Source organism: Tateyamaria algicola (assembly GCF_047715485.1).
GTDB lineage: Bacteria > Pseudomonadota > Alphaproteobacteria > Rhodobacterales > Rhodobacteraceae > Tateyamaria.
Genome location: NZ_CP180420.1, coordinates 114553 through 170723, shown reverse-complemented (window position 1 = coordinate 170723; position 56171 = coordinate 114553). Strand labels below are relative to the sequence as shown.

General features: G+C 54.4%; 57 protein-coding genes (2 of these 57 only partly in view). 28 read left to right on the top strand and 29 right to left on the bottom strand.

All coding sequences use genetic code 11. From position 1 onward, the window contains the following. The 3 genes from ACMHLQ_RS01570 to ACMHLQ_RS01560 all read left to right on the top strand — a co-directional run. Window positions 1-536: the end of a putative bifunctional diguanylate cyclase/phosphodiesterase gene (locus ACMHLQ_RS01570; protein WP_415400779.1), read on the top strand. It extends 1234 nt beyond the left edge of the window; 536 of the gene's 1770 nt are visible here — the last part of the coding sequence; its start codon lies off the left edge, out of view; its stop codon occupies window positions 534-536. Between the two features lie 767 nt (window positions 537-1303). Beyond that, window positions 1304-2092, top strand: a complete 789-nt coding sequence (locus tag ACMHLQ_RS01565) for a hypothetical protein (RefSeq protein WP_415400778.1) — start codon at window positions 1304-1306, stop codon at window positions 2090-2092. 60 nt (window positions 2093-2152) lie between these two features. After that, window positions 2153-3289 (top strand): MFS transporter, encoded by a 1137-nt coding sequence (locus tag ACMHLQ_RS01560; protein WP_415400777.1) that lies wholly within the window; start codon window positions 2153-2155, stop codon window positions 3287-3289. 237 nt (window positions 3290-3526) lie between these two features. On the opposite strand, the gene ACMHLQ_RS01555 is transcribed toward ACMHLQ_RS01560, so the two are convergent. Together ACMHLQ_RS01555 and ACMHLQ_RS01550 are read right to left on the bottom strand one after the other, a co-directional pair. Next, window positions 3527-4459 (bottom strand): diguanylate cyclase, encoded by a 933-nt coding sequence (locus ACMHLQ_RS01555; protein WP_415400776.1) that lies wholly within the window; start codon window positions 4457-4459, stop codon window positions 3527-3529. Then, window positions 4456-5262, bottom strand: a complete 807-nt coding sequence (locus ACMHLQ_RS01550) for an alpha/beta fold hydrolase (protein ID WP_415400775.1) — start codon at window positions 5260-5262, stop codon at window positions 4456-4458. Before ACMHLQ_RS01550 ends, ACMHLQ_RS01555 begins: the two co-directional genes overlap by 4 nt. Window positions 5263-5851: 589 nt before the next feature. On the opposite strand from ACMHLQ_RS01550, the gene ACMHLQ_RS01545 reads away from it, so the two are divergent. Continuing rightward, on the top strand, window positions 5852-6415 hold the full coding sequence (locus tag ACMHLQ_RS01545; RefSeq protein WP_415400774.1) for a GNAT family N-acetyltransferase: 564 nt from the start codon (window positions 5852-5854) through the stop codon (window positions 6413-6415). A gap of 13 nt (window positions 6416-6428) precedes the next feature. Here the strand turns inward: ACMHLQ_RS01545 and ACMHLQ_RS01540 are convergent, their stop codons facing one another. From ACMHLQ_RS01540 to ACMHLQ_RS01520, 5 genes are all read right to left on the bottom strand, one after another. Continuing rightward, window positions 6429-7004, bottom strand: coding sequence for a methylated-DNA--[protein]-cysteine S-methyltransferase (locus tag ACMHLQ_RS01540; RefSeq protein ID WP_415400773.1), 576 nt, complete (start codon window positions 7002-7004; stop codon window positions 6429-6431). Then, the gene (locus ACMHLQ_RS01535; protein ID WP_415400772.1) at window positions 7001-8185 is read right to left on the bottom strand and encodes an MFS transporter; all 1185 of its coding nucleotides are present in this window, start codon (window positions 8183-8185) and stop codon (window positions 7001-7003) included. Before ACMHLQ_RS01535 ends, ACMHLQ_RS01540 begins: the two co-directional genes overlap by 4 nt. Before the next feature lie 105 nt (window positions 8186-8290). Next, the gene (locus ACMHLQ_RS01530; protein ID WP_415400771.1) at window positions 8291-9106 is read right to left on the bottom strand and encodes an isocitrate lyase/PEP mutase family protein; all 816 of its coding nucleotides are present in this window, start codon (window positions 9104-9106) and stop codon (window positions 8291-8293) included. Window positions 9107-9195: 89 nt separating this feature from the next. Beyond that, on the bottom strand, window positions 9196-9807 hold the full coding sequence (locus ACMHLQ_RS01525; protein ID WP_415400770.1) for a DUF3237 domain-containing protein: 612 nt from the start codon (window positions 9805-9807) through the stop codon (window positions 9196-9198). Window positions 9808-9828: 21 nt separating this feature from the next. After that, entirely contained in the window at window positions 9829-10362 is a 534-nt protein-coding gene (locus tag ACMHLQ_RS01520) for a VOC family protein (RefSeq protein ID WP_415400769.1), read from the bottom strand. Window positions 10363-10467: 105 nt separating this feature from the next. Between ACMHLQ_RS01520 and ACMHLQ_RS01515 the strand changes: the two genes are divergently transcribed. Next, window positions 10468-10974, top strand: a complete 507-nt coding sequence (locus tag ACMHLQ_RS01515) for a MarR family winged helix-turn-helix transcriptional regulator (RefSeq protein WP_415400768.1) — start codon at window positions 10468-10470, stop codon at window positions 10972-10974. Window positions 10975-11591: 617 nt separating this feature from the next. Then, window positions 11592-12734 carry an MFS transporter gene (locus ACMHLQ_RS01510; protein ID WP_415400767.1) on the top strand — a complete coding sequence of 381 codons (1143 nt, stop codon included), beginning with the start codon at window positions 11592-11594 and terminating at the stop codon, window positions 12732-12734. Between the two features lie 71 nt (window positions 12735-12805). Here the strand turns inward: ACMHLQ_RS01510 and ACMHLQ_RS01505 are convergent, their stop codons facing one another. The 5 genes from ACMHLQ_RS01505 to rsgA all read right to left on the bottom strand — a co-directional run bounded on the left by ACMHLQ_RS01505 (window position 12806) and on the right by rsgA (window position 18556). Further along, window positions 12806-13798, bottom strand: coding sequence for a hypothetical protein (locus ACMHLQ_RS01505; RefSeq protein WP_415400766.1), 993 nt, complete (start codon window positions 13796-13798; stop codon window positions 12806-12808). Between the two features lie 84 nt (window positions 13799-13882). Next, window positions 13883-14191, bottom strand: a complete 309-nt coding sequence (locus ACMHLQ_RS01500) for a hypothetical protein (RefSeq protein ID WP_415400765.1) — start codon at window positions 14189-14191, stop codon at window positions 13883-13885. Window positions 14192-14206: 15 nt separating this feature from the next. Then, complete coding sequence (locus tag ACMHLQ_RS01495; RefSeq protein WP_415400764.1) at window positions 14207-15895, bottom strand: alpha/beta hydrolase; 1689 nt, start codon at window positions 15893-15895, stop codon at window positions 14207-14209. Between the two features lie 815 nt (window positions 15896-16710). Beyond that, window positions 16711-17469, bottom strand: coding sequence for a VOC family protein (locus tag ACMHLQ_RS01490; protein WP_415400763.1), 759 nt, complete (start codon window positions 17467-17469; stop codon window positions 16711-16713). A 4-nt stretch (window positions 17470-17473) separates the two neighbouring features. Next, on the bottom strand, window positions 17474-18556 hold the full coding sequence (gene rsgA, locus ACMHLQ_RS01485; RefSeq protein ID WP_415400762.1) for a ribosome small subunit-dependent GTPase A: 1083 nt from the start codon (window positions 18554-18556) through the stop codon (window positions 17474-17476). Between the two features lie 378 nt (window positions 18557-18934). Here rsgA and ACMHLQ_RS01480 point away from each other — a divergent pair, with 378 nt between their 5' ends. Beyond that, window positions 18935-19570, top strand: coding sequence for a hypothetical protein (locus tag ACMHLQ_RS01480; RefSeq protein WP_415400761.1), 636 nt, complete (start codon window positions 18935-18937; stop codon window positions 19568-19570). A gap of 257 nt (window positions 19571-19827) precedes the next feature. Here ACMHLQ_RS01480 and ACMHLQ_RS01475 read toward each other — a convergent pair whose 3' ends face one another. From ACMHLQ_RS01475 to ACMHLQ_RS01465, 3 genes are read right to left on the bottom strand one after another with little or no spacing between them, the layout of a single operon-like run. Then, entirely contained in the window at window positions 19828-20235 is a 408-nt protein-coding gene (locus ACMHLQ_RS01475) for a hypothetical protein (protein WP_415400760.1), read from the bottom strand. Window positions 20236-20286: 51 nt separating this feature from the next. After that, entirely contained in the window at window positions 20287-20727 is a 441-nt protein-coding gene (locus tag ACMHLQ_RS01470; protein ID WP_415400759.1) for a hypothetical protein, read from the bottom strand. A 46-nt stretch (window positions 20728-20773) separates the two neighbouring features. After that, on the bottom strand, window positions 20774-21247 hold the full coding sequence (locus ACMHLQ_RS01465; protein WP_415400758.1) for a hypothetical protein: 474 nt from the start codon (window positions 21245-21247) through the stop codon (window positions 20774-20776). A gap of 154 nt (window positions 21248-21401) precedes the next feature. Between ACMHLQ_RS01465 and ACMHLQ_RS01460 the strand changes: the two genes are divergently transcribed. Together ACMHLQ_RS01460 and ACMHLQ_RS01455 are read left to right on the top strand one after the other, a co-directional pair. Next, complete coding sequence (locus ACMHLQ_RS01460; protein ID WP_415400756.1) at window positions 21402-23075, top strand: tetratricopeptide repeat protein; 1674 nt, start codon at window positions 21402-21404, stop codon at window positions 23073-23075. Window positions 23076-23196: 121 nt separating this feature from the next. After that, on the top strand, window positions 23197-23895 hold the full coding sequence (locus ACMHLQ_RS01455; protein ID WP_415400755.1) for a winged helix-turn-helix domain-containing protein: 699 nt from the start codon (window positions 23197-23199) through the stop codon (window positions 23893-23895). A gap of 833 nt (window positions 23896-24728) precedes the next feature. On the opposite strand, the gene ACMHLQ_RS01450 is transcribed toward ACMHLQ_RS01455, so the two are convergent. Then, window positions 24729-25439, bottom strand: a complete 711-nt coding sequence (locus ACMHLQ_RS01450; protein ID WP_415400754.1) for an acyl-homoserine-lactone synthase — start codon at window positions 25437-25439, stop codon at window positions 24729-24731. Between the two features lie 1730 nt (window positions 25440-27169). Between ACMHLQ_RS01450 and ACMHLQ_RS01445 the strand changes: the two genes are divergently transcribed. The 3 genes from ACMHLQ_RS01445 to ACMHLQ_RS01435 all read left to right on the top strand — a co-directional run bounded on the left by ACMHLQ_RS01445 (window position 27170) and on the right by ACMHLQ_RS01435 (window position 28812). After that, on the top strand, window positions 27170-27478 hold the full coding sequence (locus ACMHLQ_RS01445) for a hypothetical protein (protein WP_415400753.1): 309 nt from the start codon (window positions 27170-27172) through the stop codon (window positions 27476-27478). A 780-nt stretch (window positions 27479-28258) separates the two neighbouring features. Next, complete coding sequence (locus ACMHLQ_RS01440) at window positions 28259-28444, top strand: hypothetical protein (protein ID WP_415400751.1); 186 nt, start codon at window positions 28259-28261, stop codon at window positions 28442-28444. A gap of 74 nt (window positions 28445-28518) precedes the next feature. Continuing rightward, window positions 28519-28812, top strand: coding sequence for a hypothetical protein (locus ACMHLQ_RS01435; RefSeq protein WP_415400750.1), 294 nt, complete (start codon window positions 28519-28521; stop codon window positions 28810-28812). Window positions 28813-29271: 459 nt separating this feature from the next. Here ACMHLQ_RS01435 and ACMHLQ_RS01430 read toward each other — a convergent pair whose 3' ends face one another. Further along, complete coding sequence (locus tag ACMHLQ_RS01430) at window positions 29272-29637, bottom strand: hypothetical protein (protein ID WP_415400749.1); 366 nt, start codon at window positions 29635-29637, stop codon at window positions 29272-29274. 45 nt (window positions 29638-29682) lie between these two features. Here ACMHLQ_RS01430 and ACMHLQ_RS01425 point away from each other — a divergent pair, with 45 nt between their 5' ends. The 6 genes from ACMHLQ_RS01425 to ACMHLQ_RS01400 all read left to right on the top strand — a co-directional run bounded on the left by ACMHLQ_RS01425 (window position 29683) and on the right by ACMHLQ_RS01400 (window position 34320). Further along, a complete protein-coding gene (locus ACMHLQ_RS01425; RefSeq protein ID WP_415400747.1) occupies window positions 29683-29844 on the top strand; it encodes a hypothetical protein in 162 nt (53 codons plus the stop codon). A gap of 457 nt (window positions 29845-30301) precedes the next feature. Beyond that, on the top strand, window positions 30302-30619 hold the full coding sequence (locus tag ACMHLQ_RS01420) for an H-NS family nucleoid-associated regulatory protein (protein ID WP_415400746.1): 318 nt from the start codon (window positions 30302-30304) through the stop codon (window positions 30617-30619). Window positions 30620-31412: 793 nt separating this feature from the next. Further along, window positions 31413-31646 (top strand): hypothetical protein, encoded by a 234-nt coding sequence (locus ACMHLQ_RS01415; RefSeq protein WP_415400745.1) that lies wholly within the window; start codon window positions 31413-31415, stop codon window positions 31644-31646. 363 nt (window positions 31647-32009) lie between these two features. Continuing rightward, the gene (locus tag ACMHLQ_RS01410; RefSeq protein ID WP_415400744.1) at window positions 32010-32876 is read left to right on the top strand and encodes a hypothetical protein; all 867 of its coding nucleotides are present in this window, start codon (window positions 32010-32012) and stop codon (window positions 32874-32876) included. Window positions 32877-33385: 509 nt separating this feature from the next. Beyond that, window positions 33386-33586, top strand: a complete 201-nt coding sequence (locus ACMHLQ_RS01405; protein ID WP_415400743.1) for a hypothetical protein — start codon at window positions 33386-33388, stop codon at window positions 33584-33586. Further along, window positions 33583-34320 (top strand): BLUF domain-containing protein, encoded by a 738-nt coding sequence (locus tag ACMHLQ_RS01400; RefSeq protein ID WP_415400742.1) that lies wholly within the window; start codon window positions 33583-33585, stop codon window positions 34318-34320. Before ACMHLQ_RS01405 ends, ACMHLQ_RS01400 begins: the two co-directional genes overlap by 4 nt. A gap of 251 nt (window positions 34321-34571) precedes the next feature. On the opposite strand, the gene ACMHLQ_RS01395 is transcribed toward ACMHLQ_RS01400, so the two are convergent. Further along, window positions 34572-35225: a glutathione S-transferase family protein gene (locus ACMHLQ_RS01395; RefSeq protein WP_415400741.1), complete on the bottom strand. Its 654-nt coding sequence runs from the start codon at window positions 35223-35225 to the stop codon at window positions 34572-34574. A gap of 24 nt (window positions 35226-35249) precedes the next feature. Next, a complete protein-coding gene (locus tag ACMHLQ_RS01390) occupies window positions 35250-36224 on the bottom strand; it encodes a zinc-dependent alcohol dehydrogenase family protein (protein ID WP_415400740.1) in 975 nt (324 codons plus the stop codon). 98 nt (window positions 36225-36322) lie between these two features. Here ACMHLQ_RS01390 and ACMHLQ_RS01385 point away from each other — a divergent pair, with 98 nt between their 5' ends. Beyond that, window positions 36323-36925 carry a TetR/AcrR family transcriptional regulator gene (locus ACMHLQ_RS01385; protein ID WP_415400738.1) on the top strand — a complete coding sequence of 201 codons (603 nt, stop codon included), beginning with the start codon at window positions 36323-36325 and terminating at the stop codon, window positions 36923-36925. A gap of 684 nt (window positions 36926-37609) precedes the next feature. Here ACMHLQ_RS01385 and ACMHLQ_RS01380 read toward each other — a convergent pair. Beyond that, window positions 37610-38050: a hypothetical protein gene (locus ACMHLQ_RS01380; RefSeq protein WP_415400737.1), complete on the bottom strand. Its 441-nt coding sequence runs from the start codon at window positions 38048-38050 to the stop codon at window positions 37610-37612. Window positions 38051-38225: 175 nt separating this feature from the next. Beyond that, entirely contained in the window at window positions 38226-38657 is a 432-nt protein-coding gene (locus tag ACMHLQ_RS01375) for a hypothetical protein (protein WP_415400736.1), read from the bottom strand. A 476-nt stretch (window positions 38658-39133) separates the two neighbouring features. On the opposite strand from ACMHLQ_RS01375, the gene ACMHLQ_RS01370 reads away from it, so the two are divergent. Further along, complete coding sequence (locus ACMHLQ_RS01370) at window positions 39134-39754, top strand: LysE family translocator (protein ID WP_415400735.1); 621 nt, start codon at window positions 39134-39136, stop codon at window positions 39752-39754. A gap of 207 nt (window positions 39755-39961) precedes the next feature. Here ACMHLQ_RS01370 and ACMHLQ_RS01365 read toward each other — a convergent pair whose 3' ends face one another. Then, a complete protein-coding gene (locus ACMHLQ_RS01365; protein WP_415400734.1) occupies window positions 39962-40861 on the bottom strand; it encodes a LysR family transcriptional regulator in 900 nt (299 codons plus the stop codon). Window positions 40862-40921: 60 nt separating this feature from the next. Between ACMHLQ_RS01365 and ACMHLQ_RS01360 the strand changes: the two genes are divergently transcribed. Beyond that, complete coding sequence (locus ACMHLQ_RS01360; RefSeq protein ID WP_415400733.1) at window positions 40922-41938, top strand: DMT family transporter; 1017 nt, start codon at window positions 40922-40924, stop codon at window positions 41936-41938. 203 nt (window positions 41939-42141) lie between these two features. Here the strand turns inward: ACMHLQ_RS01360 and ACMHLQ_RS01355 are convergent, their stop codons facing one another. Beyond that, entirely contained in the window at window positions 42142-43332 is a 1191-nt protein-coding gene (locus ACMHLQ_RS01355) for a hypothetical protein (RefSeq protein WP_415400732.1), read from the bottom strand. Window positions 43333-43433: 101 nt separating this feature from the next. Here ACMHLQ_RS01355 and ACMHLQ_RS01350 point away from each other — a divergent pair, with 101 nt between their 5' ends. The 3 genes from ACMHLQ_RS01350 (at window position 43434) to ACMHLQ_RS01340 (ending at window position 46180) form a co-directional block, all read left to right on the top strand. Beyond that, window positions 43434-43898, top strand: coding sequence for an Lrp/AsnC family transcriptional regulator (locus tag ACMHLQ_RS01350; RefSeq protein WP_415400731.1), 465 nt, complete (start codon window positions 43434-43436; stop codon window positions 43896-43898). Window positions 43899-44343: 445 nt separating this feature from the next. After that, the gene (locus tag ACMHLQ_RS01345) at window positions 44344-44931 is read left to right on the top strand and encodes a Crp/Fnr family transcriptional regulator (RefSeq protein ID WP_415400730.1); all 588 of its coding nucleotides are present in this window, start codon (window positions 44344-44346) and stop codon (window positions 44929-44931) included. A gap of 67 nt (window positions 44932-44998) precedes the next feature. After that, window positions 44999-46180 carry a ricin-type beta-trefoil lectin domain protein gene (locus tag ACMHLQ_RS01340; protein ID WP_415400729.1) on the top strand — a complete coding sequence of 394 codons (1182 nt, stop codon included), beginning with the start codon at window positions 44999-45001 and terminating at the stop codon, window positions 46178-46180. Here the strand turns inward: ACMHLQ_RS01340 and ACMHLQ_RS01335 are convergent. The 5 genes from ACMHLQ_RS01335 to ACMHLQ_RS01315 form a co-directional block, all read right to left on the bottom strand. Next, on the bottom strand, window positions 46177-47019 hold the full coding sequence (locus tag ACMHLQ_RS01335) for an alpha/beta fold hydrolase (protein ID WP_415400728.1): 843 nt from the start codon (window positions 47017-47019) through the stop codon (window positions 46177-46179). The genes ACMHLQ_RS01340 and ACMHLQ_RS01335 overlap by 4 nt on opposite strands. A 44-nt stretch (window positions 47020-47063) precedes the next feature. Beyond that, window positions 47064-48824, bottom strand: a complete 1761-nt coding sequence (locus tag ACMHLQ_RS01330) for a CocE/NonD family hydrolase (RefSeq protein ID WP_415401005.1) — start codon at window positions 48822-48824, stop codon at window positions 47064-47066. A 359-nt stretch (window positions 48825-49183) separates the two neighbouring features. Then, complete coding sequence (locus ACMHLQ_RS01325; protein ID WP_415401003.1) at window positions 49184-50725, bottom strand: ankyrin repeat domain-containing protein; 1542 nt, start codon at window positions 50723-50725, stop codon at window positions 49184-49186. A gap of 323 nt (window positions 50726-51048) precedes the next feature. Beyond that, window positions 51049-51342 (bottom strand): hypothetical protein, encoded by a 294-nt coding sequence (locus tag ACMHLQ_RS01320; protein WP_415401002.1) that lies wholly within the window; start codon window positions 51340-51342, stop codon window positions 51049-51051. Further along, window positions 51339-51593, bottom strand: a complete 255-nt coding sequence (locus ACMHLQ_RS01315; RefSeq protein ID WP_415401001.1) for a ribbon-helix-helix domain-containing protein — start codon at window positions 51591-51593, stop codon at window positions 51339-51341. Before ACMHLQ_RS01315 ends, ACMHLQ_RS01320 begins: the two co-directional genes overlap by 4 nt. Window positions 51594-51772: 179 nt before the next feature. Here ACMHLQ_RS01315 and ACMHLQ_RS01310 point away from each other — a divergent pair, with 179 nt between their 5' ends. Continuing rightward, window positions 51773-52621: a hypothetical protein gene (locus ACMHLQ_RS01310; RefSeq protein ID WP_415401000.1), complete on the top strand. Its 849-nt coding sequence runs from the start codon at window positions 51773-51775 to the stop codon at window positions 52619-52621. Between the two features lie 168 nt (window positions 52622-52789). Here ACMHLQ_RS01310 and ACMHLQ_RS01305 read toward each other — a convergent pair whose 3' ends face one another. Further along, window positions 52790-53098 (bottom strand): hypothetical protein, encoded by a 309-nt coding sequence (locus ACMHLQ_RS01305; RefSeq protein ID WP_415400999.1) that lies wholly within the window; start codon window positions 53096-53098, stop codon window positions 52790-52792. 65 nt (window positions 53099-53163) lie between these two features. Between ACMHLQ_RS01305 and ACMHLQ_RS01300 the strand changes: the two genes are divergently transcribed. The 3 genes in view from ACMHLQ_RS01300 to ACMHLQ_RS01290 are tightly spaced (each overlapping or abutting the next) and all read left to right on the top strand, a layout consistent with a single transcriptional unit that may run on beyond the window. Beyond that, on the top strand, window positions 53164-54213 hold the full coding sequence (locus ACMHLQ_RS01300) for an alpha/beta hydrolase (RefSeq protein ID WP_415400998.1): 1050 nt from the start codon (window positions 53164-53166) through the stop codon (window positions 54211-54213). Next, on the top strand, window positions 54210-55607 hold the full coding sequence (locus ACMHLQ_RS01295) for a hypothetical protein (protein WP_415400997.1): 1398 nt from the start codon (window positions 54210-54212) through the stop codon (window positions 55605-55607). Before ACMHLQ_RS01300 ends, ACMHLQ_RS01295 begins: the two co-directional genes overlap by 4 nt. Then, window positions 55604-56171, top strand: the 5' portion of a protein-coding gene (locus tag ACMHLQ_RS01290; RefSeq protein ID WP_415400996.1) for a hypothetical protein. The gene runs 245 nt beyond the window's last position; the window shows 568 of its 813 coding nt (coding positions 1-568); its start codon is at window positions 55604-55606; the stop codon falls past the right edge of the window. Before ACMHLQ_RS01295 ends, ACMHLQ_RS01290 begins: the two co-directional genes overlap by 4 nt.

Below are 56171 nucleotides of genomic sequence, written 5' to 3'. Positions count from 1 at the left end.
CAGCCCGCCTTATGGACCCGACATTTATTCATGACATCAGAAGTTCGGGGATCGCGCCCAATCGGCTGACCATCGAGATCCTTGAGTCCGTCTATCTGGATCGGCTTGGCGATCTAGTCCGCTGGACGATTGACGAGCTTGATGAGATAGGCGTGACAATCGCACTGGATGATTTTGGGACCGGCCATGCCTCTGTCAGTGGATTACTTGAAATCAGGCCATCCATTTTAAAAATTGACCGCTCTTTCATCCAGCCGATCGTGGATGATTTGAGCAAACAACCGTTGGTTTCATCGATCGTAGGTATTGGCAAAAGTCTTGGAATGCGGATTGTTGCCGAAGGCGTTGAGACTGAAGCTCACGCGCGAGTAGTCAGTGAGTTAGGTTGCGACTATCTGCAGGGGTATTTCTTTGGGCGCCCCATGAGTGAAGAAGATCTAATGACCTTGTTGCGCAAGACAGACGGGCTGCTTTGGCCGCGAGCCCGGTCCTATGGGCTGGGCATGGAAGCTGATTATGGCGAGAAGGCGGGCTAGTCGGCATGTGCCCGTGGGTAATAGTGTCGATAAGAACGATTATGCTGCGGCAATGACCGCTAGATCGACTGCCCGGCTGAGCGCTTCAGTCTGGGACGCTCGAGGGGTTGCATCTCCGCAGACCTGCCGTCGTCCTGGGCCAACCTCGTACAGACACGCAATAAAAGCGCCGCTTTCCAATACGGTCGCGCAAGGCACCCATCTGCCGCCTGGACCTTCGACCGCTGTGCCCTTGAGTGCGTTGACCGCACCGGATGGTGGAAAGGAGATATGTATAAGCTGATCTATGTCGTTTTTTGAAGCCATGCCGCACCCATTCGCTTGGTGACTGTTTCCCAAGTTTTCTGGGCAGGAATAGGGCACGGCAAACGAGAACTCTGTAAAATCTTAGGTGACCGACAAGGCAGCTACATGGACGTGGTTTCCAAGTTTGTCGCTACCATACACCACAAAAAAACCAGTGTGGGAGAGACAATCTGCCCAACTAAAGAAGAGGTCACCTATAAATGTTGGGATATCTCCGTACCAGCATTGCGCCTTTTCGCGAGCAGGTCGAAAAACGATGGCCAACAAAATCTGGCACACACGAGGGATTTGAAGTCGAAGCTCAGGTTGGAAGCGGCGAACTCTAGAAAAAAATCATCCTTGCACTGCATTCTATTGCCGATCACTCGGCCAGCGCGCTCAAAGCAACACTTCGTTAACCAATCGGTGACTAAGGAGAAAAGGCGTTTGCTTTAGCTGAGTTGATAAGAGGGGGAAGGAACATGAGCATCAGACCAAACCGACTATTTCAAACAATGGCGCGCTTTGCAGGCGTTTTAAAAGAGCTTGAGGATGCTGGAATTCAGGTGGTCTTGGGTGATGACTTCATGGAGTATCGCCGCCACCGCGCGCAGCAGCCAGATCGCAGCCCTCTGTATCCAATGTTCGACGTACAAAGCTCGTACATCGACCACACCAATGGATTTTGGATCTGTGGGTTCGATCCGGACGGAGACCTGATCCATACGCAGGCGGTCCGTCTAGTGGACCTGAAGGGGCGCGCGCTTGCGGAGCACATGACGTTGCACCGCCACAAATACATCACGCCCGACTCTACACCCGACCCTGACAAAACGTCGTTTACGGGCCCTCGCGCACTCAACATAATTACTGGGAAAGTGGGATATCACGGCGATTTCTGGCTCCGCTCAAAGGGGCTGGCGGGCCCTCGCAGCCACGGTGCTACGGCCGTGCTGTCGCGCGTGCTGCTCGAAATCGCCGCGTTGGCGTGGAACCCGTCCTATATGTTCGCTTTAGTTCCCAAGGACCTCGCGGCAAAGGGCGCACACCTACGCTATGGGTACATTCACTGCGAGCCTGGGCGCTGGATCGGACCAGATCAACAGATCACAGACGAAGATCACCTGATCTGGATGCACGCTGATGACATGGCTGTCTTGTTGGATGAAGCGCCGCCCAGGGTCAACGCTCGAAACCCTCCTGTCTCCTCGAGCAATACGACCGCTTCAGAGCAAGATATTTGCGTTGTTGAGGCAGCGGTGAACGTCTGAAGCAAAACAATGTCAGTCCCTTCATCAAAAACGGTGCACACTACCGCCGACACAGCAAAGTTGGCGACGCGCGTCGCAATCCTGGGGCCCGTTTCGGCCCAGATCGCGTTCGTTATAGAACTCACATTGGTGCCGGTGCTGTTGCCATCGATCCAAGCGGATCTTGAGCTTTCGCTTCTGGAAATAGCCTTGATTTTCAACGCCTACAGCATCGCGATGGCTGTGGGTATTGTCGCCTGTGCAACAGGGGGTGACAGGTTCAAGTCGCTAAAGATATTCGGCTTGGGTGTGGCACTTTTTCTAGCGGGTTCGGTATTCATTTACGCAGCAACCGACAATTCAGCATTGATCATGGGTCGGGTGTGCCAAGGCTTGGGCGCCGGCATGTTTTCGCCTTTAATACCAGTTCTTCTAACGCAAGCCGCCCCGAACAGACCGGGACGAACACTCATTCTGTGGGGCAGCACCGCAGGGTACATCGCAGCCTTTGCGCCCCTGGCCTATGGGACGGTCCTGACCGAAGCGAATTGGAACCTCGCATTCCTTTTCATCGCACTTGTAGCTGGTTTGTCCCTAGTCTTGGTCGCTATGCCACAAGCGACCGGCATGGTCACGTCTTCGGAAAACGCTGCGACAAACTATAGCGCAATTTTTAGGTCGAAGGAGCTATGGTTGACGTTCGCATATGTCTTCGCGACCTATGGTGCGATTACGTATTTTCTTTTTCGCGTCCCGCTCTGGCTGACTGAGATCGGAAAGAACACCGCCAGTATCGGCGTAGTCTTGTCTGTGCTCTGGCTGTCTTTTTCAATCCTGAGCGCGCTGCTGCGCAACATGGTCGATAACCATCACCTTCGGCTTATCATGGTGTCTGCACCAATATTGATCGCACTTGGCTTGATTTTTGCCTTAAGCACTAACATACTTCTGCTGATCTTATCAGCGTGTCTAGTCGGATGTGGACTGGCTTGCAGCAACGCACCTTCGACACAAATGGTTCTACGTTTTGCCCCCAAGGGCCTATCCGCTCTCGCGACGTGCATTGATATCAGTGCGGCGCGTTTGGGTGGTATAGTTATGGTAACAGCGCTTGCTGAGATCGGTCTGAGTACTTCTGTTGGAGTGATTTCTGTCTCTAGTTTACTTGCAGCAGCTTGTGCTCATATCGTTGCCGACCCTAATGTGAAACCGCGATAAGACCGGCGCTCCTTTCACTAAGCGGGCGAAATAAAGTGAGTTAGTCGTGTTATTTCATTGATGGCTTTGCATCCATCAGCAAGTTGTTTCCTAAACGGTTAGCAAATTTCACCTAGAGTATGAGTCGAAAGGCAGTTTCACTCGCAAAGCCTTGCCTCCTTTGCAACGGCCGCGAAGGTCCGCTCTACCGCCAAGTGGTGGAAGGCCATGACCGCTTTGGGCTAATAAAGGACGCAGCTAAGCCACGTTGGCTTGATAAGACAAGCGGACCGTTCCACCCACAACCGTCTTGTTCTTTCCCGTGGCTTTTGCTTTGAACAAAGCCTTGTCCGCTTTGCCAAGAAGCTCGACAAATGGTGGTCCAAAACGCCCCATTCGAGCTGCAATGCCAATACTTACAGTAATCGGAATTGTGTCTTTCAGCGCCGCTTTCACAGCACCGTGCACTCGATTGGCAAATGCCATTGCACCGTGGATGGCCTCGGATTTCAGAACAAAGACAAACTCTTCTCCGCCATACCTTGCCACCAATTCTGACGCACGACAGGTCGCAGCCAAACTGGCCCCGATTTTGCGCAATACATCATCACCAAAGTTGTGACCGTAAGTGTCGTTGATCTTTTTGAAGTCATCGACATCCAGCAGCAAAACCGTGATGGCCTCGCCTGTTCTGGAGGCGCCATCGAACATCTTCTCTACATGTTCCGTCAGGGCGCGGCGGTTCATCAACCCGGTCAATTCGTCTGTTGTGGAGAGTAACTTCAATTGGCGCGCCTGATCTTCGAGCTGGCTTCGCGCTTCGACCAATTCCTGGTAGAGTTTGTCGCGGTTTTCAGCAGAAAATATGCCCCAGACAACAGCGTCTTCTAATCCTTTCAAATTGGCGATCACGGGGGTGCGCGTGCCGTCAGGAGAAACGAAAGTCAGTTGCACGTCGTTGCACTTACCGTCTTTGATCAACATCGGATAGATGTAGCTTTCACAAAACAGGTGTGATGCACGGGACATGAGGCCCTCGATGCGCTTGCCCGCTACCTGCTCGACATCCCAACCAAACTCGTCGGCGATGTATCGGTTAGCCGACAGTATGCACCGCGTTTCATCAACGACGATGCACCCGCATGCAAGGTCATCCAGACCAAAGTTTTTTGGGCACACCGGCTTGGTCATGTGGAAACAAACTCAATGATCCCATGATCGACTTGATCCGGGTGTGTCATATGCAGGCAATGGCCTTCTGCTTCAATAATTTGAAGCTTGGATTCGGGAATGGCGTCTCGCACAAATTCTCCGACCGAGACCGCTGCGAGGGCATCACTGCTGCTTTGCAAGATCAAGGTCGGGTGAATGGCCTTGGGCAATATGTGCCGCATGTCCGAGAAAAAGGTTGCCCGTGCAAACGCCTTGGCAACGACTGGGTCGGTCGAACAAAAACTTTCAGAGAGTTCTTTCGTCATTTCCGGTGAGCTGGTTGTGCCCATCACCAGCGGCGCGAGGTAGTCCGCCCAACCAATGTAGTTTTTGTCCATAAGGTTGATGAGCTCTTCGAGATCTGCATGTTCAAATCCGCCGTGGTAGTCAGGCGGGACATTGAGAAAGCAGGGGGACGGACAGACCATAACGAGCTTTGAAAAGTGTTCCGGGGCTCTGATCGCAGCGATAAGACCGATCATCGAGCTCACGGAGTGACCGACAAGCGTCACGTCTTTCAGGTCCAGTGCTTGGCAGATGTCCACAACGTCCGTGGCGTAGCCTTCCAGAGAGCCGTAGCGCTCTTTGTCGAAAGCGGAAACATCCGAACTTCCTGACCCAACGTAGTCGAACAGGACAATCCTGTATTGCTGACTGAGTTTTGGAAGCACGAACCGCCACATGTTTTGGTCGCATCCAAAGCCGTGCGCCAACAACAAAGTCTGCTGCTTTGAGCCAATGACGCTGACGTTGTTGCGTCTCAAGATGTCTTCGGGTGTCATGATGTGGCCTGACTTTCTTGCGAGGGCAAACAACAGTCATGTTTGCCAATGAGTTCAAGCCAGTGGCTTAACACTTGAGTGTTCTTCCATCGACACCGTCAAAACCCAAGTTAACCATTGGTCAATGAAGGTTAACAAATTGTTAATGCGACCGCGTGCCAAAGAAATTGAGTTACGCAAGTGGAACGCCGACATTTGCAATCCTGCAGCGAAATGGTGCTTTAGTCCGCCCTGCGGGCACCTAACCTGCGTGATCCAATGTCTCCTTTGGGCTGCGACCGACGTTCGCACGATGTGAAGCCAAGGTCAGCATCGAGCCCATTCTGTGAATTCAATATTTTCGCTGCGCGTGCACGCGGCATGAAAATCGCTGCAAGTGCTCGGTTACGGACGCTGCTGTGCGGCGGCGAAACCGGTCATTCATTCCAGATGCAGCACAAGTCATGCGAGCAAGGATCAAGTCGCGGACAAACTTGCTGTTCGAGTTGTCAATATGAATGACCGCTTTCGCGCTGTCGGACGGCGAATCCTCCTAGCCTTGACGTTATGTGCGCACCGCACATAATAGCTCATCGAAGATGAGGACTCCATGATCGAATACAAAACCAAACCACTCGACGAGAGCACCTGGGACGACTTTGCGCGCCTCGTCGAAGACAACAACGGCGTGTGGGGTGGCTGCTGGTGCATGTGGTACCACGGCAAAGAGAATGCCGACGCCTCGGTTGAAGAAAAACGCGCTTTAAAGGAAGCCCGCGTTAAAGCGGGCGAGGCGCACGCTGCCCTCGTTTTTCATGACGACACATGTGTCGGATGGTGTCAGTTCGGATCGCCATTAGAGCTTCCCCGCATCCACAACGCGCGAGCCTACCAAAAAGAGAACCCCGCGTTGCCTGACTGGCGCATCACCTGCTTCTTCTCTGGCAAAGGACATCGCGGCGGTGGCGTCGCCTCCGCTGCTCTTGCGGGAGCCATTGCACAAATCAAAGCGCTCGGCGGCGGACGCGTTGAGGGCTACCCCGAAGACATTGAGGGACGGAAAGCAACGCCTGCGTTTCTCTTCAACGGCGCGCTGCACATGTTCGACAGGTTGGGGTTCGAGCGGTCTCGCAAGATCGGCAAGCACAAATGGGTTGTCACGCTCGACCTGTAGCAATCGGTTGCGTTTACGCCTTCAACGAGAGCGGTAAGTCTCCGAACAAACCCGGCGCGCCACCAATCTGTGCCCCTTCGATTTCGAGCATTTTGAGCTTCAACTGCACGCCGCCCGGCGCCGAAAAACCGGTCAGCTTCCCACCAGCACCCAACACGCGGTGGCAAGGAACAATGATCGGAAGTGGATTGTGGCCCAAAGCTTGTCCGACTTCCCTCGCTCGCTGCTTCTCGCCGATCTCTTCCGCGATCTCGCCATAGGTCGACGTTTCCCCCGGAGCCAGGTTTCGTGTGACCACGTAGACCTTGGCTGCGAAGGGATCGACGCCTTCAAAACCACACGCGATGAATGAAAGGTCTGTCCGATCCCCTTCGAGAAGTCCGGTCATGGCCGTGATCGCTTGTTGAACTGGCTCCGGCGGGACACGCTCTTGTGCCTTTCGCCGTTCGGCGAAGAAACGCGCGGTTGCTGCAGGACGGGCATCCGGCAGGCGCGACGCGACCACCAGGTCGCCGCGCCACGCAACACCGCATGTCCCAACGAGTGTTGCAATGAGTGCGAATTGCGTGGCGGGTGACATGTTGGTCATCCATTCCCTTCTTTGGGCGGCTGAGGCAGTCGCCAGAAAGCGAATGTTGCGAGAGCGATAATGGTACTGACAAGCAAAAGCGCTGCGCGCGACGGTTTGATGCCCAAGTCCGAGGCGAGTGCCCCCGCCACCCCGCTGAGCCATTGCATCGCCGCGACACCCCCAAACATCGCCATCGTGAAGACACTGAGCGCTCTACCGGTCATGTCCACAGGGTAGGATGATCGCACGTCCGCGTATTGCATTGTCACATAGCCGCCGGACAGGCCTGTGAAGACCGCAAGCGCCACGTCAATCTGCACACCCCAGCCTATCGCCAGAAATGCGAACTGGACGACATAGGCTGCGCTGAACCAGATGATGATGCGTCGGCGGCGGGGCGGGCCTGGATCGATCCGCCCGAAAAGGTAAGGTCCAAGGATGACAGCAAATGAGATCGCCAAAGCGACGTTTCCAACGTCGATGAGCGACAGTGCGTATCGATCTGTTAGGAGCGGGCCAATCCAAAGTCCACGCAACGCCATGAAAGCCGCATAAGTGGTCGCACCGAGGCAGCAGATCCCAAGCGTGTGGGGTTGTGCAATCACGGTACCAAGACCGCGAAGCTCAGCGCTAATCGTCTGATCCTGTCCCTGCGTTCGATTTGGGTCCTGTTCCAGAAACCAGAACACGGCCAGCCAGCTCAAAGTCGCCAAGCCCGTGAGAACACCAAATCCGACGCGCCAGGACCAGTTCTCAATAATCCAAGCGAGCGGCGTGGCCGTCAGAAGCATGCCCACGCCTCCCGTCGCAAGGATGATGCCTGAGAGCGCCGCGAATTTCTCAGGCGGGTAGCGTCTTGAGATGAGAACCATCGCTGCGAGAAGCGCGAGAGCGCAACCGATCCCAAGTAGGCATTGTCCAAGGATCAGCATGTCCACGCGATGTGCCATCGCAGAGATCACGCCGCCGAGAAGCGCGATCACAAATGCAACGAGAACGGTGCTCTTTGGACCATATCGGTCGAGCGCAACACCAACGGCCGGTTGAGCGAAAGCAAAGGCCAGATGAAACGACCCCGCAACAGCCCCGAGAGCCTGTGCCGACGCATTGAACTCGGCGGCCAGCGGCTCTGCGGAAACGCCAATGACCGTGCGAAAGGCGTGGCTCAGGATGAAAACAAAGACCAGGGCCGCCAACATTAAAGGCACGCTTTTCTCAGCAGGCGACGAAACACTATCAGGTTGCATTCCGCGCGCTCCAAGAAACCGCCCGGGAGACCAGATTGGCGACGGACTTCACCCGTCTCACCGCATCAGTTCATTTAGAGCTGGATACGGCATGCCACTCTCGGTCCAACCAAATGTGCCCGCTTCGTGAAGCTCCTGCGCCGCCGCTTGCAGACGTCCCGCAGCAGCGCTGTAAAGCTGCGATCCAACGCTTATGCGGCGAACCCCACGTTGCGCAAAATCAGAAACGGTTCCTTCGTTGCCAATGCCTGCCAAGACGTTGATCGGCGTTTGGACGTGATCCATCACTTTCTCGACATCTGCCAGGGTCATGAGCGCCGGAGCGAACAGGAGATCGGCCCCGGCCTCCTCATAGAGCGCCAATCGAGCGAGTATCTCGTCAAGATCGCAGACTCCGGCAAAGAGACCATCCGCGCGAGCGCAAAGAACAAAGGGCCGATCCAGTCCGCGCGCGGCTTCGACAGAGGCAATTATCCGCTCTTTTGCCAGGCCCCTGTCAAAGAGTGGCGCGGCAGGATCGTCAGTCGTGTCTTCAATCGATCCACCGGCCAGCCCCGCCTCACTAGCGAGGCGAATGGTTTCCGCTACCGCCTCAGGTGCAGCTCCGAACCCATTCAGCAGATCGCCTGAAACGGGGATGTCGACGGCTTCAACGATGGCGCGTGCATTCTCCAAAACAAGGTCCCGGGACGTTTCCCCATCGGTTCGCCCGACTGACCATGCGAAGCCTGCGCTGGTCGTGCCCAAACCAGAAAACCCGGCCGCCTCCATCACTCGCGCAGACCCTGGGTCCCATGCGTTCGCCATGACAAAGCAACCGCTGGCGTGCAGGTCCTCGAAGCGCCGCGCCTTATCCTCAATTTTCGCTGCCATTTCTTGTTCCGCTTATTCAGTGTTTACGTTCAACGCGCGAGGGATTCTCGCTCGGCTTGTGATGACTTGCGTCGCCAAGATTCCGATCTTCAGAGCACGGCGTAAAACCGGTGGATCGGTCCACCATCGCCGGTACGCGATTTGGTGACGGCCACGATATTATTGAGCCACGCATAACGCGGATCGCCGGTCTCGAACTGCGGGGCGGCGCGAAAATAGTAGCGCCATGCGCCGTCCGGATCGTCCGCCTTCGTGACATCAGCGGCATATTCGGCATCCTCCGGGTCTGACCAGAACCGCCCATGCCAATGGACATAGATCAGCGCATTGTCGTGGGTTTCCCAGGTGAAGCGCACATCAAGGTCGCCGACGCCGTCCGCGCGGATGTTCACCCAGTCCGCGCCAGCGTCTTCTGTCACACGCCCCCTCAGATGCGGGCCATCAAAGGTGCCGCCCGTCACGTTGAAGATCAACCGCTGTCCGCGCGGCCCTGCGCCCGTAGTTGTCGGCGGCAATTGAAGCTGCACCCGGGCTTCTGTCAGAAACACCAGCTCAGGCGGGGCTTCCGCATCCCATCCCTCGGGGCTGAGCATCACGCCACCACCGTTCGGGTCGACACCATGCGCTTGGCTGTCTCCAGCCAGTGCCGAGGCGCCCAGTGCGCCAGCACCTACGAGCAAGCTTCTTCGTGTGTGATCCATTGGAAATGGTCCCTGTTGCTGTTAAATATTTGAGGCTTGATAAAGTTCGATCAGCTCGCCGCTCGGCCCTTGCAGAAAGGCCATCCGCATCGGTTCCGGTCGTGGGCCGGACATGATCACGTCCAACGGCGTTCCATCCCATTCTTCATTCGGAATTGGGATATCGAACCGAGCGCCTCCGAAGGCGAGGGCTTGCGCGTAGGCGGCATCCACGTCGAGGACGGCGATCGCCAGATGGTTCATAGGAAACCCGGGCGGAGACATTTCCCCATCACCGGCAGGGTGTAGTTCGATGTATCGGCCTTCACCTGCCTCAAGAAAGATACTCGCGACTGTAAACGGAAAGCGGTGCGCTCCTCTCAGCCCGATTATGTCTTCGAACTCTTCGCGCAGGGTAAGACCAAGCCCTTCCGTGTAGAAGCGCGTTGATACTTCCATGTCAGAGACGAAGAGGCTGACGTGATGGAGAACGGAGCTCTGCATCGGGCAAAAAACTCTTCGGTCCGGCTGTACGGCACTAGCTGGATCTAAGGATTTGTTCTGCTTTGCCGCCATCGCACGCGCCTCCCAACTCACTTCACATTCGCATGTTCAGAAATACGTGCGCTCCGCACATATCGTCAAGTTGAAAATCGTGCACAGCGCACATATTGTGCTGCCATGACAGACAGAACAGCCAATCTTCTCGGGGTCCTTGGTCTTGCAGTCGCCGACCGTATAGAGGACGTCGCACGCAATATTCTGGGCCGCGTCGGCGAAACACCGGCCGCTCTGGTGGTCATCGGACACGGGAGCGGACTATCGAATGACGGGCTGCGTCGCATTTTGGGTTTGTCGCACCCAGGCACGGTGCGGCTTGTTGACAGGCTGGTTGCAGATGGTCTTGTTGAACGTGGCGAAGGAAAGGATAGACGCGCGGTTGCGTTGCGGCTTACCGAGCAGGGTCAGAGTGTTCGCGACAAACTGCTGCAAGGCCGTCTATCAGCCTTGGACGCATTGCTGGTGCCTCTCTCTGAACAAGAGCGGGAGTTGTTCGACAGTCTCTTGAGCAAAATCCTGATCTCTATGGATACGACGATCTCTGACCGGCGCACGCTTTGCCGCCTTTGCGACGCTAAGGTTTGCTCGAGATGTCCAATACCAGCGAGTGAAGGCAAAGCCACTTAATCCAGCAAAGCTTGAAGGAAGTCTGCCCGCATTGTTACCCGCGAAAGCCGCCATTCATCGATTGCGCAGCATCAGGCAAATTGGGCTCAGAACGGCCCAATGCTATTGCGGCAAGGCGCGTTGTTGACTGGGGTTATTGTCGGTCATCTGCCGATTTGTCCAACACTCTGATCCATCGACGCATTTCACGATGCATTGCCGTTGGCACCTGCGGAGCCGCTATGGGTCGTTCGGCGGCGAAAGCTGGTGGATAGCCCAAACCTCCCAAATGCTGCATCTGCCTTGAACGTCCCCTTCAGAGACCATCCATGTCTTTGCAACTGTGTAGGTGCACAAATCGTTTCGAAGCACTCTAGATGCTCATGGAACGCCGCAACACCGCTGTCAGATACACCCAGCAGCTCATCGTTTGCTTTTTTTTGCGAGTTGGAGAGAATATAAGCAAAAGTGACCCAGTCTGTTTTCGAGATGAAGGCACTCCACCAAAGTCGTCCCAATGCTCCCTTTTGCCATGCGAAGTTGAGTAAAGCGAAGTGAGGTACTGAGGCTTGAAGAGAGACCAAGCCATCGCATTTGCAGCGCTGCTCGTCGCCGCGTTGTTTTATCTTTTTGAATTTGTGGCCCGAATTGAACCGAGCCTGTCGGCACGCGGCATCAGCGAGGACCTTGAATTGTCGAATGCCGGGTTTGGGCTGTTCTCAAGCGTGTTCTTTTGGATTTACGCGCCGATGCAAATTGTCGTCGGCATCTTGCTCGACCGCTACGGGGTGCGCCGAATGGTTTTACCTGCCATCCTCGTCTGTGCGAGCGGTGTTCTTATCACGGGGCTCTCAGAGTCCGCATATGTGGCCATTCTCGGCAGGCTGCTGACAGGCTTGGGCGCATCGTTTGCTTTTGTGGGCGCGCTTTACGTGGTCAATCACCTCTTCAGCCCTGACCGGTTTGCGCTGTTGTCAGGTGGTGTGAACGCCCTTGGAATGATTGGCACAGCTGTTGGTGCTGTGCTGTTGGTCCAGGTTATTGATGCCATTGGATGGCGCACAACGTTTGTGGCGACATCGGTTGTTGGGGTTGCCTTGTTTGTATTGGCATGGCTGGTTTTGCCAAAAGCACCAACATCAGACAGCAGTGGCGCAAAGCCGCCCATCCTGACGCCAGTTCTGGAAGTGGCCAGCAGCCGTTCGGTCTGGTTGATCGCGGTGATCGGCTCCCTGATGTACGTCCCTGTCAACGTCTTCGGCGGATTGTGGGGCAATGCCGAGCTTTTGGCGGATCATCACCTGTCCACGGTTGGCGCGGAAACCGCCGTTTCCATGATTTTCTGGGGCATGGCCGTGGGAAGCGTTGGCGCGGGCGCGTTGTCTGATCGGCTTGGGCACAGGAAGTGGATCATCTGCCTTGCGTCTTGGGCGGCGGTGCCGGTCTGGTTGGCGATCCTGCTGTCCCCCACGCAATCGCCAACGGTTCTTTCGGCCTTGCTGTTTGTCGCGGGCGTTTTGGGCGGCGCACAGATGTTGACCTTTGCCGCTGCGAAGGATGGGCAGGACGCCGCGCATGTGGGCACGGTTGTTGCGTTCGTGAACATGATCGGGATTGGGTCAGCCCTGATCTTTCAACCGTTGGTGGGTGGACTGCTGGACGCAAAGGCACAGGATTATGCAACCGCGTTGAGTGTGCTGCCGATCTGTTTGGGTGTTGCGGGTGCGTTGGCCTTCTTTATCTCCGAGGGGGCAAAGCAGAACAGCTCCGAACGCGAATGACGCGGGCTGCGTGGCGCCATTTTGCGCCACGCATTATCCCAAAACCCCTACCAACGACACGCGGCGTGTGCCTAGCGGAGTGCCTCCGCCAAGGCGCTGACCAGCGCATCCGGATCACCCGCTATGTGGGGCAGGAGCACTGTTCTCACGGCTTCGTTTAAGGCCCTATCCGCTTGCGCAGCAGCTGGGTCCTCGTGGTCGATGAAGACTTCGAATGACTCTGTGGCGGTCAAGACTGCGCCCGGCACATGCGCCACGCCTTGGAGCAATGCGCTAATGCCCAAATGCTCTACTTGATTGCTGTTGGTCGGGGGGCCGACGAAAACGGGATTAAACCCCTCGACCCCCCAAACCTGGCTCGCTGTCAGGCCTTCGCCCGTTGCATATTGGTGGATATGCGGCACGCTAAAGTGGCCGACATAGCCATGGCTCCACAGGGGGCGGTGCGTCAATGGATTGTGCCGGCTTGTGCCTGACAAAAGAGCCTGCCAGATCAGCAGAGTTGCCTGTCCGTCGGTTTGAGCATGACGTTCTCGTTCGGCCCGCGCGCTCTCTGGCAGTGTGTCAACATAGGCACGGGAGAGTGGCAACAGCGCGAGAGCGCCATCCAAGGCATTAGGCCGATGTTCAAGAAAGGCCGCGTAAGCATCAGATAGAAGTGCGACATGAACAGCCCCTTCTTCAGAGGCCAGGGCTTCGGTCAGCGTGTAAACAGTCCAACCTGCGTCACGAAGCGCAGGCGTGCTCACATCCCAAAGCGTCGGTGGCAAAGCTTGGCCGCGATCCGCGCTCGTTGCGGACAATGCCTCTATGGCATCGGCATATGCGCCCAGTGTTGCCGCGTCGACCTCACCTGCCTCCAATCGCGCCAAGTGATCCTCGACACCCAGATCGCTGAGCTGACCGGTCGGGTGAAGGCCAACGGCCAGAAGGCGTTGCTCTATCTCCGATGCGTTCAGTGGCGCCGGAACCGGAAGCGCGTTCTCCGCCACGTCCCCAAGTGTTTCAATTTCTAACAGGGGACGAGATGCAAGCCACAGACTGCCCGCCGCGATGAGAAGCACAGCCGTAGTCCAGTACCTCGCTGACCGCCTCATCAGGGATGCGATCCGGGCCAAATCTTTGCAAATATCGGCACTTGTCCAGTCCTATTCCTGCGTCAAATAATCTTCAAAGCCCTCCAACGCGCCGTCAATGATGGTGCAATTGCCTGCTGCGCGCGTTATTGGTTTGTCCCAATACACATTCCAGAAAACGACAATGCTTTGATCATCGAAGATACCGGGAAACACGGAAATCGCTGCGTTTGGCAGGTCGGCATATTTGGGAACATCCCACAAATAATCATGGCAAAGGCGCAGGGCCGCGGTCATTTGACGATCAAAGGCATGGGCAGGCATCGCGATGCCAATCGCCAAAGCCGTTGCTGTGATTAAGGTCTTCAAAAAACTCTCCATTCGCTTAAGGCGGCGTCAATTCTCAACATTATGCAGGCTGCCATCCGGCATCAGGTACGGCAATCGTAAAGCCGAAACGCAAGAGCCGTCGATGTTCGCCCCCGGGTTCTCCAAAAATGCCTCGCCAATATCGCGGGCGCACTGACTAAACACGAGGGCCCCGTGTCCGGTTTCCGGGAATAGAAATGACTGGCTGTTGGACAACGTTTCCGCGGCCAAGGCGCCCCAAGACGATGCCGTCTGCGTGTCAATCTCACCCGAAAAGACCAACACTGGAATGTCAGAAACGACGGGCTCAAGGTAGTTGTCGCGGGGTACCGGCGTGAATAGGCCGCAATCGCCATAGAGGCTCGGCAGATCTGCGAGTGCTGCTGTCACGAGCGGCCCATACCCCAACTCAGCGACAACGGCGCCATATCCGGCGGCTGAATTAAACCCATCCACAAAATCCTCCTGGCAAGCGTAAAGCATAAGCTCAAACTCACCCTCCATAACGGTTTCCAAAGCTGCATTGTCCGTTGCGATTAACCTGAACACCCGCTCGACATCCGCTTGGTCAAGCAAAGCAATCAAAGACGCCAATCTCCCGGCTGTCGCCTCATCAAAATGAGTGCGGACAAGGTCCAGCAACGCCCCTGCACTTGGTGTTTCGAACCTGAGGTTTAAGTAGTCCCGCGCAAACTCCAAGCGGTCCGCCCGCTCAGACAATCCCGCCAATGCGTCTTCAAGCGCATCGTCCAGAAACTCGCCCAAAGACGCCGGTGCGAGATCTCGGTCGCGGTCCGTTTCAAGCTGCTCCAACGCTGAGGACGCAGTGTCGGATGCTAACTCCATTTGTGACATCGCGTTGATTGCCGCCTGCGCCAGAACCCTTTCCTCGGCACTCAGGTCCGGTGCCCCCGCCAACACCGCTTCTGCAGAGGGCTGCGGTGGAAGGTCACCGTCGAGCATCTGGGTGAGGAGGTCCACTGTTCCGTCCTCAAGCTCGCCGACCAATGCTGGCGCGTAAGTCGTGAAGCCGCGCGTCGTCGGATCCGACCAGTCGTTTCTCGCTGCAAAAATGCTGAAGAGCGTTTGGCCGGAGATCTCGATCCCCGAAGCTTCCAACGGACGCGCCTCCAAGTCCTCAAGAAGGCCGAAAAACCGTTCTGTGATGTTCGGATACGCCTCAGAACAAGTGGGATCCGCTTCACAAGGCGCGAAAGTGTTGATGATAGCCTCGGTGTGTGGGACGAACAGAGTGTCATAGAGAGCGACTTGGGGTGGCGCGACACTGTCCAACACGACCGAACGCACACCTTCTGGCGCGGAACGCATTACTTCCAGCGCCAGTTTGGTGCCGTAAGACACCCCGTAGATACTGTATTCCGGGTAACCCAGTGCAGACATCACCGCACGCACGTCCAACGCATTTTGGGTCGTATTGAACATTGGCAGATCGAAGCCCCGCTCCGTCAATTCCGAGATGCAGTCGCGGACAAGGGTCTCTTCGAGTTGAGGCAGGTCTGCGCCGCCCAACTGATCGACGATGGGTTCAAGGTTTTCGGCCAAAGTCCCAAAGCAATCCATATCTGGCGCGCTTGCATCGACGCCGCGTTGATCGAATGCGATGATGTCCCTGCGCCCACGCAGATGGTCAAAAAAAGCTAAGCGAGCGCACGGATTCGACCGAACCGCCTCCAGGTCCGCCATGAAGATAAACAACAGAATCTTCCGCGGGAGCGAGAGAATGAGCCCTGAAGACAATAAAGCTAAGGTTCAGAGTTCTGCCTTCAGGATCTCCGTGTTCCTCAGGCACGGCTACCGTGCCGCACACTACCGTTTCACCATCGATCTCCTCCGGGGCAACTGGGCGCGTGCAAGGCGTGATTTCGACGGGGTAGCGCGTATTGGCTCCACCCGCGAATTGAGCTTCAAAAGCTGTCCGGTCGGAAGGCTCTCCAAGCAATGCAGATAGAACGGCGAGTATTTGTTCAGAAGTCATATTCACGCCCCCCAAAGGTTGTGGTTTTTTAACTCTAGCAGTTACCAAACTACATTTGGGAGTTGATTGATAGCTCGCTCTCCGTCCGTTCAATTCCAAACACTATGAATGGATGTCGATCTTTGTCAGCGCATCTTCTCAAAGGGCGCTTCCTGTAGAAATGCGGACATCGAAAACTGAAATACCAGCGGCTGCTTTGTCCCGCGTCTGGTTAGTTGGAACGACGTGCGGCGAAAGGGTGGTCTGGGTTCAGGCAAATTTTGTGCCTGTGAATGACCGCTTTGACGACGCTGCCGCACTGCAAAAGAAACGGTGCTGCGGGTGCGAACGAATGCTGCGTCAGCAACAGCCGCGACTGCGCAAGGCCGCTTTGTCCCGACTCCGGTCACCTAACCTGCCTGATCCAATGTCTCCTTTGGGCTGGGAGCCGTCGGTGCCGGGCGCAGCGGATGCACGCGGAGAGCCCACAGTGACATATGCTTCAGAGCGCACAAATGTCCGCTTTGCGACGTTCCGATGAAGACTAAGCGAACTGCTAGAAACTGTTTGTCTGCTCGACGTCGAGAGTAAACGGCGCGCCGTCTGGATCACAAATGATGCCGCTATAAGATTGAACCATTTCATCGACATGCACAAAAGTCGGACGCGCCCCGTTGGTTTCAGCAAGACGGCGAGCATCGAAGACTGAAGCAACCTTGACGCTTGGCACCCAAGCTGCGTTCGAACCGGCGGGCCAGGTCGCGGCTTGTTCAACTGCGACCGGTTCGCCGGAAGGCGCGAGGAGCCCATGTTTATCTTGGGAGTAGACCTGCCATCCGAAAAGTTCGGTATAGAACGCCTGCAGCAACTCATTCCCGTTGCTGACATACACTTCAGGGCCGAACTGCCTGCGCGGCACGGGGAAGCTGTGCCGTGATAGCGAAAGCTCGAAAAGCGCAGCGAGCAGATCGAGGACGAGCGCATTGCGACCGACCCCCGGCACCTCAAACGGTTTACGAATGATTTTGCCTCCGAGCCTGTCGACACGCTTGACCACCGCATCCACATCTGGGACCTCGACGTAAGCGATCCAGCCATTTTCCTGGCTCGAAGGTGTCTCGGCCAATCTGGCGCCTGCTTCGTCACCGGAAAGGGTAAGGATGAAATTCTTTTTGCCGCAACCCCAGACAAAATCTGTCGCCCGTTCAACCTGATATGTCCAGTTGGCAACATGCCCGTAGAATTCCATCGAACTGTCTCTGTTTGATGTGAAAAGGTCATGCCAGTTTATTTGACCGACTTTCGAATGCGTCATCGTCTTACCTCCTGACATCTTTCAGCTTCTTGACGTCGCGAACCATCTTGCCGAACGCCTTGTCACGCGACCTGCGCTCAGCAAGACTGGCGGAGTTGTGAGCGTCTTCGGCCATGAGCTTGCGCCAACGGCCCAGGCGACTGCTGTCGAGCACGCTCTCTTCAATGGCCTTCAAGACAGCGCATCCCGGCTCGGTCTCGTGCTGGCAGTTATTGAACCGACAGCGCGCGGCCAACTCCTGGATATCGGCGAAGAGGTCGTTGATCCCCACCGCTGCATCGGTGAGCTGCAACTCCCGCATGCCGGGGGTATCCAGGATTAAACAGCCATTGGACATGGCATGAAGCTCGCGCCTCGTTGTCGTATGCCGACCCTTCGCGTCGTCTTCGCGAATGGCCTGGGTCTGGATGGATTGGCTTTTGAGCAAGGCATTGGTCAGCGTCGATTTCCCTACGCCGGAGGAGCCGAGGAACACCACCGTCTTGCCGGGCCTGCACCACGGTGTCAGCTCGGACCGGGGCGCGTTTCCACGGGCGTCAAGCGCAACCACTTCGATCATCTCCGACACAGAGCGGGCCGCTTCGATGTAGCTTTGCGTGTCTGTCACGAGGTCAGTCTTTGTGAGAACGATGACGGGTGTGATCCGTGCGTCGAACGCCAGTGCGGTATAGCGTTCGAGTCGTGCCACGTTGAAGTCCTGATTGCAGGACGTGACGATGAAGGCCGTGTCAATGTTCGCCGCGATCAGTTGTTCCTGCCGGTCAGTACCGGGTGCGCGCCGCTTGATGAGGCTTGTCCGCCCGAGAACTCGACTGGATCGTGGGTGCGACGTATCCAACATCAGCCAGTCCCCGACCGTCACATCCGGTCTGGGAGGAAGTACTGTATTGATGTTTTCTCCGAGGACGTGCAACCCATTGCGATGCACTTCGACGACGCGAGCCGGAGGTGTCGCAGTCAAATCGTCCACACTGATTTGCTGGGTGAAGAAGGGTCGCCATCCCAGTGCCTGAAGAGGGTTGAGATTGGTGCTTGATCCGGCGTCGCGCGCGCGCGGCGGAAGGAAATCTGAGTAATCCCGTGTCATTGGGTGTCCATTTCATGTCTCTGGCACAAGCAATGCTTGGGCGCTGATGGTAAGAAGCGAGAGTGCAGACTCCATCGTCCGTCAGCTGCAGGGTGACGGAGCAATTTCAGAACTTGGATGTGCACCGGGAGGCGCGCTGCCTCCCTTCCTTACCGGGACATGAAATCTCCATTTTGGATACCGTGGACATAGGATGAACACATGCAATAAACAACCACTGACGACCAAAACAGAACTATTCACCAACGATCCAAAGCGGCTATGCGCTTTGAAGAAGATCTCTGAGACTGCAGAGCGGAATTGGTTGTTTAACTCTTCAGCGTCGAAATCGGCATCAGCCTTGGCGGATGTGAACTCGTCTTCACACATGGAAAGCAGGTGTTCTGGTTCTTGTTCCGCCACGTCGAAAATTCAAATCTGATCCAATGCCTGCCCAACCGTCGGCCTGCAGGAAAGCTAGTATTTGGTGCGTCCAAGGCAAACCAAGCATTGAGTAGGTCCGGCGTTCGTTTCTGTGATGCCTTTACACAAATTGTAAACGAACCGGTGTGCAAGATGATGCTGTATCATCGGAACCGTCACGGACAGAAAATGCATATTCCCCTTAGTCGAGACGAAATCGCGGCTTTCTTTGAGATCGCTCCAAAGCAAGTCGATCTGCTTTGGCGTGGAGAGTTTCTACAGAGATCGCTCCACTGCACCTATCGCCCTGTTGCATCGCTGAACTATTCCACGATCTACGATGTACTCGAATACGCACTGACGGCAGGTGTCCTTCCCATCAAACTCTCCAAGGAATGTGCAGCTCTATGGGTATTTCAGCTTGCTGAATTGGATGAGTGGGATGTGTTTGAGCGCGCGTCCACCGCTCAAAAAGCCATGCTAATGATGGAGGCTGCGATGGATGACGGTTTAGCTGACATGACCGAGAATCCCTTGCGAGTTGCTAGCGTCACACTGAGTACTCAAGTCCTTCTATTTGAGTTGTGTTCAGACCTTAAAGTGGCCAGCTGATGTTAGAGGTTAACCCCTAAACCCGACCTTGGATTTGAAGGGCCAGTGACGGGTCTGCAGGACAATCTGACATACCCGCCACAAGAATCGCTGCAGCGCGAAATCGCTTCTTATCCAAAGCACCACTACACTCATGGCATTGAATACCAGGAGTTTACGAGCATGACTGGAGTTCCGTGCTCGTAGTTGGATTGAGCCGCGTTGGGCACGTGAGCAGGATTCAGACGCACAAGTTGCTACCTCAACGAGCGACTGTACTAGAGACCAGTTGCGCTGGTCCAGTCGGTGTGACCTCTACCATTCAGCATAGAAGACATGCAGAAGTGATCATTTTGCAAGGTCAATAGGGCGGTGGATGTATACGGCGCAGTTGCCAGAATTTGGTTGCTCAACAGGCGGGTTTGGAAAGTACCAAGCCAGGTGCCGTCATGACAGTTTTCTAGTGCAACGACAGTCCGAACAATGAGATCGAGACGCATAACCTCGCAGGCCTGTAGGTAGTAGCCAAAGTTCTCAATCACGGCTTCTGGCGTCTCCAAGACATTAGGTCCGTCCTTCGTGATGATCGTAAATGGAAGTGTGAGACGGGACATCCACAAGTCAACATTCCGCTGAATGAAGCAGCGAGAAATGTCATCCAAGAAGCTTTCGAATTCCGTCAGCATGATCTCCCTCATATAGCGCGAGCTGGTTTGCCATAACGTAATCGACGCGATTCAAATCTCTTTACCAATACTTTGTATTCGCAAGGTAGCGGCGCGTGTAAAGTTGATCATATAAAGCTTTGGGTCACTTGGTCTGCTGATTACCAAATCTGCGCCGGACCGCATAAGCTGTTCTTGGAGTTCTCCTAAAACGGACGTTTCAACGGCCACTATCGTTGCGTCGGATGAAAGGCCACGAGCACGTCGCAAACGTTCTATCAAGTGCGGCGCTGACACTTCAAGATGCTCCGCATCGATAGCTGTTACATCAAAGCGGCGAGCAAAGAATGCTTGCTCAATTTCAGCTTCTTTCTGCAGGTTGAGCGTGTCCCATCCCATCTTTTTGAAAGCAAGCGAAATTTCATCTGCTTCGTCTGCCAAAAAGCCTGCAAGTAGCACCCCCGGTGAATCCGAACGTCCTCTAGCAGAGGAAACACGTAGTTTTTGTTCCATCAGTTTGTCTTTCTGCCCAAACGGCGCCCGCCGTGCCAGCGTGTATCTATGTTCTGTGTTTGCGGAGTTGGGTCTCGAGAGCTTCCGCCATCGCCTGCGGGTCCTGACGTCGAGCTATACAAGCGTCAGCACCGCGCCGTTCAACAAGGTGATTAAATGAACCGGGCGCAAAGCTTGCCGCTGCCACGATCCGTGTCACAGGTCCTTCGCCAAAGTGAGTGCGTAGCAGAAGCAGGTTGTCGAGCGTTTGCGGATCCATTGCGTCGACTTCCAACGCGACGAGATCGACCCGCGCGCGACAATTCCAGTCTAGGAAGTTGTCAACTGTGCGAACATGTTTGGCGCAGATGCCACGTGCCCGCATTGCGTTCACTACGTGCGCACCAAACTCCTCGTCGCGATCAACAACGAGGGCATGAGGTTTTTGACAGTCCCAATGAGGGACCTGTTGATCAACCGTTTCTAGCACGAAGAGAACCTGTGTTTCTGGTGTGGAAAACGACGCATCCGGCGGCGCCAACTGCGATCCGCACTTCGCGCTTTTCTCTGGGGAGTGGTAGTACGTACGCCGAAGTCACATCCGTTGTTTCCAATGGAACCGCGGCAATCTATGTGAAAAATGCAATTTGCACTAACTGGGTTGCACGCTAAGCTCCACGCAAGGGGTGCTGTTTATGGCGACTCAATCCGACGCGAATTCTGAAGTTTTAGCTTGGCTTGAAAAGGCCAGAACGCAGTCTTTGCTGAAGGGGGGCAAACGGAGATATGATCTCCTTGCGTACCTCGTAAACGAAGAGCTCCAAGGCCGCGGCGAAAACGTCAAGGCCTATGCAATCGCGCTGGATGTCTTAGGTCGAGGCGCAGACTTTGACCCTACCACCGACAGCATCGTCCGAGTTGAAGTTGCTCGACTAAGGGACGCGTTGGAACTCCACTATGCAAGGTCGCAGGACCCAAGTGAGCCCAAAATAACAATACCCAAAGGCAGCTACAGACCAAAGATCGAACTAGCCACCCACACTGAACAGGCAGTCACCTCATCTAAGTCTTACGGCAAAAAGAGGCTGGGATACCTAGCAGCATTGGTCGCCGTCATTGGCTTGGTTTTTCTGGCAGTGTTGTTCGCAATCGATGACTTAGATCCCGATGTACAGCAGGTTGATCGCCCTATCATCGAAGTAGCGCCAATTTCCTTACCCCAAGGTTCAGCTGGTGAAAATTTCGCATTAGGCTTTAGACAACAGCTTTTGGCTGATCTGTCACATCTTCCAACAGTGATTGTGAGAGATGGGCCGTTGAACCCAGATGATCTGCGAAGCGCAGCAGTAGTTGCTCCCAGCTATCGGCTGGCTATTAGTCCGACGTTTGAAGGCCAATCTGGAATCATTGGACTACAGCTCACTTCTCAAAAGACTGAGACTGTCGTCTACGCCCGTACAATAACAATCGCCGATAGCACTTCAGATTTCTACAAAAGCTTAACCGAAGCTACCATTGGCATTGGACAAGAAGTTGCAGGCCCGTCTGGAGCAATCACCATAGAACAAGCCGCTCTTGCCGGCGCATCGGAGGCGGAAGGCGAGGTTGATGTAACCACCAGCGAGTATCAATGTCTCATTGTCTCTCTTGTGTTCGACGCTACGAAAAACCCTCAAACAGAAGAAGCCTCAAGAACTTGTCTGGCAAGGGCCATTGCGGACGGAACCCAAAATTCCACACTTTTGTCCGCACAGGCATTGAACCTCTTTTTTGAGAGCAGCAGAGAACGTGGTCTCGAACAAAACTCCATTTTACACAAAGCGAAGAGCTACGCCTTGGAGGCCATCAGGATCAGGCCATCGGATGCTTTTGCACACGAGGTATTGGGCAACATTCTCTCCGCGCAAGGGGACCGCCCTGGCGCAATTGAGAAATATCGAAGAGCTGTAGAACTTGCTCCTTCCCGCCCTGCGCCGCACTTTTTACTGGGATGGCAAATGGCACTTGGCGGAGATTGGAAGAACGGAGTGGTTGCAATGCAAGAAGGCATCGACATGCAGCCCAATGTGCCCGGCTACATGATCATCCCGCTAGCATTGGATGCATTCAGGCAGTCTGATTACGCGCTTTCCTTAAGCCGGGCACAGACCATCATCGATAGAGGTGATACTCGAGGTTACTCGCTCGCTTTTGCTGCGAGCGTCGCGCTTGGAGATATGGAGATGGCAGATCGCTTCTTCACACACCCCAACGCTCGAACATCTAGAGAGCCGTCCGATCCTATGCGTGAGGTTCGCGTTACGTTTAGCGACCCAGACGTAATGCCTCGCTACCAGGAAGTGATTGAATCTTACCTCAACACAAAATAAACACAATAAAACAGCTGCTTAAGCGCCGATCAGCGGCACAGATGTAACGTCGGAGTCACATTGATGTACGTGACCCAATTACATTTTAACGATTTCTTTCGCTCAACTCGGAGGAATCATTATGAACGTATTGTTTCTTGGATCAGATGAACTGTTTGCAAGAGTAAACAGGCAGGTGGTCGGCCAGGCTTGGAGTATTTTCCGTGCGGAGGATCCGGAACAACTCTTGGATTTTGAAGGCACACACTCGTTTCAAGCCGCCTTAGTCGGTCTCTGTGCGAGAAAAAGTGATGTTAAAACTGCTGCTCAAAATGCAAAAATGGGGTTGAGCGTTCCCGTCGTTATCGGTTTAGCATCGCAAGAACAGGCTACCGGACATACTGAATGGCTACGGGTTGGGCCGGATATTGTAATACCTGAATGCGGCAACGATCACCTGACAAAACTTCAGTGCGACGCAATTCTCCGTATTGCGAATGGTGCCGTAACAGAAACCATATCTTGCGGCGGAGTAGTATTTAACACATCAACAGGCACGTTTTCGGTAAACGGCGGCGACATCTATCTACCGCACAAAAAACACCAGTTTCTAGAACTGCTCTTTCTCAAGCGTGGACGAACAGTGAGCAAGGAAATGGTGTTCAACCACCTCTATGGGTGGGACGAGCCACCCGAACCAAAAATTGTCGACGTTTACGTTTGTCAGATCAGGCGAATGTTGCGCGAGGCTGGTTTGAAGCAGGACTGCATACAAACCGTGTGGGGCCAAGGATATCGAGTCATGGACTGCGGGTCCTTTGAGAACAGGCCAGCGGCTTGAAAGGGTGTAGCTAAAAAACGGTTGTGCGCACCCGTTTACACTAGGCTTCTTGTAGCCACACTGTCCTTTATCGCCAAAGAACACGGACAACGTCGGCCTGTTGTAGGGCTCGCTTCAGGACATGGTTTGAAAAGCGCACACAGTCCACTCTTTGGTCCGAAGTATAAAATGCGTTGGGAGAAGAAGGGCCGCCACCATTGGCCCAATACCACGCTTCAAGGTCAAAGTTCGGGGTCCAAACAAGCTGATAGAGCTCTCCAGTGTTTGAATTGATACCCTCAAAGACGATGGCGCCTTGACCAAGCCCAAGCTAAGTCCGAGCATTCTACTTCGCATGAAGATGGTGAGCCTTCTTTCCGGTCGTTTGAATGTCGAACTGGGAGCAATCATCAGTGCAAGGGATTGGATCCTAACCGTAACTTAAAACTTGCAAGAGTTAACAAACCAAAACTCCAGGGAACAAGTTACGAACGCATTGTACGGCGTTTTACGTGTTGCTGTCGCGGAAGTTGAGGCTGGAGAAGAACGCAGGCGTATCGCTTCTTTGAAACCTAAACCGCGCTAAACTGGTGAAGTAGTGATCTTCCCGTGCGATCGAAATACTTGGTATCTTTCAGGCCTAACTCCTTGATTGCAGTCTCAACTCGAAGCGTACTTTGGCAGCCAGATTAAGCGGAGTTTTTATGCTGGTTTTAAACTCTGTTCGTGTTGTAGGAACTGTCGCTGGCTTAGCGTTTTTTCTGCCTATATTGAGTGCGCTCAAGCTGCACGCGTTGCGCCGCGGCAGGCTTAAGCAAGAGCAGTTGGACGGAACTTTGCCGTCCAACCATCCCTTAAGCCGCGATGGTGTTTTGTTCTTTCACTTGCTCCACGGCCAATTGTGAGTTCGCAAAAAACAACTCCATCTCAATTGAAGTAAGGCCGCATCCATCCAACAGACGCTTGTAGTCGTCGGCATCGTACTCCCACAATCCAATCCCAATTTTGTTGAAGTCGCCTTGGGACCATCCAACTACTGTGGGGACGCAGCCGATCACGCGGTACACTGGCAACATTTTGCGGTCAAAGACGCCGACAAAGTGATTGATACAGAACTCCTGCATTACCTTGCCTCCTGCTGCCATCAGTTTGGTTGCAGCATAAGGTCGTGCATTTAGCGACGTGCAAAAGCGTGTACACTCCCAAATCATCGGGCTTTCAATAGACACACCGTCCGTGATTTCCCGAAAGTGATCGTTCACCATTGTTTTGCCGGTTGTGGGCAACAGCCGCATTGAAGCTTCGTGTCGGCCATCCTCATCCGTTACGATGACGTATAACGGATTGAGAAAATCATACTCGTCTCGTTCTTCGCCAAACTCGTCAACAGTCACGTCCCAACCTAAGCGCGTTTTGAACTGCTCTGCGCGATCCTGAAACATTGAATGTGCCAAAACCGGTTTGGATACTAAAGCATCTCCGTAAGTAAAGTGAATCATAGTTTCCGTCCTCTTTGTTGAGTGCGGAAAACTTGCCTGATCAAGGTTAACGATCTCTTTTACCATCGAACGGTGAGTTCATAGTCTGCGCAACACCATGAAGGCGCTTAGTCTACTTGAAAGAGCGGGTCTCTCTCAATTTTCCAGTATTTGAGTGGGTTAGCACAGGTTTTAGTGGATTTGCCTTTGAGTTCGAGACCGGCCAAATCAATCGTCAATTTAATGATGGCGTCGCGGAAGTCTAGCAGCCTGATGAGACCGCGGTGAACATCTATCTTGCACTCCAGCTTCAATGCCGACGCTGCGGGAAGGAGTGCAAGAGCTAGGTTTCTAACTGAAGCACAAGGATGGGGATTGTGGGTTTGAACAATAGCATCACTTGCGTTAAAGCCTTTAAGTCAGAGCTTTTCCGCAAAGAAAGCCTCTAGGGCATCCCACTCGCTTGCCCATGAATTTGACACCAAACTTCCCCTAACAGTGTTCGATTGGTTCAAGCGACAAGCTGGAGCAGGGGTACCTTTGGCATTTCCTCTGTAACGGGTTTCCTTCGACTACAGCCCTTCAAAAGATGTAGCGAAACGCAACTATGCTCTCAAAAATCAAATTGGCCACGCTTAGAGCCAATATGAAACATGCACCAACATGCCGACGCCTGCTCGGACGTAGGTTGTCATTGGCAACGAACAGTGGCGTGTCTCTCGGTGTCATGGATGTCTGTAGCTTGATGATTGCAAACGCCAATGCTCGCGCCGAGCACAGCACAGTCTCTCTTTGCGTGATGCACGGTATCCACCCGAGCCAACAAAGCATCATGTTTAGCGGCAGTTAGGGCAGTGTCCAACTGACCTTCAAGATAGGCCAGATTGTGCTTCTTGGCGTACTTTTTCAGATCCTCACATACCTCAATAATCCAACCGTGTTTCTGCATTTCCGAATCCGCGGCTAGTCTACATTTTATCCAAAGGGTGATTTAATCAACTGTTGGTAGAGCCGGTGATCAGTTGCTCCTCGTTGCTATTGTACGAATATCGCAAAGGTACGGTAGGGTGCGACTTAGACAGGCTACCAATCATCCGCTCGTCACTATATCTCGAAGCGCGCAACACGTCCAGAAGCGCTAAGTACGTTTGGCTAAATCCAGCGCGTCGTGCTTCTTCAGCGGCAATCATGACCTGTGTTTCGAACCATTCTGTTGTAGGCATTTTGTTTACCTCCATAAACGATGAGTAAATTTCTCCCTAAGTTCGTTAATGACCTCTTAACGTGCAGGTAAACTCGGGTAACACAGGCGAGAGTTCGCCTACCCACGTTGTACCAACGGTGCTATCAGCCCGAAACTGATGTTAGTCTGGCAAGCTCATATGACCGTTGTTCTCAGTTTGCTCAAACTGACCCAAATGCGGCGAGTGTCCGAAGAGTTCGCACACCCATCCTCGGGCGATTGTAACGAACGTCTGGTTTGGGCTGATTGTGTTGAAAAACTCCAAAATCTGACGGCTGCATTTTTCTGTCGGATTCCGTTGCGGCGACCAACTTGAAACCAAGTGCCTAGTGGGGCCGCTGAGAGCCTCGCACGCTACCAACGCTGGTCTTAGGCCGACCCCCTAAACGAATTTTCGAAGAGGGCTTCTATAGGCAAGTTTTTGACCCAATTTGACGAAAATAAGAGTTTTTCAACAATATCGGCTGAACTATCGCCTACCACCCGAGGCAACGAACTCAACACGATGGCCATTGCTCAATTGTATCTTAAGTTTTCTCTGTGACGCTTGATCCCGACTAAGAGGACTGAGCACATGCCAAACGATTTTCGCATCCTGTTTTATGCGGTTTTGGTCAGTGCAGCAGTCATAGTCTTAGTCTTTTCATTTCCGTCGTTGACGACGCGAGATAACGCAAACACATCTGGCCTCACTCAAGTAGAACTTGAAGCAGTCTTTGACCAAGAACTATCGTTTTGCGAGAGCCAACCCGAAGACATTAACTGCCAGTGCTTTGCGAGCGTATCCAGAGTCATTCTTTCAGACAACGAACCGCGTGTGCCAGGTGCGCGCTATGCTGACAAACAGGATTTAGCGAGAGGGCAAGCGACCGACAGCTGCTAAACTCACTTGGTCGCACTGAAAGAACGCTCTGTCCGCAGAACCAACTGCGCGTTGCTCACATTAACGTGCGCTTTGGGCTGGTAGCATTGAAAAGTTCTGCGGCGGGCTCTGAGATAAAATGGCTTGGCAAGCAGACGCAGCGCTCGTGAGGTCGCGCGAACTTAACTCAGTGCGCGGCCTCACCTCTTCGCTGAACCCTTCCTTGTATCGATGTGACTATGGGGTAACAGTCGACCCACCCCAAAGTTCGGTTTGAGCCCTCAGACGTTCCTATCAAAGCGGTGAAACACCATCCAAACCAATCTTTATCAGGTTTTGATGACGCCTTGAAGGTCGCAAGGCACGACGCGTTGTTGCAATCTTCTAAATCATTCCATGAGCCGATCAGAGAATCCGCAGTTCTTGGGCGCACAATTGGGTTCTGCCAACACAAGGAAAAACACGGATGACTCCGGAAAAGGTTTCTCTGCTTGTTTCCAAAGACAATAGGCGACGCAGCTGGCGTCGTCGTGTTGGTCTCTGCCTCATTTTTGCTTTGGGCGCTACACTGGCACTGTTTTAGCTGGGCTCCGCAATTCGCTTTAACTGTTTAGCAGTGCTGTATCGTCAGCTTAGCTTGCAAGACATGCACTGGCTAATTGCCGGTTGCAGAAATGGCTCCCGTCGGATTTCTAGCTCCATCTCAAAGACACGGTATCCGGCAAACCTCAAAACGAACTTGGTTAACTAATTATTAACTAACGGCGCTCAGACGCATAAACAGTACAATGCGAGTAGACCATGAAAAACCTGAAAGACTTCGAGCAACTGGTGTGGGGTGTTGCCGACGAGGCTGAACGCCAGGGACTAGCTCAAACCAGCAAGGCGTTAGAGACCGTACTTCGATTACTACAAACTGGCTCGACTACCTGCGATGATGTTCAGACACCACATTTTTCTACAAACGGCGATCACACAATCCACTGATCTGCGGTTCAAGGGTGTTTGTTAACGCTCTGTTAACCTTTTCCACTAACCTCTTAGTAAGTCCGTTTCAGAGATTGGCGAAGGCACTCCTAGCCAAGGCACCTCACGCCAAGAAACAAAGAGGAAAAGCAAGCTTGGAAAAGACTTGGATACTGAGCGCAATTGAGGACCTGCAACGCCTCGCGAACGAACACCAGATGCCTTCAATTGCATTCGCCCTTGATGGCGTGATGGAAGTCGCAGAGACGGAAGTCAAGTTAGACGATGGTGACGAAAAAACCTTGCGAAGGATCGATCAGTTAGGTCAGTGCAGCGCAATTGTTCAATTCCCAACGCAACAGACTCAAGCGCTTCACGACCCGGGCTAAGCCAGCGGTTGGATGCCCCGTTAGACGGGGTCAATGCAAAAACGCACTTTCGACAAAGCACTGTCGGTCGAACAGCAATCAACCACCCGCATCAGTTCTTGGGCACCAGCGCGATTTCAAATCTGAGCGTCTCGCTTAACTCATGCCAAAGAAAACATGCAGATTTGCAACGTCCGCGGTGTGCTTGCCATCTGTCAGACGACCAAGTCAGTCAGATGACGGCATCCGCCGCTAACTCCCGAGAAACGCTGTCCCTGATCAACGGAAAGCACCTTTAATTTGGGTCAAAGACGTCTAGGAAACGCTGCTGCTAGGCTGTTGCTATCGCTTGGAATAGGAGTCTCTCAAATGAGGAATTCTTCAGATGATCTGGCCCTCAAATCTGCTCTCGAACGGGGCCGCAAGTCGGTTCGAGATGGCACAGTTGGCAATCCCTAGCTGGAGCCAAGGTCCGTACTTTTAATCCTCTCGTATTGGATCGTTACAATGGCCATTCAACGCGACGTGCTTTGTGGCCCACATGACCGCTTCTTCGAGACGCAATTTGGCCTGCTCTTGCTCTTTGGACGTTCCCATGGATGAAAACATGTCATGCAACTCCGCCGACAGCTCCTTCATCACACCAACGAACTGCGTTTCTACCACCGACAACACTCTGAGTTCGGATCCGATCTGGCGATGAGATTTTTCCACGCGTAAATCACCCTTCGTTGCAATTCCTCGCATAAGGGAAAGGAATAAATCAGGCGTTAACTTTCGCGTCGGGCTGGGATTGCCAAGGATGTGCCGTAGCTGCAACCCATGGGACATGTTTTGGATCAGCATTGGATTTTCGACTTAGCGGAACAAAATTTGGAACGCTTGCTATCCATGAGCGAAGAAGAGTTTAGACGTGCACTATTTGACGTTAGCTTTGATGTAGATGAGCTAGTTGAATTGTTCCACTCGACGATGGATGAAATGTTGTGGCATATGAAAGGCGGGGACAACGAACAATGGACGTCCGCTTTGGGCTGTTACTTCAGTCGTTAGAGTCGGATGCAGAGACTGCCCGACAAAGAAAGCAGCTATTGGGGCGGGCGTAGAAAAGGGCAGAAAAATCGGCGAAAGAAGCTCTGCCTTTGGCGGAGGGTCGCGCGTAGCGGGAACCAGTCGAAGCAAGCTTCTTTTCGATCTGTTTTGCTTGCTAAGAGAGAAGAGGAAAAGCCTCTCGGCTTCTCCGACAAAAGAAGTGAACGCGGCTGCCTAGCCGCCTGAAAAGAGGTGTCAGGGATCAAAACTGGAACGGCGGAGACAGGTACTGGCTCCGTTCGCGCGCGCTCAACTGACGCGCAACCGCATCAATAAGCCCATGATTTAGAACAGTTTTGACCCGCGACAGGCGAAAACCCGCACGCCTTGATTGAATAAAACTCAAGGTGTCGCCAAGCTATTGCACCAACACGTCTATTCCCGTAGCCGATCACAAAACATGAAGGGACGCATACACATGGATATCAATTGGGACGCGCTGTCGCTGGACGAGCTGAAAGAGATACAGAAAGCGGCGACAACGGCCATCAACAGCTATGAGGCGCGCAAACGTAAAGAAGCGCTGGCCGTTGTCGAGGCAAAAGCCGCAGAAATGGGTTTTTCCCTGAGCGAGCTGACAGGCGCTGCAAAGATAAAGGGCACAAAGTCTGCCCCCAAGTATTGCCACCCGGAAAACCCCGCGATGACCTGGACCGGAAGAGGCCGACAGCCGAACTGGATCAAAGAGGCGCTGGCCAAAGGCAAAGAGCTGGATGATCTGCTGATCGTCAAGTGAACGCGATCCGCGGCATCTGCCCGTCTGGATTGGCAAGAAACCAATAGCACAGCCGCAAGGTGAAGGCGAGGCCGTCTCAGGCCCTGCCAACTATTTTGCGACTGCTGCGTAAGGTTGGGAGGGCTCAATCTTGACCTTAGACGCACGTCGAACCAATGTCGTCCACGCATCCCGAAGCAGACATTGCTAGGCACTAGCAGTGCTCCGGCTTCTGAACGAAGAATCGCTCTTGCTGCTCAATTTGCTTTAGTACTGTGAAAAATTCGAAATCGTTAACAAACTGCTCAGTTTGCATGACAGTTTGGACGTAAGAGTGTCTGAAAAGTTAGACAGAAATTTAACCTAGTTGGCGCGATCGTGCGCAATCGTTATCCTATATGTAGCGCAGAAGCGGATACGCGCCTACTAAATCGATAGTATCAGCCGCATGTTGCGCATCTAGGGTTGAAACATTTTTTTGTTAACTGGTTGTTAAATTTTGCGAACCACACGTAACCCATCTTTAGTGGGGGTTAACTATGAAAAACAACAAAGATCTAAAGTGGCAAGTACTGGTCGCAGCTGATGAAGCCCGTAGGCATGGGTACGTGCACACGCACCGCGCTTTGCTAGAGGTTTTGGAAGCGTTGCGAGATACTTCTGATCAAACACCTTTGTCGTTGAACATGTTGCGACGAGATCAGCACGACAAGGTTGTTCACTGAACCATCCACAACCATAGCCGAGTTTAAGTACTGTTAACCAATTGTCTCCATTCGTTCAGCAAGAAAGCGACTGAATGGGGACTATAACGATGGACGACGATTGGCTTATCAGTTTCTACCAAGACCTTTGCGCTTACGCAGCAAAGAACAATGTGAGAAACCTGACCTCAGCGGCAGAAAATGCATTGGAAGTCGCAACTCAAGAGATAGGAGCTGCGATGCAACTGAAAAGACCGATGATTTCATCTCAGCATGTCGGCACTATCCAAGTTCGCCAAAAATCATGCAGAAAAGTGATTTTGTTCCCGACCGGGCACACGTAAACCCGGCACTGCCCGGCGAAAATGACAACAGGCGCCCATTTCTAGAGTTCCAACATGTCTTGCTGGTTTTAGTCGGTGTTGGCTTTCTGAATGCTTCCGAGGCAGTATGTAACAGGCCTGATCGCTGCGATCAGACCTGTTTAGTTTCCTGGCTTTGGAGGTTTGATACGTTTTTTGGGCGGCTGCCACCGCCGAGGGTGAGGTTAAGGCAATACCCAAAAGATAGAGTTAATCACTGAGATACTTCTGGAACTAGTCTGCAAGAAACGAGTATCGACTGAGCCCGCGACCAACGTCTGCTAATGGTACGACCCTTTACATGACCAGTATCAAGGTCCGAATTTCAAGTGCTAAGGTTTAACCGTGAATTTCGGTGATATCTCTGTTCACCTGCGCAAACTGCAGGACGAAGCCCGCGCACGGCGTGAGGCTGATGCTCCCGACCGCGCACTGAGACTTTATCCCGAGATAGTGGAGCGTTGGACAGGCGTTTTTCGCGAAGCAGCTGACGAGGTTGGTACAGGTGGAAGTCCTTGCGACTACACACCATGTAAGAAAGCAATTGGCGAAGTTGGCCTACGACACGGCTTCCAATCCTTTCCATCGGATCCAAGCACCTGCATCATTTCGCGTGCGCGTCACTTCATTGAAGATGTATCGATGCCAGCTTGGCCAGAACCCAGGCGCGATCTAGTCGAGTTTGCCTTAGTGGTTCTGGAAACTGATGTGATGTTGTTTCGAACAGGCTACGCAAAGCGGCATTTGATCAAGAGACTTCAATGCGCGCCTTTGAACCAGCAGGACATCGCGCGGCTGGACGTTATGTTACGACGCGCGGTGACCCGTGGTGCTGGCCTTGACGAATACCGTGCCTGGTGCAAGTTTGCCGCTTATTTGGTGGACGAGGGATATCTTGGTGATCTGCCAGCGTGGTTGTATCCGCGCGCTAAGGGCGCGTTCCTGAACTACAGTATGGCGGATGGTCGTTTGGCCCGGCAATTTGCGAATGCAGAGTTGTCAGATGCAGAACTGCCCAAGCTTGTCGGCGGTATTTTACGTTCGTCAAGCCATGCTGTTTCTTGGCCCAATTTCTCGGAGATCATACAGGTTGACGGCAACTTCAACACTCCAGAACAGCGAGTTAAACGCAACGCGTGGCGGATGCTCGACCGCATTATTCGACGCATCCCTAGCCTAGAAAGAGACCTTGCGGTTCTTGCCATGGAATAGTTTGAAGTGCTTCAAACTCGGATTATCTCTCGAGAAGACCACAGGCACCAAATCAGCGTTTCGATCTTGTTTGGGTGATAGTTCTGAGCAGGCTTCCTGTGCATCTGGCAGAAGCACCCCTAGAATACGTGTGGATAAACCACCGTTTGTGAGCCATCTGCTTTCAGAGCCGACATTGGCGCATCCGCAGCGAAAGCTCACTTAGTCCACGCTGAGAGGTCACACGACCTTCCAAAATCAATGTCCGGTTTGGGCTAGAAGGCGCGACAGTCACCCCTTGAGAGCGCGTGCCACGCTCCGATCATTGAGCGGAAAGAAAGAACAGGTTTGGCCAATCCTTAAGCGTGATCAACTCCAGTCCACTCTGAATGACCGCGCCCATTCAACATTGAAGACATACAGAACTGATCACTCCGAACCCGAAGCAAAGCTGTCGACGTGTAGGCGGCGGTGGTGAGGACCCCGGAACTCAAGAGTCTCGTCTGAAATGTGCCAAGCCAGGTCTCATCATGGCAGTCCTCCAAATTGATGGGCGTACGATCGATGAAATTAACGTTCATGACCTCCATCGCTTGGATGTAGTAGCTAAAATTATCTATCACTGCCTGCTCGGTATCGAGGAAAACCTGTCCGTTCTTAGTGATGATGGAAAATGGCAAGATCAATCTGAACAGCCAAATCGATACGTCCTTTTGAACAAAGCACTGTGAGATATCTTCCAGGAAGTCTTCAAATCTTGCTTGCATGCAAGAACTATACACGTCTCGATTATGTCGGTCCGAAAAAACAAACGGCGCTCTTTCCGAAGCGTCCGCCTGCAGTCGGCATGATAATTGGGCCTATGTCCGCTATGGGCTGGCGGCCGACGCTGGCGCGGTGTGCTGCCAAGTTCAGATGGAAACCATCTTCCTTCCTTTTTGGCGGATCTTGGCCCAAGCGCCATCTTGCGCTGATAACCAACCAAAGGTTGAAAGCGAGCAATCCACCGCTAGGTCCCGTGGGGGAAGTTACGGAAACTAAAGAAATGAAGAGGTACCTTTATTTTAGTGAGAGCCGATATGCCCCTTTTGACGTTCACGACTTGGACATCATGCGCGAAGCTCTCTCGCACAATGCACAACATGGCATTACCGGCTTCCTGCATCGGACAAAGGGCCACTATTTCCAGTGCATTGAGGGGGCGGCAAACGAGATAGACATGTTGGTCCTCAAGATCAAAGCCGACACTCGCCATAGAAATTTCTGTCCATTGATCGAAGAAGAGATCCGTTACACCCGATTTCCAGGCTGGTCGATGGGCTATTCAAGAGACATGAGCAGCTTGACGGATCAGCGGCTGAGTACTGGGTCAGATCCAACAGCGATCCTAAGCTTTTTGATGGAGGAAGCAGACCGCCAAATTGAGATGCTTCGAACTAAGAAAACTCGCATCCGTGAGCTCTAGAGACCACAACCGTCCATTCAACGACATGTAAAGTAACTCTAGGAACGTCTGGTTTGAGCTGCGCGCTGACACAAGAGGCGCGCGCGGCAGATGTCAGCAGCGAGCCCAAATTGACGGCCTTCTGCGTTGCGGCAAATGTCAGCTTTTTCGACCGGGCTGTTAAATGGTGTTCTGGGATAGCCGCTGCGCATTCGAAGCCAGCGATGGGTGACCCTATCGCACGTCACGCGACGGGGCACACTGTGATGTCATCAGGCAGCACTTTCAGTAAGCATGCCAAAGGGGTTTTCGGGAACATCCGCTAAGGCGCGCTGCAAAGCGGGTCGTGCCATGAGGCCACCCAGATAGGCGTCGACCCGTGGTGTAAACGTGGCGCTGATACAGCCTTGAGCAAAAATCAGGCTATAGCCAAGCGAGATTTCAGCCGCGCTGAACCCGCGCTTGAGCAGATAGTCTTGCCCCTCCAGTTGCGTCTCGAGCATGCCCAACGCCTTTTCGACCTGGTAGCGGCAGTAAGCGTCGAACGCATCACTCACTTTGTAGGGGTCTTGTGACAGTGTCTGCCCAAATGACACAGCGACGTAGTTCGCCATGCCACCTTCAGCCATATGCAGCCATTGCAGGTAGGTTGCATATTCTGGATCGTCTGGCGTCACAGTAAACTCCGACGGAACAAAGCGATGCAGGAGGTACTGCAGAATGGCGGTCGATTCCGCGATGAGGGTTTCGCCATCGTAGAGTGCGGGCACTTTGCCCATCGGGTTGATCTTCCGGAACTGTTCTGACGCGAAATAGGCGCTGTCATATCCGATCGTCTTAAGATCATAGGGCAAACCCATTTCTTCCATGAGCCAAAGCGGGCGGACAGAGCGGGTGCCGGGACTGTGGAATAGTGTAACCGTCATGTCTCTCGTCTCCTTGGTTTGCGTCTAGATGCCGTTTGGTGCGATCAGGACCTTGCCCGTGCGTCCACCTTTGATGGTGTGCGCCAATGCGGCGTTGATCTCTTCAAGCGGGAAGATGCGATCGATGGGGGCCTTGAGTGTACCTTGCAGGATCATGCCGGTCAGTTCGCCGTAAACCTGCGCCTGTTCTTCGGCCGAGGCCGTATTGAACCAATGCACCAGCCAGAAACCACGCACGATGACGTCGTTGAAGATCACGGCTGAGTCAGGAAGCTGCGCATCTTCGCCGGACATATTGCCGTACATAACGGCTGTGCCACCCGCTTGAAGCGTCGAGGCGAGGCGTCCAAGCGAGCTGCCACCAACCGCATCCAAAGCAAGCCTTGGGGCTGTTTCCAGTTCCGCTGCCACGCGCTCGGCGAGGTCTGGACTATCGACGAACACTGCGTCCGCACCCGCATCCTGCGCATCAGCCACGGCTGTTTCACGCCGTACCACTGCTGCGACTTTCACGCCGCGCGCCTTTGCGAGGCTTGCAACAAGACCTGCCACGGCAGAGTTGCCTGCGGATTGGATCAGCCAGTCGCCTTCATTAAACTCAACATACTTGGTCAGCAAAAGGTATGCGGTTGCCGGGTTCACGCTCAACATGGACAGCTGGTCGATGTCGGCGTGCGGGACGGGAACAACAGACGCGGTGCTCATTACCTTTTCCGTCTGCCAGGCACCGGGAGGCTCTGCAAGAAGAACAAGTGTTCCGACTTCGGGACCTTCACCATTGACTTCGATTACCTCGCCGATGCCTTCCATACCAGCTGGAGCTGGAAGGGGCGGCTGGAACCCATAAACACCTTCAACCTGCGCAATGTCCGATGGGTTGATGGGGGCGCGCAGAATCTTCACGCGTGTCTGCCCGGCTTCCAGAACGGGGCGGTCCAGCTCGACGAGCTCAACAACTGCGTCAGCCTTGCCATGTGTTTTGTAGATCGCCTGTTTCATTGGGTTTTCCTTCAGGTCAAGTTTAGTGAATTAAGTTCATTAACGCCGGCATAGGGCTCTTCCCTTGCCATGTCAATACTAATGAATATAATTCACTTATGGATAATTCTGATCAACCCACCCGACCCAAACGCACCCGCGACCCAGACACCAAGCGCGCCGCTCTTCACGACGCAGCGCTTCAGCTGTTTACGGAAAGGGGTTACGAAAATGTGTCGATCGCGCAGGTCGCCAAACTTGCCGGCATCGCGGTAGGGACTGTGTACCGCTTTTATGACAACAAGCTTGCGATGCTGCGGGCGATGCTTGAAGAAATCGAAGGCTTGTTTGTCCAACGTATGAAGCACGACTGGGATCAAGGTGGCCCTCATCCTGATCGCCTCGATGCCATTTGTGAGGGGCAATTCGTTGTTGCCGAAGAGCACAGATCCCTTCTGCGGCTGCTGACCATGACGACGGATGTGATCTATGAAGATGGCGCGTTGCCCGGCGACCGCATCCAAAATCAGATCAAATCATTCTACGCTGAGGGTATGTCCGATGGGGCGTTTGTCGAGGGGGATGTCGATTTGATGGCCGCAATGGCGCATGGCCTGGTTGAAGGAGCCATGATGCAGGCCATGCGATCTGACACGTCAAACCGGACTGAGGCCGCTGCACAATTATCCAAGGTGATGAAGAACGCCTTTTTGACCCGCTAGCGAAATGCAGACGTTCAAGACCGAGCCGAAGACATCCGCTTAGTCCGCCCTGCGGTCAGCTGACTGGCCAGATCCAATGACCGCTTTGGGCTGGGGGTGACCTTGAGGCCACCGCGGCGGATGGCAGCAGTGAGCCCCCAAACTTCTGCAACTCTGCAACGTAGCGAATGTCTGCTAGACGGCGTCTAGCCAATCTTGTGACAAACCAATGGTGGCCTTGCCAACCAGCGAAGCCCAGATTTTTTATGGGCTCCGGTTTGCCGTCCGCTTGCCCCATGACCAAGTGACTACAAACGCCACCGTTCCGCCTAGCGTGAAAACAAACAGGAAGAACAAGACTGAGTGAGGAGCATAGAGCAGAGAAAAAACTGCGAGGAAAGCCATTGCCAGAAAAGCAGTAACACTCAAGAAAACTACAAGAACCCCAGAGAACCGCACAGGCTTGATTTTCCAATCGTTACCCCGCCAACGCCAGAACAGACACGCCATCGGGGCCAACGCCAAACACCACCAAAAAATAGCAAAAAGAGTTGAGCCTGGAGCGTGCACGATACCCGCAACCTCAAATGAGATCTTCTCTGCGAATGTGGTGGGTCGCTCGATAAAACCATAGGATATGTCAATGTATTCGGGGTATGCATCGCCTGACGGCCTGCCATCTTCAACAATGGTTCGTCCGCGCCCTCACAGATCAAAATTAGGCTGATAAACCAAACCTCGCACTGCGTCGTAGGCGCTGCACGATTGCCCATCATTTGAACGGCTACATCGAATGATAAGCCCATCCGATATGGGGGTGGCTGCCAACAAGCGCCCCTCGCTATCAAAGACGATGACTTGCGAAGGATCAGCAAAAATTATGCCATCACCGAACAAAATGGCAAACTCGACTTCCCCGAATTCTGGCAGCTCGACCTTTTCGCGTTGGCCAAAATAAAGAGAGTGAGCAAAAGCGGAGGTGGCCGAAACGAATACGACAAAAGTCAAAAGCGAAATAAGCTTCATAGCACGTGACTGCTCCACAGAACTCTCGCGCCCTATGTGGTCATATTCTATGAACGCTGCAAGCAAAGCCGCCATTGGCGCATGTGCAGCGAAAGAGCGCTTCGTCCGCGCTTTGGTCATCTAATCAGCCCGAACCAATGTCTCCTTCGGGCTGCGACCGACACTTTCAACAAGACGAATGTTTTCTTTGGAGAAGCGGCGGCACCAGACTGGTTGTCAGGATAAATGGCAGGTTTGGGCTGGGAGCGGTGTAACGACAACGCAAGGCTGCCTGCCGCTACACATCCGACAACTTTTAGTTGATCTGAAAATCGGCAGCAACCAAGGTTCGAAACTCGGAAGCGTCGTCTACGCCGAGAAAATCGATAGCTTCGTGCATCGTCGCAAAAACCCCCACTTCAAGCGTCTCGATACCCTCAACCAGTTTTTGGAATCCAAATGCTGCGGCTCGCCCTGCTCCATGCGGGGCGTACACCGCTTTCCGCGTTGGGCTTCGCTTCCGAAGGCTAAAACCAGTCATCAAGTCTGCAAAATGCGAGATATCCGTCGCTGTGATGTCTAGGTTTACCACGTCACAGAGGTCATCAAACTCCATCATACCTTCGCGAAACTTTGAGTCTTCTTCAATGGCATCTATGAGGTTCAAAACACACTTCGTTGTTACGCGCCCAAAGTACTTTTTGGCGACGACGTTTTTGTCTTCGAGGATTTTGTAGGTGCATGGCATTCTAGATATCTCAACTGGGTTAGGCATTCGACACATAGGCATAACTTGTGTCCGATGTCGGAATGCGCGCTTCTGTTGATCTCCCGCTCGATGAAAACGACCGTTAGCGCCGGCAAATCGACAGTTGACGCCACGTGCAATTGTTGGCGTATTTCTGGCCACCACATCAAAGGTTTTTGTTTGTCGGCTTAGGGCTGGGGTAGCATTGAAAAGTTCTGCGACAGGCTAAGTGTTAAAATGGCTTGGCAAGCAGACGCAGCGCCTGTGAGGCGGCGCGAACTTACCTCGGTGCGCGGCCTCACCTCTTCGCTGAACCCTTCTTTGTGTCGATGTGACTATGGGGTAACAGTCGACCCACCCCAAAGTCCGGTTTGAGCCCATAGCCACAGATGCTGCGCGACGTCCCAACGTCGGCTTTCAGTTGCGCTTAGGCCTACAACCACCCATCATAGATCAATATAACCGGGGGAATGGCGATGAACATAGAAATCTGGTTGGCCTACGTGGCCGCTTTCACATTCCTTTCGTTAATACCCGGACCCAGTGTCTTCATGGTGATTGGCCAATCCCTGTCCAAAGGCCTTGGCGCGGCATTCTATTGTATCGCAGGTGATCTGCTCGGAGGCATCGTCATGATGACAATTGCCTACATCGGGCTAGGAATGATTTTGGCGACGTCGAGCGAGATATACCTTGTCATCAAATGGGCAGGCGTCGCCTATATGGCCTATCTTGGACTATCTCAGATTTTGGCTGCACGACGCATGGTTGAAGCCGATTTGAACAGTGCAGCGGCAGCTGCAGTTCGTTCCGGGAGTCTCAGAGCGGGTTTTCTGACTGGTATCCTGAATCCGAAAGCGATCCTGTTCTACGTTGCAATTCTCGCTCAATTCATGAACCCGGCATATCCCATGACACCTCAATTTCTGATGCTGATGGCGACTTCGACGATGATCGTGTTTGTGGTCCTCGGTGGATACGCACTTCTGGCGGCTCAAGCACGGCGCGTTTTCCAAACTTTGCGCGCTCGGAAACGGATGGGATATACTGGCGGATCGTTTCTACTAGGCGGCTCAGCTTTTATGGCTTCCAACTGAAAGCGGTCATTGATCTGGTTAAGTCAAACGGCAAAAAGGCCGCTCTTTCCAATTCATCCATGCTGCAGCGAATGGCGCGGTTTCCTAGGCCTGCCATACGTGGATCACGCGGCTAAGGTCAGGTGAGAGCCCGGATCCACCGATGCTGCAAAGTGAACGAATGACGGCTTTCCCCAAATTTAATAGAACCGCATAGAGTGGTTGAACTTAAGCGTGGACGCGCAAAGCTGATAGAACGCATTGTTCCAGGGCTTTTACAGCTGGTTCGACATTGGGTCGGACGACAAGGCGAACGGTATAATCCGGTAGGCGAGGAAGAATGTCAGCGCTGACTGCTTCTAGACCCGATCCTAACATGCTTTCCGGCAATGGTGCGACGGCAAAGTCCGCCATAACGGCTGCGACCTGGCCTGCAGAATGTTCACTCGTTAGCGCAATCCGATATGGACGGTCTATGTTAGCGCACGCTTCGATCGCAACTTGCCGCCATGCACAGGTTTCGTCGGCCAAGGCGAGAGGAACAGGTGTCTGATGGGCCGCTGATCCCGATACGGCACCAACCCAGATCAGTCGTTCTTGATGAACGATCGTGCCTGAAATGCGCGGGTCGTTTTCTGCAAAAGTCACAAGGCTCACGTCCAGTTTCTCGCTCTCGATCTGCGCCAATATTTCGCTGCTCGGTCCAAAAACAACGCTCACCTCGATTGCGGGGTAGGTCCGGGCAAAGGTCTTGAGGATGGCTGGCAACCAGCGAGTTCCGTAATCATCCGGCGCGCCGAAACGCACTCTGCCCACCGTCTGTCGGGTTCCAAACCGTGCCGCGATCTCACCGTTCAGAGAAAGCATACGTCTCGCATAGCTCAACAATGCCTTGCCATCTTCGTTGAGCTGCACGGTTCGCCCATGCCGGTCGAAAAGCGGCCTGCCAATCTGCCCTTCTAGCTTTGCGATCCTGCCGCTGATCGCAGCGGGCGAACGGTGCACAATGTTTTGGGCAGACCTAAACGAACCCGTTTCGCAAACCGCGACGAATGTGCGTAACGCGTCGGCGTCCAGCGCTTTGGCGCGAGTACTTTCTGTTTCAAACTCGTTCTTGAGGATATTCATGCTGATCAGTGTTGCCGATCAGACTGAACAAAACAACCTGTTTTGCCGATCAGTTACTACATGGCATGTAAGGTCATGACTGATCGAAGCTCTATAAAACCCAAGTCTAAAATCGACATGACACCAGCAAGTTACAGCTCTGCCTTTCTACTGATGGCATTCGGGATGCTGACAATCCCGATCATGGACGTGATCGCGAAAATGCTCGCCGTAAATGGGATGCCAGGCACACAAGTGGCGCTAGCGAGGTTCATTGGCCAAGGCGTGTTTACGCTCGTGTTGCTGCCCCTCGCCATCATACTCGTACCGGGGATTTTTATTGGAGAACTGTCGATACAGGGGAAGTCTACGTTGGGGCGCTTTTGGGCTGACTTACGCTTGGCATGGACAAAGACCAATCTCGCACGAGGTGTCGCACTAGCTGGAGCCACGGCTTGTTTCTTTACCGGCCTTGCCACCCTGCCACTGCCCGCCTCTGCAGCGATTCTGTTTTTGGCTCCTTTGATCCTGACGCTACTCGGTGGATTGGTGCTGAAAGAACACCTGACTTTCCGCAGGGTCGCCCTGTGCGTAGCCGGTTTTCCCTGTGTCCTCCTGATCGTTCGTCCCGGGTTCGACGGTCTTGGTTGGGATGCCATCTACCCGCTTGCAGCGGCTTTTCTGTTTGCCATCTATTTTCTGTTCACACGAATGGCGTCGGGCAAAGGTTCGCCGCTCTCGATGCACTTTGTTGCGGCTGCGTCTGGAACAGGTGTTCTCGCGCTCTGGCTCTATGCTGGCAACGCAGTTACTGACAGCGCGCAGATTACATGGCCGACGGAGGTATCTGCATGGATGGCCCTCGCGTCCCTTGGCGTCATCTCAACGATTGCCCATATGGCGATAATTGTCGCCTTTGCGCGTGCACCTGCGTCGGTGCTCGCACCGCTGAACTACCTGGAAATTGTATCAGCGACGGCACTGAGTTTCATAGTATTTGGGACACTCCCAGACGAATGGACGGTGATCGGCGCAATACTCATAATGGCAATCGGATATGCTGCGACCCGTGCAGAGAAAAAGAGCATTCGCCGGTAAAGTGTGCCTGGTCGATGGAGTTTCTCAGCTAGAAGCGGACTTCGACGCAGGTGCGGCGAAAGCTCGGTTTGTCCGCGTGCCGGTCGTCTGGGGCCGCCGGATGAATGTTCAGTTTAGGACACTGGACGACGTTGGTTCGACGTGCGTCTAAGTCCAAGAGTGAGCCCATACTTCTCAAACGCTGTGCTTGGAGGACGTCAAGACTAGGCAGATTGTCTTTTGACAACGGGCAGTAACCTTTCGTTTGTCTCATCCCTGTGCTTCTTGAGGTAGCGCATGAAGGGGGTTCCTCCGGTGCCTACCTCAGTGTCGTTGCCTACTGCGACACGGGACTGCCGGTTGATATAGGATGCCGCGTATTCCAGATGGCGCGAACGGAAATCGGCGACAGCCTGGATGTTGGCGTTATAGGTTTCCGCAAGGCTGGGTGTGCCACAACGCTCGACAAACGCGCGCAGTCCGCTCTCCGACCGCACATCCGCGATGAAGCGCCGGTGCGCGGGCGGGCGGTAGATGTGCAACTCGTCGAGATAGGCCTTCATCGGATCATGCGCGTGCCCAACGCCCAGAAGCGCGTCCATCGCCGGTACGATTGAGGATTGTGACCCGGTTTGCCCCCGGAATGCCTGCCCGACCGACCCGAACCGTTCGACACCCTCGTAGCGCAGTCCGTTTGGCAAGGCTGGATTGTCCTTCCAGCCGTGGATGTAGGGCCGTACCCGCTCGAAATAAATGTAGGGATCGCAACGCTCCGGCATCCGGTCGAAGATGGCGTTGATCTCGGCCCAGACCTCGGCAATCTCTTTAAGGAGGATCTCGACGGTGCCTTCGTCTTCGGACCGAACGGCTTCGATAACTTTCGGCATCCGTGTCAGAGCGCCGCCGGCCTTTGCTTCGATCGCGACGTGGATCAGAACGAACCATGCTTCGTCCTGGCCGCCAAGGAAGTGTTGGATCATGCGCGTGTTCTCAAGCGTGATGCCATTGCCGCGCTCTAGCTCCGACCAGTTGTCGAGCACGTAGCCACTGTAGGGCAGGAGCGGAAGCTGGCCCAAACGATCGGCGAGGGCTGTAACTGGAACGGAGAGACAGCGTGGTAATGCTTCAGGCGAGGCCTGTTCGCCCCAGACATAGGCCTGCACCATGAACGAGTAGTGGACCATCATGAGTCGCAGCGCCGCATCTCCACAGGATTGGAAAGCGGTCTCAGGATCTATTTCGGGGAGCTGCGCCTCCAGAAGTGTGCGAACACGTCCCGAGGGGAGGAGGCTTGGCATGGACAATGCAATGCTGCGTATCTCGGCGAGCTCAGCGGGCAGGTCCACCTGATCCGCATCAAACTTGCAGAGGAAGCCTCGATCTTCGGAGATGTCATAGGCTTGGAGATTTTGCACGGGATGGCCCTTTCGAAAACTGCCGCTCCAAGGGGAGTATGCGTGCAAAATCCGGAAACCTTATTGCCTTCGCTCTCGTTACCCAGCAAAATGCGCAACGAATGTCCGAACTTGACCCACATAGCGAAAAAATATTGTCAACGCTTGAAGCAAGTGGGCGACTCACCAATATCGAGTTGGCTCGGCGCGTCGGGCTGTCTCCATCGGCCTGTCTGCGGCGCGTCCAGGAGCTTGAGCGTGCCGGTGTGATCCAGGGGTATCGGGCCATCATTGACCGTGCCGCGCTGAGCCCACGGATTACGGTTTTTGTCACGGTCGGACTCGCGCAGCAGCTTCACAAGGATGCACGCGCCTTTGAACGCGCGATGGATGCTGCCCCTCAGGTTCTCGAATGCCACAACATCGCAGGACATGTGGAGTATCTCTTGCGCGTGGAGGTGGGCGATCTTGCCGAATACAAGGACTTCCACGCTCACACTTTAGGAGAATTACCGCAGGTTCAGAGCATCGTATCGCATTTCTGCCTCGACACTTCGAAAGACGTAAGGAACCGGCTGGTCCGATGAATGTTGGTCCGCCAGCAGAACTCCGGTCCCTTTACTTTTCTGTATCTGAGTTGGAGAGTTTGGTGGCTGCGGACACGATGTGATTGCTTCTCACCTTACGAACCCCGATACTGAGCAAGCGCAGCGAATGTCCCCTTCGGTGGGCAGCAACGCAGCATCATGACCAAGCGATGACAGGCAGCTCTGGGCCGATCAAGTCGGTAAGGTTGGGAAATAAGGGCAGCCTAGAGGCATTGATTTCAACGTCGGACATCCACCAAAATTGAGAGCTCATCCAGGAGCCGGACGAGAAGTTGTATGATGGCTAATTTGACAGCGAAACCGTACAAAAGATTCACGACTGATTGCGGTCTTCACAAAGTAAGCCGTATGGTAACAGGCTTGTAAGAGACGGGAAAACCGATGTGGTACCGTTTCTGCCTCTTGATTGATAAGGGCAAATGAAATGTCCATTCTGGAAGCACTACGCGCCGACATCGCCAAGCTCGGGCTGACACCTGAGGCGGAAGACTGGGCAGATTTGCAGAAGTCAGCCAAAGTTGGTCGGAAAGCAAACCGCGAGCAAATCTTGGATAGTGCCGGTGTTACAGACACCTGGGTCTTTGTCGCTTCGGGCTTTGCTGCATCATACTATTCTCATCGCGACGGACGTCAGACGCTGACGCGGTTCTTTGAACCGGGGCATATAGCTGGCAACGTTTCCAGCACCTGGTCCCAAGACTACGGGAGCGACGAACTCATTGCGATCAGCGGAGTGGATTATGTCGAACTGCCACACAGCTATCTTTTGGGGCAATACATGCGAGGCGATGCCATTGGCGATTACGTCCGCATGAAGGTGATCGAGACTCTGCGGTACGACAAGGATCTCTTGGTATGCCAGGCTCTGAACGATCCAGAGGCGCGCTATCGCTTCCTTCATAGGCGCCACCCGGAACTGATGAGTGTCGCCCTAAAAAAAGATGTGGCGGCCTTTATGGGTGTGACCCCACAGGGCTACAGCCGGTTCCTGCGCAGGCGCGCCGCCACTTAACCGAGGTTCAGAAGGCCGTGCCACGGGTGCGGTAGTCATCAGGCGTTCCAACCGCAAGGACCGCCCAATGACGCAAACCCAACGACCATTTTCATTCGCCTTCGGCTTCAACATGGTCCTTCTTGGCCTCGTGATTGCAGGCTTTGGGGCACGTGCGCTTTTCGTGCCGGAATACTGGCCGCCCGTACGCGCGTCTCTCCTGATCCACATTGCGGTGACCGGCGGCTGGTTTGTGCTTGTGGTTGTCCAGGCGAGTCTTGTTGCGCAACGCAATATCGTTCTGCATATGCGATTGGGTCAGCTGGGCGCCGCGCTGGCGGTGCTGGTGGTGGCGACCGGCACAGTGATGATTTTCGAATTGAACCTGCGTGATTTCTCTTGGGTGCAGGTGGTATCGAATGCGGTCAATATGGTGACTTTTGCCATCCTGTTTGCTGCAGCGATGCACTGGCGACGGCACAAGACTGCGCATATGCGGCTGATCACTTTCGCCTCGCTCGCGCTGATGACCCCGGCCATCGCCCGTCTATTGCAGCCCCTGGATCTTGAATCCTTAACCCATCCTGTCTGGCTCGCGCTCTGTTTGCTGTTGCCAGTCTACGACTGGCGCATCCTGTGTAGGATCATCTGGCCTACATGGCTTGGCCTTGGCGTGACCATCGCCGGGCTTATGAGTTTTGGTGCGGCCGTTGTTCTCACGGCTGGGTCAGCCGCGGCTCAAGAGACTGATTTGAAAGATGGGTATGAGGGCCGCATCCGGTTGGTCCGTTTTCTTGACGAACCCGACGGCTATTGCGTCGATGTCCCTGGAGGAGGGGACCGGGTGATGCTATCGATGCCGACCATTGCTCATACCTGCCACTTTGATCCACTGGCCGATCAGGTGTTCCGCCTGGACGCGGCAGCGATCCTTTGGCCGAATGGACCGGAACCGGTTTGTCTGAGTGCCACGACTACCTCGCAAGGGGCCGGCTTCGGCTTTGAAACTTGCGAGGACGCTCCAGGCCAATCGTTCGAGTTCGCCCATAACGGAGAGATCCGCGTTGCGGGCACGACCCTGTGCCTGAGCGTCGAGCGGACGGGACCCGGCTTTGGCCAAGATCCGGCCCTGGATCAGGACGCTCACGGGCGCGGCCGCCCGGTCAACCCGGCGTTTTCGCATCTCGCACGGGCGCTGGTGTTGGAGGAATGTGGTGTGGGCGATCCTTCGTTTCAACGCTGGACGGCCTACCTAGACCAGCGCCGCTAAGGGGCCATTGCTGCGTCGAGAAAAGAAAAGATGCGATCCATGTTGGATGCCGCGAGGAAAGCGTCGCCACCGTGGCCTGCACCGTCGAAGACGTCAAATACGACGACTTCGGTTCCCAGCACCTTTGCCAAAGACCGGGCAAAGGTTTCCGACTGCAGGATGGGTACATTGCGATCGCCAGAGCCATGCTGGATCAGCACAGGCATATCATCGTCGGTGATGTAGCTTAGCGGACTGGACTGTTGGACAAGGTTAGCCGCTTCAGGCGTGCCGACGGCCACGCCAAGATATCGGGACTCCGGAGAGTTCGGCCCACCTGTTGGTCCCAGCATCGGCTCTATCCCCAATTCTGCAAACTGGCTGTCCATCTGGTCAAAGCGGATTGGAGCGAACCAGATCACGGCGGCCGCGAGCGCGGTGTCGTCGCTGAGCGCAGCCATCGCAGCAAGATTGCCGCCCGCCGAGGCGCCCCAAACGGCGACTGCGCCGGGACGCAGACCGTAGGTGTGTGCCTCGGTATCCAGAAAGCGCAGCGCCGCAATCACATCCTCGACCGCGGCGGGAAAGAGTGCCTCCCTGCTGCGACGGTAATTGACGCTGGCCACAGCATAGCCACGCGCTATCCCAGCGTTGATCACAGCGCGGGGGTTTGCGGCGCGCTTGTGGCCTGAGCTGAAGCCCCCGCCATGGACAAAGACAACCAGTCGATGCGGGGCGGGGGCATCCGGCAAGTACAGGTCCAGCCTTTGCCGCGATGAGAGATCGCCATACGCGATGTTGGCAATACGCGTTCCCGCTGGCCGTTCCGGCAAAAGCGCAAGCGCTGTGACCAGAGCCATTGCCGCAGCGGTGCTGATCACGACCGCGGGAGCGCCAAGCCGGGTCAAAGCGCGGTTCCCAGTGGCGGCATAACCGGCAGTAGCAGATGCGCATCGAACTCGCCCCCAAGATGCAGCACGTGACGCCCGGCATTGCTGGACGTGTCTTTTGAAAAGATCGGCCCATGAACGAGGTCATGGCCAGCGATAATCAAACGCAATGTTTCTCCGGCGTAAAACAAGGTCGCACTGGGGCAGAATGCGATATCGAGCAGCGCCTTCTCCCCCGCGTTCAACCAAGTGTCGCGGTCATTCATTGGCACCGGGTGGTAGGGTTTGGATGCGTTGTCGTCCAACACGCGACGCGCTGCGCGTCCATAGCCACGCGACACGACATCCTGATCCTGGCCCGCCGTTCCGTAAAACCGCGACGGACGCCCCGCCGTGTCCAGTTTTTCCAGAAAACAGCACAGGCTCATGTCTTTGGGCGCGGGTCCATTCCGATCTCGCGCCTCGACCCAAAGCCTCAGCGCGGCATAGCCCGTAATCTCGGTATCGTCTTCAAATGTCAGATCGAATGCCACGCTGCCCTGCGTCGCCTCGTAACTCAGTTCGGTGGACGTGCCGGGGCAATCAGGGGCAAGCCGCCTGTCCACAGAAAGGTAGAAGGCCGTGTATCGCGTGCGCTCCGGTGGCCAGGACGGCTCCCACCGCACGTCGGTGACGGTATCGCGGTCCGACCTGACCTCGATCCGAGCAGACGGCAGATCGGCGAACTGCGTCAGTTCGCCCTTCAGGAATTGATCCATAAAGGCCCGCTGAAGCGCCAGGCAGTCTGGTTTGTAATACTCGGTCCATTTACCGCTACGATGGGTGTAGAGCCATTTCTTTGTCGATTGCGCCATTTCAAAGGCACGAAAGGACCCAAAGGTGTGCAGTTCATGATCCGAAAACGATGCGCATTGCAGCATCGGCACAGTGATGTTTTCGAGCGCGGGGACCTTGGCCTTCCAATAGGCGTCGTAGTTTGGGTGTAGGTCCAGGATGTCGGGCGGAATGCCCTCTTCGACCTCCAGAAACTGGGTCAGAGGAACATTCAGCGTCTCATTTACTTCGGTGTGCCACCAGAAGTTTAGAAAGCCGCGATCGGGGACACCGCCGCGGCAGGCGACGTCCCTGTAGATGTCAGACAGCCCCTCCCACGGAATAATACATTTCAGCGCCTCGGGCACCGGCTTGTCATCGCGCGTCGCGGCGGCGAGGTATTGGCTGATGCACAAAAAGCTGACTCCATTGAGCCCCACATTGCCGTCGCACCAATCCTGAGCCCCAATCCAGGCAATAGCCTCCCGAAACGCCGCCCCCTGATGGTCGGACATGATCGAGGCCGGGCCGCCACTGCTTGCAAAGCCCGGAAGATTCAGATTGACGATAGTATAGCCCGCCGGGACCCAAATATTGGGATCAGGGGATTCCCAGCTTGTGAGTGTCGAGAACGTCGGCCTGCCGCCTGATTGCGGCAGCAAACGGTACTGCAAGGGCGCACCCCCTAACGGCGTTCTTCCCAATGTGGGCAACTTCCCATTGTCGTAGGGATGCGCGCACATGACCACTGGATCCCGCTCGCCCGCTTGCCGCCGCGTGCGAGAGGCAAAGACATTCGCGGTCAACACCGTGCCATCAGAGAGCGGGACGGCGATGTCATATTGCGCTTCGACATCGGCATCAGGCTGCTTCAAGTCGCATTGCGGCCGGAAAACCTGCCCTCGGCGCAACGCGCCTTTCAGGACTGGCCAAGCGGCCTTGAGTGTTTGCCACGCGCTCAAAGAGGAACCTCCATTCCTGGCAATGTACCAAGTCAGGGGAGTAATCGAATGAACCGAAGTTAAGCCATGCCGTAGGAGTTGGAATGACAGCTGATCTTAAGGGCCCTTCATGTTGTTCGGAGTTTTCTCTGAAATTTGTCAGTTCGCCGAACCAGCGAACGACTGCTTTCGTGAGTTGCTACGAAGCAGTATACTGTCACGCTGAGTGTCGGCTCTGGGCCGAGATGATAAACTAAGAGATTTCTTGAGCTCTGCCGGAGCTCAATCGGCACCATAGTCAAACTGGCTTCTTAGATCGACATTGGTGAAGGCCCGCTGGCGCTCCTTCTTAAGTCTGATGCGCCGACACCCGTTCCGTATTAGCCAACCCCACCTTCTACAACTTGGCTGGGATATTGCTCGGCCCAGTCGGCCAGGAATTCGGTGATGTCATCTGCTCCGGCAAGTTCAATGGCCCGACGCGGCAGTGGTACGCCTTCCTTTAAGGCAAGGGCGAGGCAACTTATGTAGTCCCGCTCCTTTCGTTGCGGGCAATTCTCGGACCCATGAAGAATGGTGGATAGCAGGGTGCCCCCATAGCTGTTCATATGTGTGAGATCTGGGTTCAGCGAAAGAAGGAACTCCATGACTTCGGGGAGGCCCTCCCACCCGGCGACCTGAACCGGGGTCAATCCTTCGGTATCGGGGCGGTCGTGCTCAACGCTAAATGCGACCAGGTTTTGCATATGTTCAAGTTTGCCCGGGAGATGCAGGATCATCCGGATGATGTTCCGGTAGGCATCTGGTATCTCTTCGGGTTTGACCTTGCCGCTGGGCAAGGCCCCCTCGGCGGCTCTGGCCAAGGACATTTCAATGTCGCTCAGTGTTGTTTCGACGCCTCGTTCTTCCAGCTTGCTCGCCAGAGCTTGATTGCCGAAAACCCGTGCATAGGCATAGGGGGTTGTTCCTTCATAGCGGCGATTGGGGTCGGCGCCATGATCGAGCAACAATTCGACCATATCCATTTTGGCCATGCGCCGCGCTGCTTGGTGTAAGGCTGGCACGACCCAAGGTGCCTCGCCGCCCACATGGGTTCGATCGAACTCATCAACCTGCGCGCCATGATCAAGCAGCATTCGAACGGCCGTCGTATCGTGAAAATCCATCGCTCGCAAAAGCGCGTTGGTCCCTTTGGGATTGGCTCCGTGCGCCAACAGCATCTCTAACCCTTCATGATGGCCCAACTCGGTTGCGTGATAGAGGCTTTCCCCGTCGTTAGGGTTGGCGCCATTCTCCAACATCCACCGACCCAGCGGCATGTTGTTCGCATGCCCAATAGCAAAATAGAGCGGCGACAGTCTGTAGTCATTGCCGTCATAGATGGGTGCACCCAGATCAAGGTCAGCTCCCTTGGCAAGCAGAGCTTGTGCAATATCCAGCATATCGTTCCGGCGCTCGGGTTTATGGTGGACCCACTTCGACCGTGCAAGGATCGTCATGGGCGGGGCTGGATGCCCAACGAGTTGCGTTGCGCGTTCCGGCGCTTCTGTCAGTGCGTCGATCACCTCGGCTTTGAGATACAGTGCCAGACAAAGCCCAAAGTCACCCTTCGCGAGGTCAGGAGCGTCGGACAGCAATTGGTCAGCAACACCAAATTGGCCATAGTAGAGCGCCACCTTAAGGCGCTGGCGTTTTGCGGCTGTGTCCATACCGAGCATGTCGGCGGCGAGCTTCAGCGCGGGCCATGAGGAAAAGCTGTTTTCCCGCGCGATCACGTGAAGATAGTCGGCGTGTTTCAGAACTGTCCCACCTGGTCTCGGGGGGTAATTCGCAATGCGTTGCTCTGCCCGCAGTTCTCCTGCCATATGTGCTTTGCGCAGAGCTTTGGCGTCACGGCGGAGTTGCTCTAGGGATTTTGTCATCGGATCTCTCACTTCTGGCTCGCAGGTCCGCCGGTTCGAGCATGAGACAACCGAGAAAGGGATGTCAGTTTCTGATTGGGATGCCGATGACGGCTTTCCGCGGACCTGGATACTTACCCTGAAGCAATTGCAGCTTAGCAACCCGTACCAACGTCATCAACATCTCAGAAGATTTGCGTCGGACCGCCCGATGTGCGCGTCTCATTTCTCCCACAGACTGTGCGTGCGATCGTATCTAGTTTCAGCGTTCGCGGCGAATGACCGCTACGCGGGCTGCGAATGCAGCATGCAAGTGTCGTGCCAGATGGCGGGTATGGGCCGTTCTAACCAGACCAATCTTGGCCGGGGAAGTAGATCCGGATGACGCGCAACTCTGCCTCAAGAAACTCCGCCAAAACTGTAGCCTGTCTCTTGTACCCGAAGGTGCGAAACCCTGGTTCGGATGGATGCTCGGTCCCCAACTGAGCACCGATATCTGCTATGTTTTCCAGCCAAGCGAGGAGAGCATCCGACCACACTATTGCAAAATGGGTGCCACGTTCGCCCGACAGATAGATCGCCCGCCGCTCGAGGTCCGATAGCGCACGTTCACTCAAGCGCAGGGCGCGCGGCGTCATGTCCGCAATGCGCTCTTGAGTCTGCTTCTCGCATCCGAAGGCGAGACAAGAGCCTCACCACGCGCCAACGCCCCCCGATAGTCCGCTATGTCCCGATCAATCTCATCGAGGCTGGGGCCAGGCGCTTTGCCTAGAAAATCTCTAAGGGCTGCGCGAATGACCTCTGACACCGAAGCGAAGTCACCGGACGAGACTTGCGCCTCGATCTCGGATGCGTGCTGTTCCGTAAGGGAGATGCTAACATTTTTCATACGCCATATGATAGCACTTAATCGTACTTAGTACAAGTGAAGCTACAGATGTCCTAAGGTCCAGTCTAAGGAAGCACCTGCAAAATCCAAAATATTTCACCATCTGCTTTCAGAGCCGCGAACTTCCAGTTCAGTTGGTGCTCGACTTCGCTCCTGCAGCGAATGTCTGTTAAGCGGGTGTGGATTCAATTGATCGCCGCAACACAGGCTTCAAATTTCTCGGCTGGGGTCTGGTATTGCAAGGTCTTTCTTGGCCGTTCATTGAGACTAATGTGCGGTCTAAATGGCAATTTCAAAGTCTAACTAAAGCCAAGAGGGAACAACCAAATATGGGAACTTGGGGCTACAAGGTCGGAGAGGATGACGTTTTTCGCGACGTCTATGATTTGTTTTTCGATACCTACAATCAGGGAGCCTCTCCTAAAAAGGCAAGTGAGCGAGTGCTAGAAGATATGTCAGAGTATTTTTCTGACTATGATGACCAATATGAAGCTTATCTCGCTCTCGCTTTTGCCCAGTGGGAAACCCAGCATAAAGACGTCAGAACTCTCGAAGAGGTCGAGAGATTCATCTCGACGGGCGAAAGCCTAAAAAACTGGTCTGAAAGAGGCGGCGATGAAACGTTCTTAAAGAGACGTCGGGGAGCGTTGAATTCATTTTTACGCAAGCTCAAAAATCCAAGGCGTTCGAAGAAGAGACGTGTTCATAAAGTTCCTGAGTTCCAAGAGACTATTCTGGTTGACTTGATTGCTCCAGACAATCGCAAGGCTCTAACTATCCAAGAGAACTACATGGATGGGAAGTTTATTCACACGTCGGCGATGGTTATTTGGAGTGAAGGCGGAGGCAGTATTTTTCACAGTGACCGTTCTAGTCTAGACATTTCCGCTAAATGTCTGGGCTCCCAAAATTTGCAGATCTGCTTTCTAAACGCAGGTAAGGAAGACTTGAGCTTTGGCATCGGAAACCCAAATGAGGCTTTCTTCTGCGGAGACCGCGTGAAACTTGTCTATGAGTTTTCAGACTGAACACACCCGTTTCTGAGGTCTATTCGACCACCAATTACGTTTCGGTTCGGTCTTCGCCTGAAGCGTGTAAACGGACATTCATGCATTGCGCAGCGTTGGTCACTCTGGGCTCGGAGCCGTCATCTGACGGTTTTTGTCGGTTGACTGGTGCCAGCCCAATGCGGACATTCATCTTGCGCGCTCTGGCGACCGCTGCGCGGGACTTTGCCGACATTCGTTTTTGCGCTTCGCTGACACAGCATGCCATTGCAGTCGCGGCACACCTTTTGTTGCGAAGCAGCGTCTGTCATCAATCCAGTCATTCAAAGGGCTCGTTCTGGCTGGAGCTAGATCAGAGGCGGTCATCATTTCTTCGACGTTCAAGCCGCTGCTTTTTACAAAGGCAAAAACGACGGCGGAAAACTCGCTGAAATGGTCCATGTGGTGCGCGCTCACGCGCATTGTCTTTGTTAAATGCGTCCCTGAAAAATTGGCCATGACCATAGGACTTTGAATGATTTCTTCGGTGTTGCTCCGGTAACGCTTCTTAGGGAACGTGTCTCATGCCCAACCCAACTAATGCACATTTGATCGCCGCCGCAATTTCATTTGTCCTGGGTGGCTGTGCCGAGCGCGGTGTTCTAGAATTTGCGATGCCCGACCCATCGGCGACAACGCACACCATCTGGGTTGCGAACTTTCGTAGCGATGTTCAAGCGGATGCGAGCGGGGCGCCTCCCCGGCCATTGGACCTATCATTTGAGGCGGTCAACGTATCGGTGCCAGCGACGCACGCGCCTGGCAAGATTGAATGGCCGGATGGACCACCCGATGCGAGCACCGATTTCGTGACGGTTGGCCAAAGGCAATTTGAGACCATGAACCGCTTTGCATCAGATGTAGCACGCTCCGATCAAAGCAGGCTGAACGAGACCTTAGTTTTTGTGCACGGCTACAATACGCGACATGCCGAAGCTGTTTATCAACTCGCCCAATTTGTGCACGACTTCGAAGTGCCGGTGCCACCTGTTCTGTTTTCCTGGCCATCTGCGGGGCTCACTATCGGATATGTTTACGACCGGGATAGTGCCCTTTTGGCGCGGGACGAGCTTGAGGCGACGCTTGTGTCGTTGACGCGCAACGGCCGAAAAGTCGTCTTGGTCGGACACTCCATGGGCAGTTACCTGATCATGGAAACGCTGCGCCAGATCGCGCTGAAAGGCAGCATGGATATAGATCGCGATATCGAATCCATCACGCTGATGGCACCGGACGTCGACGGAGAGTTGTTTCGTGAACAAGCCATGACCATTGGTGATCTACCCACTCCTTTTATCATAATGGTGGCCGAACAAGACGGCGCGCTCAGGATTTCGTCTTTGCTCACCGGGCGACGCCCACGACTTGGCGCACAAACCGATCGGAGCATTGTTAGAGACCTTCCTATTACGGTTGTAGATGTCTCTGACCTTGCCGTCGGCGGGGAGTTCAACCACAAGATCGCGACGACTTCGCCGTCAGCCATCGCAATCTTGCGCGGACTTGCACAGCAGGGGCCACCAGGTACCGCGCCTGTGGGTGCGTTGGTGGTTCTGTCGCAATTGGCCCTGTGAGCGCGACTGACGACTTTGGTGACGTCGCACAAATGCGCATGGCCCGCGCGTTCAGACCGGTTGCGCAATTGCTGGATCAGATGTCTCCTTTGAGGGCCTGCGCCCACTGTCTTTTGCCGGGTACCTCATTCTCAGAACAGGAGTTCAACATGAACGGTCCGTCGCTAATTCTTACTGCAGGCACTCTTGCCCTTACTGCTGGGCTCGCTGCAGCGGATGCACCTAAGTCGGCCAGCCTGCTTGAATTCGGGCCGGAAAACACGCTTTTCGTTGCGGATCAGCGGAGCGGCGCTATCCATGCCTTCGCACTGCCTCAAAGCGGTGAACCCCCAAAGCAGGATGCAGCGTTCAATTTGCTGGATCTGGATCCCTTGGTCAGCGACGTTTTGGGCGCGACGGGGCGTTTGGTGTATGAAGACTTGGCGGTACATCCGACGACGCGTGACGCATACGTCTCGGTGACAGGTATGGTCGATGGGGTTGAGACCGTGGCGGTTGTGTCCATTGGCCGCGACGGCACCGTCGACCGGATCGACCTCGAATCCCTATCGTCCACCAGCTTTGAACTTGAGGACACTGCGGACGACGACGTGACCTTTTGGCGAGATATTCCCGCCGCGACTTTGACCGTCACCGACTTGGATTACGCCAATGGCGAGTTGTTCGTTTCTGGGGTATCTACGGGCGAATTTGCCTCGACTTTGCGCCGCGTGCCATTCCCTTTTGAGACGACCGCGTCGTCCAGCAGTATCGAAATCTACCATGCGGCGCACAACCAGAATGAAACCCGCGCACCTATCCGCGCGATGACAGTGGTAGACGTGGACGGCGTTCAGACTGCTGTTGCCGCATATACCTGCACGCCGCTGGTGATGATCCCAGTGGGCGCGTTGGCGGACGGAGCACATGTGACAGGCAAAACCATCGCTGAGCTGGGATATGGCAATACGCCGCTGGACGTCATTTCATTTGAGGCTGCGGACCCTCAGGGAAACGTGTCCAAGTATGTGTTGGTTGTGAATCGGGAAATGGACGCCGACCTTGTAACACTGAGTGATTTGAGCGCTGCGGCTGCGGGCCCGGGACTTTCCGAACCTGTGCCCTACCTCGGCGCCACGTCCGGTGTCCAAACGACGCCTCTGCCTTTGTCGGGCGTTCTGCACGTTGCTGATCAGGACGCTCAGTTCTTGCTTGCGTTGCGCCGCGATCTCGACACAGGTGCGATGGAACTGGTGTCGTTCCGGAAAGGATCATTCTTCCGACTGAGTGACTTCATCAGTGAATATAACTTCCCCGACTACGCTTATGCTGATGATCCGATGTCAACGGGGGTGCGCATGTTCCAGAACATGCTTAAGGCGGACGAGGGTTTTCCGGGACAAATTCGTCAATGAAGTTGCCACTGTACGTGGGCTTTGCTGCGTTCCTTGCTTCAGGATCTCTTGCGCAGGCGGCATGCCCCGCAGCGCAGGGTGTCGACATTTATCCCACCGCGAAAGTGTTGCCTGAAAACCTCTTGCGGATCTACGTCTATTACCCACGCTCCATGAGCGCGGACGTGGGCCTGCAGCATGTTCGGCTTCTGAAAAGTGATGGAGCCGCGATAGATGGCGTTTTCCTCACCAATCGTGCGGACCTGTGGTCTCCAGACCGCCGACGGCTGACCCTTTTACTTGATCCGGGCCGGGTCAAAACGGGTCTGGTTGCGAACGAGAATTTGGGTCGGGCGCTGGTTGCCGGCAAATCCTACATTCTAGATGTATCCGGAGCCGCCCTTGATACTACTGGCTGCTCTTTGGGAATAGATACCCAGCATAGCTTTGTTGTCGAAAACGCAGACACTGCCCCACCTGATCCTGCGCATTGGGCGATTGTCGTACCTAGGGCGCACAGCACCGACGCCTTGCACGTAGATCTCGGTAGCGCACATGATCACCTGTCAATGGCGTTCCGCCTTC

Excerpts from the sequence above, each read along its gene's own strand:
- ACMHLQ_RS01565 (WP_415400778.1), top strand. The coding sequence starts at position 1,304 with ATGAGCATCAGACCAAACCGACTATTTCAAACAATGGCGCGCTTTGCA.
- ACMHLQ_RS01555 (WP_415400776.1), bottom strand. The coding sequence starts at position 4,459 with ATGACCAAGCCGGTGTGCCCAAAAAACTTTGGTCTGGATGACCTTGCA.
- ACMHLQ_RS01550 (WP_415400775.1), bottom strand. The coding sequence starts at position 5,262 with ATGACACCCGAAGACATCTTGAGACGCAACAACGTCAGCGTCATTGGC.
- ACMHLQ_RS01545 (WP_415400774.1), top strand. The coding sequence starts at position 5,852 with ATGATCGAATACAAAACCAAACCACTCGACGAGAGCACCTGGGACGAC.
- ACMHLQ_RS01540 (WP_415400773.1), bottom strand. The coding sequence starts at position 7,004 with ATGACCAACATGTCACCCGCCACGCAATTCGCACTCATTGCAACACTC.
- ACMHLQ_RS01535 (WP_415400772.1), bottom strand. The coding sequence starts at position 8,185 with ATGTTGGCGGCCCTGGTCTTTGTTTTCATCCTGAGCCACGCCTTTCGC.
- ACMHLQ_RS01530 (WP_415400771.1), bottom strand. The coding sequence starts at position 9,106 with ATGGCAGCGAAAATTGAGGATAAGGCGCGGCGCTTCGAGGACCTGCAC.
- ACMHLQ_RS01525 (WP_415400770.1), bottom strand. The coding sequence starts at position 9,807 with ATGGATCACACACGAAGAAGCTTGCTCGTAGGTGCTGGCGCACTGGGC.
- ACMHLQ_RS01520 (WP_415400769.1), bottom strand. The coding sequence starts at position 10,362 with ATGGCGGCAAAGCAGAACAAATCCTTAGATCCAGCTAGTGCCGTACAG.
- ACMHLQ_RS01515 (WP_415400768.1), top strand. The coding sequence starts at position 10,468 with ATGACAGACAGAACAGCCAATCTTCTCGGGGTCCTTGGTCTTGCAGTC.
- ACMHLQ_RS01500 (WP_415400765.1), bottom strand. The coding sequence starts at position 14,191 with ATGGAGAGTTTTTTGAAGACCTTAATCACAGCAACGGCTTTGGCGATT.
- ACMHLQ_RS01490 (WP_415400763.1), bottom strand. The coding sequence starts at position 17,469 with ATGACGCATTCGAAAGTCGGTCAAATAAACTGGCATGACCTTTTCACA.
- rsgA (WP_415400762.1), bottom strand. The coding sequence starts at position 18,556 with ATGACACGGGATTACTCAGATTTCCTTCCGCCGCGCGCGCGCGACGCC.
- ACMHLQ_RS01475 (WP_415400760.1), bottom strand. The coding sequence starts at position 20,235 with ATGCTGACGGAATTCGAAAGCTTCTTGGATGACATTTCTCGCTGCTTC.
- ACMHLQ_RS01470 (WP_415400759.1), bottom strand. The coding sequence starts at position 20,727 with ATGGAACAAAAACTACGTGTTTCCTCTGCTAGAGGACGTTCGGATTCA.
- ACMHLQ_RS01460 (WP_415400756.1), top strand. The coding sequence starts at position 21,402 with ATGGCGACTCAATCCGACGCGAATTCTGAAGTTTTAGCTTGGCTTGAA.
- ACMHLQ_RS01455 (WP_415400755.1), top strand. The coding sequence starts at position 23,197 with ATGAACGTATTGTTTCTTGGATCAGATGAACTGTTTGCAAGAGTAAAC.
- ACMHLQ_RS01450 (WP_415400754.1), bottom strand. The coding sequence starts at position 25,439 with ATGGTAAAAGAGATCGTTAACCTTGATCAGGCAAGTTTTCCGCACTCA.
- ACMHLQ_RS01445 (WP_415400753.1), top strand. The coding sequence starts at position 27,170 with ATGCCAAACGATTTTCGCATCCTGTTTTATGCGGTTTTGGTCAGTGCA.
- ACMHLQ_RS01440 (WP_415400751.1), top strand. The coding sequence starts at position 28,259 with ATGAAAAACCTGAAAGACTTCGAGCAACTGGTGTGGGGTGTTGCCGAC.
- ACMHLQ_RS01430 (WP_415400749.1), bottom strand. The coding sequence starts at position 29,637 with ATGCTGATCCAAAACATGTCCCATGGGTTGCAGCTACGGCACATCCTT.
- ACMHLQ_RS01425 (WP_415400747.1), top strand. The coding sequence starts at position 29,683 with ATGAGCGAAGAAGAGTTTAGACGTGCACTATTTGACGTTAGCTTTGAT.
- ACMHLQ_RS01420 (WP_415400746.1), top strand. The coding sequence starts at position 30,302 with ATGGATATCAATTGGGACGCGCTGTCGCTGGACGAGCTGAAAGAGATA.
- ACMHLQ_RS01415 (WP_415400745.1), top strand. The coding sequence starts at position 31,413 with ATGGACGACGATTGGCTTATCAGTTTCTACCAAGACCTTTGCGCTTAC.
- ACMHLQ_RS01405 (WP_415400743.1), top strand. The coding sequence starts at position 33,386 with ATGGCAGTCCTCCAAATTGATGGGCGTACGATCGATGAAATTAACGTT.
- ACMHLQ_RS01395 (WP_415400741.1), bottom strand. The coding sequence starts at position 35,225 with ATGACGGTTACACTATTCCACAGTCCCGGCACCCGCTCTGTCCGCCCG.
- ACMHLQ_RS01390 (WP_415400740.1), bottom strand. The coding sequence starts at position 36,224 with ATGAAACAGGCGATCTACAAAACACATGGCAAGGCTGACGCAGTTGTT.
- ACMHLQ_RS01385 (WP_415400738.1), top strand. The coding sequence starts at position 36,323 with ATGGATAATTCTGATCAACCCACCCGACCCAAACGCACCCGCGACCCA.
- ACMHLQ_RS01380 (WP_415400737.1), bottom strand. The coding sequence starts at position 38,050 with ATGACCAAAGCGCGGACGAAGCGCTCTTTCGCTGCACATGCGCCAATG.
- ACMHLQ_RS01375 (WP_415400736.1), bottom strand. The coding sequence starts at position 38,657 with ATGCCATGCACCTACAAAATCCTCGAAGACAAAAACGTCGTCGCCAAA.
- ACMHLQ_RS01370 (WP_415400735.1), top strand. The coding sequence starts at position 39,134 with ATGAACATAGAAATCTGGTTGGCCTACGTGGCCGCTTTCACATTCCTT.
- ACMHLQ_RS01365 (WP_415400734.1), bottom strand. The coding sequence starts at position 40,861 with ATGAATATCCTCAAGAACGAGTTTGAAACAGAAAGTACTCGCGCCAAA.
- ACMHLQ_RS01360 (WP_415400733.1), top strand. The coding sequence starts at position 40,922 with ATGGCATGTAAGGTCATGACTGATCGAAGCTCTATAAAACCCAAGTCT.
- ACMHLQ_RS01350 (WP_415400731.1), top strand. The coding sequence starts at position 43,434 with ATGTCCGAACTTGACCCACATAGCGAAAAAATATTGTCAACGCTTGAA.
- ACMHLQ_RS01345 (WP_415400730.1), top strand. The coding sequence starts at position 44,344 with ATGTCCATTCTGGAAGCACTACGCGCCGACATCGCCAAGCTCGGGCTG.
- ACMHLQ_RS01340 (WP_415400729.1), top strand. The coding sequence starts at position 44,999 with ATGACGCAAACCCAACGACCATTTTCATTCGCCTTCGGCTTCAACATG.
- ACMHLQ_RS01335 (WP_415400728.1), bottom strand. The coding sequence starts at position 47,019 with ATGGCTCTGGTCACAGCGCTTGCGCTTTTGCCGGAACGGCCAGCGGGA.
- ACMHLQ_RS01325 (WP_415401003.1), bottom strand. The coding sequence starts at position 50,725 with ATGACAAAATCCCTAGAGCAACTCCGCCGTGACGCCAAAGCTCTGCGC.
- ACMHLQ_RS01320 (WP_415401002.1), bottom strand. The coding sequence starts at position 51,342 with ATGACGCCGCGCGCCCTGCGCTTGAGTGAACGTGCGCTATCGGACCTC.
- ACMHLQ_RS01315 (WP_415401001.1), bottom strand. The coding sequence starts at position 51,593 with ATGAAAAATGTTAGCATCTCCCTTACGGAACAGCACGCATCCGAGATC.
- ACMHLQ_RS01305 (WP_415400999.1), bottom strand. The coding sequence starts at position 53,098 with ATGGCCAATTTTTCAGGGACGCATTTAACAAAGACAATGCGCGTGAGC.
- ACMHLQ_RS01300 (WP_415400998.1), top strand. The coding sequence starts at position 53,164 with ATGCCCAACCCAACTAATGCACATTTGATCGCCGCCGCAATTTCATTT.